The organism is Asanoa sp. NPDC049475, from assembly GCF_040676915.1.
Taxonomy (GTDB): Bacteria; Actinomycetota; Actinomycetes; order Mycobacteriales; family Micromonosporaceae; genus Asanoa.
The window spans coordinates 322901-378225 of the sequence record NZ_JBFAPY010000006.1 but is presented as its reverse complement, the minus strand read 5'-3'; the positions used below and the strand labels follow the sequence as shown (position 1 = coordinate 378225).

Here is a 55325-nt window from a genome sequence, read left to right as displayed (position 1 = left end):
GCGTTGAACACCGAGAACAGGAAGGTCGACAGCGCGAACGCGGCGAGCCCCATGGGTGCGGCGTCCGCGACCCCGCCGAACGCCCGATTTTCGGCTTCTCCGGCGGAAAGTCGGGCAGAAGGCGTGCGCGGGTCGGCGTCGGTCATTGCGATCCCCTTGTCAGACGTGCGCAATTCCGACTATTCCACCGGCCTGAGGCCGCAGGCCAGGGTCCGCCGCTTTACGGGACGGGATGGGTGGATGTGGCGCCGGCGGCCCGTTCGGCGATCAGCGCGGCCACGCCGTCGAGGATGCGGGCGAGACCGAAGGCGAGCGCCTGGTTCTGCGGGCCGCCCGTACGTGCGGCCGCGATCGCCGCGCTGAGAGCCGGGAACCGGTCCTCCCGCCCCGAGACCAGGGCGGCGATGGCGTCGTCGAGAGCGCCCTCCGCGTCGGCGGGCATGCTCGCCGCCTGCTGGGCCAGGCTGCGCACGTGGCCGGCCAGGGTCGCCGCCACGTCCAGCATCTCGGCCCCGTGCAGCCCGGTGTCGGCGAGCGCGGCTACCGCCGCCTCCAGCCAGCCGAGCTCGTTGGGCCCGATGACGCGAGCACCGACGGCCGCCTCGGTCGCCCACGGGTGAGCGGCGAAGGCCGCGAAAAGCGCGTGGGACCAGGCATCCAGCGCCGTGCGCCAGTCGTGACCGGCAGGGGGAGGCGGGCCGCCCAGCCCGATGTCGAGCATCAGCGCGACCAGCTCGGCCTTGCCCGGCACGTAGCGGTAGAGCGCCATCTTGGTCACGCCGAGCTGGTCGGCGACCCGCTGCATGGTGACGGCCGCGAGGCCGTCCGAGTCGGCGATCGCGATGCCCGCGCGGGCGATGTCGTCCAGCGTGAACGCCGGCCGCGGCCCCCGTCGAGGGCCGGCAGGAGGCCCCCACAACAGCTTGTCCATCAGTCGCCACCTTAGGGGTTGCTGCCGGCAAGAAACTGTGTCTATCGTAAACAGCATCCGAGAGACACAGTAAGGGATGGATGAGAATGAAGATCCTGATCTCCGGCGCGGGCATAGCCGGGCCGGCGCTGGCCTGCCGCCTCGCCGACGCCGGAGCCGAGACCACCGTGGTCGAGGTGGCGCCCAGGCTGCGCACCAGCGGCTTCGCCGTCGACTTCCGCGGTCCCACGCACCTGCGGGTGCTGGAACGGCTTGGCGTGCTCGACGAGATCAAGGCCGTGCAGACCCATGCCGGCGCGATGCGGACGGTCGACGCGGACGGGAAGACGATCTTCGAGTTGCCGGTCGAGTTCGCCGGCGGCGACGTCGAGATCCGTCGTCGGGACCTGACCGCGGTGCTGCACCGGCGCAGCGCCGACCGCGTCCGCTACGTCTTCGGCGACTCGATTACCGCGATGCGCGACGGCCGCGACGGCGTCGACGTCGAGTTCAGAAGCGGCAACACCGGCCGGTACGACGCCGTCGTGGGCGCCGACGGCATCCACTCGACGGTGCGCCGGCTGGCCATGGGGCCGGAGGAGCGGTTCGTGAAGCACCTCGGCTACCACATCGCCGGCTGGGACGTCCCCAACGACCTGGGCGCGTTGACCGTCTCGCAGCAGTACAACGTGCCCGGGCGCATGGCCAGCGTCGCCGCGGACGACCGCGACCCGAGCCGGGCCGGCGCTCTCGCGGTCTGGGCGTCCAAGCCGCTCGGCGTCGGCTGGCACGACCTCGACGCGCAGAAGGCCGTGGTCCGCGAGACGTTCAAGGGGCTCGGCTGGCACGTGCCCCGGTTGCTGGCCGGGCTGGCCGACGCGCCGGAACTCTACTTCGACGCGATCAGCCGGGTCTCCGTGCCGACGTTGAGCAAAGGACGGATCGCGCTGCTCGGCGACGCGGCCTGGGGCGTGACGCTCGGCGGGATGGGCGTCGGCACCGGTGTGGTCGGCGCCTACGTGCTGGCCGGCGAGTTGGCCCGCACCGCTGGCGACGTCACGGCCGCGTTCACGGCCTACGAAGGCAGGATGCGGTCGTACGCGGGGCGCTGGCAGAAGGGCGCGAGCCCGGGTCATTTCCTCGCGCCGTCCAGCCGCGCCGGACTGTGGCTGCGCAACACGATGTTCCGCCGGGCGGCGGTCCGGCGCCTACTCGTCAGCAGTTCGACGGCCCTGGCCAGCGCCGCCGATCTGCCGGACTACCCCTGAAGGGGGATCACGGCGCTGACCGGAACGCACCGCGCCAGGTTTCGCCCGATCGGGGCGCGTCTGCCGGCCCGCCAGCGTCGTTAGGCCCAAGGCTGGTTGGCAGACGACCCCGGGGGCTGTTTTGACGTCCGTAGTTCCAAAGCCGATCGTGACGCGTCCATGGCCGGTGCGGGAACAGGTGCGCGGGAACGCTCTGTCGCGTCTGATCCGCACGACCGACGCGAAGCAGATCGGCATCCTGTATCTGACGACGAGTTTCGGGTTCTTCATCGCCGGCGGCATCATGGCGATGCTGATGCGCGCCGAGCTCGCCCGGCCCGGTATGCAGTTCCTGTCGCCGGAGCAGTACAACCAACTGTTCACGATGCACGGCACGATCATGCTGCTCCTGTTCGCGACGCCGATCCTGTTCGCGTTCGCGAACTTCGTCGTGCCGTTGCAGATCGGTGCGCCGGACGTCGCCTTCCCGCGGCTCAACGCGTTCGCGTACTGGCTCTACCTGTTCGGTGGCTCGCTGGTGCTGATCAGTTTCCTCACCCCAAGCGGGGCCGCGGACTTCGGCTGGTTCGCCTACACGCCGCTGAGCGACGTGGAGAACACGCCGGGCGTCGGCCCGAACATGTGGGTGTTCGGTCTCATCATCTCCGGTCTGGGCACGATCCTCGGCGCCGTCAACATGATCACCACGATCGTGACGCTGCGCGCGCCAGGCATGACGATGTTCCGGATGCCGATCTTCACCTGGAACATCCTGATCACCAGCGTGCTGGTCATCATGGTCTTCCCGCTGCTCGCGGCGACGTTGTTCGCACTCGGCGCGGACCGGATCCTGGACGCCAAGGTCTACGAGCCATCACATGGCGGGCCACTGCTGTGGCAGCACCTGTTCTGGTTCTTCGGGCATCCCGAGGTCTACATCGTCGCGCTGCCGTTCTTCGGCATCATCACCGAGGTCATCCCGGTCTTCTCCCGCAAGCCGCTGTTCGGCTACAAGGGCCTCGTCGGCGCGACGATCGCGATCGCGGCGCTGTCGATGAGCGTGTGGGCACACCACATGTTCGCCACCGGCCAGGTGCTGCTGCCGTTCTTCAGCTTCCTCAGTTATCTGATCGCGGTGCCGACCGGTGTGAAGTTCTTCAACTGGATCGGCAGCATGTGGCGCGGCCAGATCACGTTCGAGACACCCATGCTGTTCGCGATCGGCTTCCTGGTCACCTTCCTCCTCGGTGGGCTGACCGGCGTGCTGCTGGCCAGCCCGCCCGTGGACTGGCACGTCTCCGACTCGTATTTCGTGGTGGCGCACTTCCACTACGTGCTCTTCGGCACGATCGTGTTCGCCGTCTACTCGGGTGTGTACTTCTGGTTCCCCAAGATGTTCGGTCGGATGCTCGACGAACGACTCGGCAAGATTCACTTCTGGCTGACGTTCCTCGGGTTCCAGACGACGTTCCTGGTGCAGCACTGGCTGGGCAACGAGGGCATGCCCCGGCGGTACGCGGACTACCGGCCGAGCGACGGCTTCACCACGCTGAACGAGGTGTCGACGATCGGCGCCTTCATCCTCGGTGCCTCGACGTTGCCGTTCATCTACAACTGCTGGAAGGCGTACAAGGCCGGTCCGGTGGTGTTGGCCGACGACCCGTGGGGGCACGGCAACTCGCTGGAGTGGGCGACCTCCTCGCCGCCGCCGCTGCGCAACTTCGACCGGATGCCGCGGATCCGTTCCGAGCGACCGGCCTTCGACGAGAAGTTCCCGGAGCTCGCCGCCGGTGCACAGTCGATCGCCGGGCCGCCGGAGGGTGGCGCCAAGCCGTTCAGTCGCGAGTCGGACGGCGGAGCCTCGTACCCCGAGGACAAGCCCCGCCGCTAGCCGGCCGCAAACCAGGCATCGAGAAATTTCGTTAGGTCTATTTACTGTTAGGTTTGTTTACCTTACTCTTTGGGGCCAGAAGGGATCGGTATCGCTCTATGAAGTGAGGAGGACTTCATGCGTAGACGCATCATGCTTCCGGTGCTGACGGTCGCCGCCCTGCTGGTCTCGATGTTCCTGGCCGCGCCGGCTCAGGCGCACGGCTACATCTCCTCACCGCCCAGCCGGCAGGCGATGTGCGCGCAGGGCCGGGTTGCCAACTGCGGTGACATCGTGTACGAGCCGCAGAGCGTCGAAGCCCCCAAGGGCTCCATGCAGTGCAACGGTGGCGGCAGCCGCTTCTCCGTCCTCAACGACAACAGCCGCGCCTGGCCCGCGACCTCGGTCGGCCAGAGCGTGACGTTCAACTGGGTCATCACGGCCCGCCACGCCACGAGCACCTGGGAGTACTTCGTCGGCGGCAGCCGGATCGCCAGCTTCAACGACGGCGGCGCCCAGCCCGGCGCGACCAAGTCGCACAACGTCAGCCTCGGCGGCCGCACCGGCCGGCTCACCGTGCTGGCCCGCTGGAACGTCGCCGACACCAACAACGCCTTCTACGCCTGCGTCGACCTCCAGGTCGGCAGCGGCGGTGGTGGGACCAACCCGCCGCCGCCTCCGCCGCCGACGAGCTGCGGCACCGCGTGGAGCGCGAGCGCGGTCTACAACGGTGGCGCGATCGTCTCCTACAACGGCCGCCGCTGGCAGGCCCAGTGGTGGACGCAGGGCGAGACGCCCGGCACCACCGGCGAGTGGGGCGTCTGGCGCGACCAGGGCGCCTGCTCCTGAGGAATCGAGTTGCCCGCGCCGTCCGGCGGCGCGGGCCACTTGCCCTGCCCGCACCGGCAAGGAGGCCTCGGTGACCGGACGACGCGCGTTTCTCGCGGCGGTGCTGTTGCTCGTGGCGGGTTGTGCGGGACCCGCACCCGCCGCGCCACCGTCCTACAACGACACCGACGTGATGTTCCTGCAGATGATGCTCGCCCACCACGAGCCGGCCGCGAAGCTGCTGACGCTGGGGGAGAAGCAGGCCAGCCGGCCGGAGGTCAAGGCCGTGGCCACCGAGATCGCGACCGCGCAGGCGGCCGAGACGGCCACGATCAGATCCCGGTTGAGCGGTTGGGACGAGCCGCTGGTCTCCGCCGCGCACGCCGGCCTGCACGAGGCCCACGGCGGCCTGCCGTTGCTGGACGACGCCGAGCTGCTGCGGCTGGCCGGGCTGACGGGCGGCGAGTTCGACAGCACCTTCCTCACGATGTTGATCGGCCACCAGCACGGCGCGGTGGAGCTGGCCCGCATGGAGACCGCGACCGGCGTCGACCCTCCGACGCGCGAGCTCGCGGCCCGCACCGACGAGACCGTCCGTACCCAGATCCAGCGGCTGCTCCGGATGGTCGGCTAGAACACGACGCGGGCGGCTTCGAGGGGGCTGTCCTTCGGCAACTCGACTCCGTCGCGGCCCGACAGGTGCAGCATCATCGCCAGCGTGTCGGCGGTGACCGACTCGACCGGTGCGCCGCGGCCGATCTCCCAGACGCCACCGGCCGGGCCGGTCAGCTCGAGCCGCAGCGGCGGGCGCTGCCAGCCGAGGTCCAGCTCGCGGACCACCTGGCCGACGATCTCGTGGTCGTGGTCGTCCACGTCGAACACCCCGCCGGTCGCCCGGGCCAGCTCCATGCGGTGCATCCAGGTGTCGCGCGGCAGGATCACGTCGGCCAGATAGCCGAGGTTCGACTCCTGCAACGGCGACTCGGGGAAGAACCGCAGGGTCGAGATCCGCCGGAACAGCCCCGGCATCAGGCGGACCCGCTTGAGGGCGACCGGGCCGTGCCGCTTCAGGTGCGCGAACAGCTCGATCGGCGACAGCCCGCCCAGCTCGTCGATCTGCACCTGGTTGTGCCCGTCGAGGGCGATCTTGTCCGGGTAGCGGCTGCGCGCGACCCGCAGCCGGTGCAGCAGCACCGTCGGCTTGCTGAGCTCCTCGTACTGCCCGCAGACGTGCGCGACGACGTCCTTGACCGTCCAGCCCCGGCAGTCGGTCGGCCTGGCCCAGTCCGTGTCGTCGAGGGACGCCAGCGCGGCGCCGAAGGCGCGTAGCTCCGCCGCGGCCACCTCTGCCGCCCGGCGCCGGCTCAGCGCTTGCGGCTGGGTGTCGATAGCCATCGCGATCACCTCTCTCTTAGAAAGCTAAGCGCGACACGCCAGGCATTCGCGCCCAATCCTGCCAACTTCCGTGATTCGCCTCTTATGCGAAGTTTCTCTGCATATATTCGGCCCTGGGAGTGTTGTGAAGGGAGAAACCAATGGGGAAACTGCGCACGAGGGTGGGCTTGGGCGCGGCGGTGGTCGGGTTCGCGCTGGCGCTGAGCTCGCCGGCGTTCGCGGACGGTGCTCGCTTTCAGATCACCAGTCCGCAGACCGGCTCGACCATCTCGAACACACCGACCGTGCGGGGCGTCGGGCAGCCTGGCGCCCGGGTCGCGGTCGAGGCACTGAGCCAGCGCAACAACGACAACAACCACTGGAACAACGGCAACCAGCCAGGCAACAACGGCAACCAGCCGGGCAACAACGGCAACGGCAACGGCCGGCCTGACAACAACGGCAGCGGCCGACCCGACAACAACGGCAACGGCCGACCCGACAACAACGGCAACGGCCGGCCCGACAACAACGGCCAGCCTGGCGACAACGGTCCCGGCAACGGTCCGGGCACCGGCCCGGCCAACAACGGTCCTGGCGGCCGGCCGAGCACCGGACCCAACAACAACGGAGCCGCCAACAACGGTCCGGGCAGCAACGGCAACCAGTGGAACGAGGACCGGCAGGAGAGCGACGCTGCCGCGGCCGGGACCTGCAACACCACGGTCGGCCAGAACGGCTACTGGTCCTGCACGATCTCGCCGCGCCTGCGGCCCGGGACCTACCGGATCGTCGCCCGGCAGAGCATCCCGGGTGGCGGCAACGAGGTCTCCTCCGTCGACAACCTGACCGTGCCCGGCGGCGCGCTGCCGGTCACCCCGGGTCCCGACCCGGTGCCGGTCGTCGCGGGCGGCCTGGTGCTGCTCGCCGGTGGCGCGATCGTCGTCGCCGCGACCCGCACCCGCCGCCGCGGGAAGCACGCGGCCTAGGTGCCCACACCAGAGGTGGAGTCGCCCCCGTTCGTGGGCGGCTCCACCTTCGGCATTGTCCAGGTTGCGGTGGGGTAAGGACGAGATCGTGACCGACAAGCACGAACGCCCGCCGGGGCTCGACGACGACACGGTGGCCGCCCTCGGCAAGCTCAGCGAGGCCTTGGAGACCGTCGAGCGGGTACGCGGCCACCTGTACTCGATGCACCAGCTCACCGGGCACGCCGACCTGATGCTCGACGAGGCGGTCGACCTGCTGCGCCGCGCCGGCCACGACGAGTTCGCCGACGCGGTGCGCGACGACCTGATCGGCCGCAACGTCATCGAGGGCCGCTGGACGTACCAGATCGTCGAGGACTACGACGAGGGCTACTACGCGGCCTTCCGCGACCTGGAGGCCCGCGCCCGCGAGCGGCTGGCCGGCGGGCGCCGCCACCTCTTCGAGGCGGAGATGAAAGAGCGGCGCCGCACCAAGGGCCGCCCCGGCCACGAGGCCGGACCCTAGGGGTTCCTGGTGCCGCTCAGCACCGCGGCCGGGCGCAGGACCGAGTCCAGCCAGCCGAACGCCCGCGCGTGGAACAGCGTCCGGGCGCCCGCCTCGCAGTGGTCGCCCGCGCCCTCCGCCACGGTGAAGGTGATCAGCTCCTTGCGGGTGGTCAGCGCGTCGTAGAGCTCGGGCGCCTGGGCGCCGAGCGGGTCGGACTCCGCGTGGCAGACCAGGGTCGGGCAGGTGATCCGCCCGGCGCGGCCCTTGAGCGTGTAGTCCCGGAGCATGTCCAGGTAGGTCATCGAGTCGGCCGCGCCGTGCACGAGCTGACCCCGGCGCAACGACCAGCCGGCGGTCGGCCGGCGGTCCATGCCGCGGAGCACCCGGCGCAGCAGCGCCGCCGACGACGAGCGCCCCTCGGCGAAGCCACGCGCCACGGGCGCGGGCATCCGCTGGAGCACCGCGTCGAACAGGTCGTACTGGCCGCCGTCGGCGATGCACGCCGCCAGCCGGTGCTCACCGGAGGCCGCCCTCGGCGCGAGGTAACCGCCGAGGCTGAGCCCGATCAGGGCGATCCGGTTGACGTCGACGTCCGGCAGGCCGAGCACGAAGTCGACCACTGGAGTCAGCACGTTCTCGTAGTCCGGCCGCATGACCATCCCACGCTGGAGCAGGGCGGTGCCCTGCCCCGGGCCGTCGAAGGTCAACACGTCGTAGCCCCGGGCCAGCGCGGCCGCGCCGTTGAAGAAGTAGCCCTCCTCGGCCGTGCTGTCGTAGCCGCCCAGGCAGATCAACATCGGCCGGTCCCGCGAGTCTCCGGCGCGGAAGAGATAGCCGGGCAGCGAGCCGTCCGGGAACGGGATCTCCACCTGCTTGGGCGGGAGCGGCAACAGGGCGGCGCCGCGCCGGAACGCGTCGGTCTGCCGCAGGTTGGCCTCGACCACCCGCCGGTCCAGGGGCGCGCCGAGCAGCATCGTGCCGGCGTTGCGGAAGTAGCTCGACGCCCGCCAGTACGCCAGCCGGGCGCTCTCCACGTGCCCCGCGGCCTCCTCGGCCTCGGCCAGCGCCTGGAGCCGGTTGGCGGTCAGCGTCCACTCGCCGTACCAGCTGTCCAGGTCCGTGCCCTGGACTCGGGCCAGCGTCGCCAGGCACTCGCCGATGTCGGCGCCCCCGTACGGGGTGTGTCCCATGGTCCGCAGCGTCTGTGCACCGAACAGCTCGTCCTTGGCGCCGATCCTGGTCATCGGAACCTCCACCTGGGCTGGCCTCTGGCCAGCGTCGCACGGCCCGGACTGGCAGGCTGGACAAAGCCGAAAGCAGGGAGAATCGGATCATGACCACGCGGGGGTACGAAGACTCGGAGCTGCCGCCGATCGTCCGGGAGCTGGTGGTGCCGGTCGGGCCGACCGAGGCGTTCGACCTGTTCACCGGCCGGATCGGCGACTGGTGGCCGAGGGCGTTCACGGCCGGCGGCGACGCGCTCGCAGCCGTGGTCCTGGAGCCCCGCGTCGGTGGCCGGGTCTACGAGCGGGCCGCCGACGGCACCGAGTACGAGTGGGGCGAGGTCGCCATCTGGGAGCTGTCGGCCCGGGTCGCGCTGAGCTGGACCCACGGCCTGCGCACGCCGGGCGCCACGCTCGTCGACGTGAGCTTCACCCCGGACGGCTCGGCCACCGACGTGCGCCTGGAGCACAGCGGCTGGCACGCCGACCAGGCCGCCGACCAGGCCCGCTTCGCCGAGGACGGTGGCTGGACCCGGGTCCTCGAGTCCTACCGCGCGAAGGCGGCCTAGACCCGCCGGGCGACGGTGACGGCGGCCGCACCGAGCAGGGTCGAGAGCGTCAGGGTGCCGGCGAAGGACCACCAGGCGCCGATGCCGGCCAGCGACTGGAACAGCAGGCCGGCCAGCGCCAGGGCGAGGCTGCCGCCGACCACGTCGGCGATGCTCTTGGCGGCCGTGTTGAAGCCCTGGGTGCCGGGCGCCGAGGCGGCCAGCACCAGCGTGCTGACGCGGGGATACATGAGGCCCATCCCGGCGCCGGCCAGCAGCCAGCCGGCACCAACGAACAGCCAGTGCGGGCTGACCAGGGCGGTCACCAGCTCCGCGGCGGCGCCGGTGGCCAGGAAGAGCGCGCCGAGCCGGAGCACCGCCGAGTCGGTCCAGCGGGCACCGATGCGGCCCTGCACGTGTGAGCCGGCGGCCCAGGCGATCGCGCCGACGGTCAGCGTGAAGCCGGACAGCCAGCCGGGCAGCCCGTAGCGGTCGTGCAGGAGCAGCGGCAGGTAGACCTCGGTGCTGAAGAAGGTGCCACCGGCGGCGGCGCTGAGCAGCACCGCGCCGGGCAGGCCCGGTCGGCCGCGCAGCGTGCCGGTCGGCAGGAGCGTGCGGACGGTGGCCAGCACGAGCGCGCCGGCGACCGCCACTACCAGCCACCCGCGGGCGTCGGCCAGCTCGCTGGACAGCCCGGCCGCCACCGCCGCGGCGGCCACCACCGCGGCCGCGCCGATCCGCCGGCCGGCACCGGCCGAGGCCGTGCCGGGCGGGACCACGGTGGACCGCAACACCGGCAGGATCACCAAGGTCGCGGCGGCGACCAGCACCAGCACGCCGAGGAACACCCAGTGCCAGCTCCACGCGTCGGCCACCAGACCGGCGACGAACGGGCCGACCATCGACGGCACCACCCAGGCGGCGGCGAACAGCCCGAAGATGCGCGGGTGCAGCGCGGCCGGGTAGACGGCGGCGACCAGCACGTACAGCGCGACCGTGATGCCGCCCGCGCCCAGGCCTTGGAGGAACCGGCCGGCCACGAAGACGCCCATGGTGCCGGCCGTGCCGGCCACCGCCAGGCCGAGCGCGAACACGACGATCGACACGAGCAAGGCCCGCCTGGGGCCGCGTCGGTCGGCCCAGGCACCGGCGGCCACGCTGCCGACCACGCTGGCCGCCGTGGTCGCCACGAACGCCAGCGAGTAGAGCGCGCGGCCGTCGAGCTCGGCCGTGATGGTGGGCATCACGGTGGTGACCGCGAGGGCCTCGAACGCGGCCAGGAACACGAGGCTGGTCGAGCCGGCGGTGGCCAGCGCGTACCGGCGGCCGAACAGCTGGGTGTCGGGTTCGACAGCGGTGAGGGTCACCGCACGATGATGGGACCTCAAGTGGGCTTGAGGTCAACCAGGTTTCAGCCCTCCGGCGTGTGCTCCGGCGGCACGACCTCGTCGTCGCGCACCGGGCCGGGCGGGGTGCCGTCGCCGAACGGGCGCCCACCGAGTGCCTCGCGGCCGTGCGGCGTGAGCCAGCCCGACAGGTCCGGGCCGGACGGCACGATGCCGGTCGGGTTGATGTCGCGGTGCACCTCGTAGTAGTGGCGCTTGATGTGGTCGAAGTCGACGGTGTCGCCGAACCCCGGCGTCTGGAACAGGTCCCGCGCGTACGCCCAGAGCACCGGCATCTCGGTCAGCTTCTGCCGGTTGCACTTGAAATGTCCGTGGTAGACGGCGTCGAAGCGGACCAGCGTGGTGAACAGCCGCACGTCGGCCTCGGTGATCGTGTCACCGACCAGGTAGCGCTGGCCTTCGAGCCGGTCCGAGAGCCGGTCGAGCCGATCGAAGAGCCGGGTGTACGCCTTCTCGTAGGCCTCCTGCGACCCCGCGAAGCCGGCCCGGTAGACGCCGTTGTTGACGTCCTTGAAGACCACCTCGTTGACCGCGTCGATCTCCGGGCGCAGCGCCTCCGGGTAGAGCTCCGGCGCACCCGGGCGCTGGTGGTCGCGCCACTCCAGCGACATGTCGATCGTGATCTGCGGGTAGTCGTTCGTGACCACCTCGCCCGTTGTGACGTCGACGATGGCCGGCACCGTGATGCCCCGCTCGTAGCCGGGGAACCGCTTGAAGAACGCCTGCTGGAGCCGCTCGTAGCCGAGCACCGGATCGACGCCGCCCGGATCGAGGTCGAAGGTCCAGCTCCGCTTGTCGTGCGTCGGCCCCGCGATGGCCATGGAGATCGCGTTCTCCAGCCCGAGCAGCCGCCGGACGATCACCGCCCGGCTGGCCCACGGGCATGCCCGACTGACCACCAACCGGTAACGGCCGGGCTCCACCGGGTAACCGTCGCGGCCGTCCCGGGTGATCCGGGAGGCGATATAGCGCTGGTCACGGGTGAACTCGCCGGCGGGGTTGAGGTAGACGCCCTGCTCGGTCGTGGTGTCGGACATGTGTCCCATAGTGCCTCGCGATCCGGCCGGGCGCCCGTCCAGATCTTCCCGCCGGGTTGCGCCGCGGGGTAGCTTGACCAAGCATCGATGCTGGTCGAGTTTCCCGTCCCGAACGCCAGGAGGCATTCATCCATGTGCGTCAACGACAACGAAGCACACCAGAGCGCTCCTCCGCTGACGGAGGAGCAGCGGACCACCCTGACCCGGCGCGGCGCGCTGCGAGCCGCGACCGTCGCGGCGGCAGCGGGGGCCGTCGGGGCCGTCGGTCTCGGCGCCACGCCGGCCAGCGCGAGCGGTCGCGGTGGCAACCACGGCCGCGTGCCGCGCGACAACATCAGCGTGCAGCTCTACACCCTGCGTGACCAGCTCGCCGCGGACCTGCCGGGCACGCTGCGCGCACTCGCCGACATCGGCTACACCCGGGTCGAGCACGCCGGTTTCGTCGGCCGCACCGCCGCCCAGTTCAAGGCCGCTCTGGACGCGGTCGGGCTGCGGGCGACGTCCGGGCACGTCGGCATACCGCAGCCGTTCGACGCCGCGGCGTGGCAGGCCGCTCTGGCCGACGCCCGGCTGCTCCGCCAGCGCTACATCGTCCACCCGTTCTTCGGGGTGGGCGCGAACGGCATCATCCGCGACTCGGCGACCTACCGGGCGTTCGCCCGCGACCTCAACAAGGCCGGCGCGCTGGCCAAGAAGGCCGGTCTGCGGTTCGGCTACCACAACCACCACTTCGAGTTCTTCCGTCTCGACGGTGGCACCACCACCGGCTGGGACATCCTCACCAATGAGACCGATCCCGACCTGGTGCACCTCGAGGTCGACCTGTTCTGGGTCACCCGGGGAGCGCACGACCCGGTCGACGTGATCCGCGAGAACCGCGGGCGCATCAAGCAGTTCCACGTCAAGGACATGAACGACGCCGGCTCGTTCGCGGACGTCGGCGCCGGTCTGATCGACTTCGCGCGCATCTTCCAGCACGGTCGCGAGGCCGGCATCGACGAGTTCATCGTCGAGCGCGACGACGCCGGCACGGCACCGCGCACACCGGCGCAGTCGATCGACACGGCCCGCGTCGGTTACAACTACCTGGCCAACCTGAGGTTCTAAAGAGGACGGCCGCGGTTCGGCTCAGCCGACCGGCGTGGGCGAACCGCGGCCGAACTCCTCGCGCAGTGCCCGCATGGCGTGCTCGACGACCTCGATGAGCGTCTGCTTGACCGCCTCGCGACGACGGGCGTCGGTCATCAGCAACGGCACGCTCGGCGGGATGGCGAGCGCCTCGCGCACCTCGTCGGCCTCGTAGGTCGGCGCGCCGTCGAAGCAGTTGAGCGCCACGAGGTACGGCAGGTTGTGCTTCTCGAAGTAGTCGAGCGGTGCGAACGCGTCGGTGATCCGCCGGGTGTCGACCAGCACCACCGCACCGACCGCGCCGCGGACGAGCTCGTCCCACATGAACCAGAACCGGGTCTGACCGGGCGTGCCGAACAGGTACAGGATCAGGTCCTCGGCCATCGTGATGCGGCCGAAGTCCATCGCCACTGTGGTGGTCTCCTTCTCCGGCACCTTGGACCGGTCGTCGATCCCCGAGCCGGCCGTGGTGAGCAGCGCTTCAGTGGTCAGCGGGGTGATCTCGGAGACCGCGCCGACCATCGTGGTCTTGCCGACGCCGAAGCCACCGGCGATCACGATCTTCGCCGGGATGATGCCCCGCTCGCGGTCAGAGCCTGCGTAGTCCACTTAGCACCCTCTCCAACAGTTCCATCCGTTCCTCAAAGCGCTGGGCGGGTGCGGCGCTGTGCAGCGTCAGCAGCCTCTCGCCGACCATGTCCGCCACGATCACCCGAGCGACGCCGAGCGGCAGGCGGGTGTACGCGGCGATCTCGGCCAGGGACTGGGGCGTGGCTTGGCAGATCTGCGCGATGCGGTACTTGTCGTGACCGGCGAACCTGGCCTCGGTGACCGCGTGCGCGCTGGCCGTCAGGACGGCCTCGAGGGCGATGTGACGCGACGGCTCGGTGCGGCCGCGGGTAACCGCGTACGGGCGCACCAGCGCGCCCCTGGGATCGCCGTGCGGCGGTTCCATGCGCGGTTACCTCCTCGCGGTTGTGCGGGGGCGGCACGTTCTCGTCCACTGTGCTACGACCGGCGGCCGATCGCGGCTTCGCGGCGCTCGGGGGAGAGGGCCTTGCCGACCCGTTCGACCAGCAGGGCCATCTCGTAGCCGACCTGGCCGACGTCGCTGTTGCGCCCGGCCAGCACGGCCATCGACGACCCGTCGCTGATCGACATCAGGAACAGGTAGCCGCTGTGCATCTCGATCACGGTCTGGAGCACGTTGCCGCCGTCGAACATCCGCGCGGCCCCGGTGGTCAGGCTGACCACGCCGGCGGTGATCGCCGAGAGCTGGTCGGCCCGGTCCGGGGGTAGGTCCCGCGACGAGGCGAGCAGGAGGCCGTCGGCGGAGACGGCGACCACGTGGGCGATGCCGGCGACGCTGTCGGCGAAGTTGCTCAGCAACCAGGCCATGTCCTGCATGGTCGGTGCCCTGTTCATCGGGTCTCCTTGCTCGCGTCGGGTTGGCCCGGCTCGGCGCCGGCCGTGCGTCCCCGCTGGACGCCGCGGTGGTAGGCGGACAGCAGGCCGCGGACCTCTTCCGGCGCGCGCTTGACGCCCTCCCGCGGACGGGTCTCCACTCCGCCGGGCACGAGCTGGGCCTGCGGCACCCGCTTGGGCAGGCCGGACCGGGTGGTGCCGTCGGTCGCCGGCTTCGACGCCCGGTTGGCCCGTGCCCAGCCTTCGTCGGCGGCGGTCCGCCAGAGCTCGTCGTCCGCCGCCGACGGTGCGCTCGGCCGGGCGGGGCTCCCCGTCGGCTGGGTCGGGACGGCGGACGGAGCGGGCGCGGGCGGCGGCACGGGTGCGGCCGGCGGAGGCGGGCCAGGTGCGGCCGCCGGGCCGCTGGTCGGCGGGAGATAGTTGTCGGGCAGGTGCAGGATCTGGGTGGAGCCGTGGCCGTGCGACTGGAACCAGACGGCTTCCATCTCCCGGAAGATCGGCATTTCGGTGGTCGCCTCCCGGCTGGGCTCGGCGAGCAGTGCGGTCTCGCCGCCCACGACGGGTGGCACGGTCGCGCTCGGTGCGGGTGGAATCGGTGACGGCGGCGCCGGTGGTGCGAACCCGGGCCGCTGCGGCAGGGGGATGTCCCACTGGGCCGGCGCGGCCGGCGGTTCGGCGAGCGTGGTCGCCGAGGCGCGGTTGGCCCACGCACTGCCGCCGGCCGTGTTGCCGTTCAGTGAGGCGGACGCCGGCACCCGTTTGCGCGGCAGCAGGGTCGGCGGGTGGCCCGCGTGCTGCGGCACGACCACGATCTCGGCCGGCAGCGTGACGAGGGCGACGGTGCCCTGGTCGAGAGTGCGGCGCAGCTCGACCTGGATCCGGTAGCGTGCCGCCAGGCGCGCCACGACCGCGAGGCCCATCAGCCGGAACGCCGAGACGTCGACCGGCGACGGCGCCGACAGCCGCTGGTTGAGCACCTCGATCTGGTCGTCGTCGAGGCCGAGGCCGCGGTCTTCGACCTGGACCACCACGTAGTCACGGATCCGCCGGGCGTCGGCCACCACCACGGTGTTCGGCGGGGAGAAGCGGGTCGCGTTGTCGAGCAGCTCCGACAGGATCCGGACGACGTCGTTGACCGCCTTGGCCGACACGGAGATGTCCGGGTCGACCGTGCCGAACTCGATCCGGTTGTAGGCCTCCACCTCGGACTGTGCGGCGCGCAGCGCGTCGATGAGCAACGCGTCCTCACGTCGTGGTGGCGCGGTGTCGGCACCGGCCAGCACCAACAGGTTCTCGTCGTTGCGGCGCATCCGGGTGGCGAGGTGGTCGAGCACGAACAGCTTGGCCAGCCGCTTCGGGTCCTCCTCGCCGCGCTCGATCGAGTCGAGCTCGCCGATGATCCGGTCGACCAGGGTCTGGCTGCGCCGGGCCAGGGTCAGGAACATCGCGGAGACGCTGGTGCGCAGCGCGGCCTGCTCCGCCGCGATCCGGACCGCCTCGCGGTGCACCACGTTGAAGGCCGCGGCGACCTCGCCCACCTCGTCGCGGTTGGTCAGGCGGATGGGGTCGCGTACCCCGTTGACGATCTCCTCGACGCCGCCCTCGCCCAGCTTCTCGAGCTCACGCAGCCGGCCGACCGCCTCGGGCAGGCTGTCGTTGGCCACGGTGAGCGCGCCGTCGCGCAGGCGGAACAGCGAGCGGTTGAGCGACCGGGCGATGACGATCGCGAGGAGCAGCGCGACCAGCAGCACGGTGAGCACCAGCGTGCCCTCGATCGTCGCCTGTCGCACCGCCGCGGCGCGGGCGTCGTCCGCCTGGCCGAGCAGGTCCCGCTCGAGGTTGGTCTCGGCGTAGCGCATCAGGTCGTTGACCGCGCCGATGGCCGGGCTGCCGACCGCGGCCGGGAACGGTGCCGCCTCGCCGACCGAGCGGGTCAGCTGGGCGGAGACCTGGTCTGCGAGCAGCGACGCGTCGCCCGTGACGGTCCGGTCGACCGCGCCCTGCTGGGCCGCCGAGGCCGAACCGGCGAAGGCTGCGAACGCCTCCTGCTGACTGGTCAGCGTCGCGACGAAGGCGGAGAACTGCTCCTGGCTCAGGCCACCCGCGGACAGCGCGGCGAAGACCACCGCCTCCTCCTCGGCCGTGGCGGCCTTGGCGCGGGCGAAGGCGGCCATCGCACGCAGGCTGTCCGCGAGGTCGCCCTCGCCGGACACCTGCCCGACCGCTTCGCCGTAGGCAACCAGGTCGCCCAGCACGACGCCGTAGCGCAACGTCGCCTCGGCGACCGACATCTGGCCGCGGGCCAGCGTCTCCTCCCGGATCCCGGCCAGCCCGGCCAGGTGGTCGTCGATCGCGGCGAGCCGGTTGCGCACCGACCCCGGCAGGTCGGGCAGGTTGGCCCGGCGGGCCTGGTAGGTGGTCACGAGCGCGTCGGTGCTGCGCACCCGCAGGTTGTACGCGTCCGCCTTGGCCTCCGGCGTGGCCAGGAACGCGGCGGCGGCCATGCGCTCCTTGTGCAGGTTCTGCGTCAACGCCGAGACGTCGATCGACAGCTCAGACAGGGAGCGGATGAGCGTCGCATCGGAGGCCTGGCGGGACACGTCGACCAGCCGCACCGCGGCGAGCGCGATAACGGCGACCAACGGCACCAGCAACAGCAGACCGAGCTTCGAGCGGATGCGCGCGTCCGCGAGGCGCGGCAGCCCGCGCCGTTCCAGCCCAGTGGTCCTGGGGCCGCGCGTAGGCAGCGTCATCCGTCCGGTGGTCACGCCATCGCCTCCGTGGTGGGTTACGTGGCGGGTCCGCCACCGGTCGTCACGGCGCCCCCGCGGCTCACGCGGCACGGCGGCGATTTCATCAGTTTCTGGGGGTGTACGGAAGGGGGATGGCGGTAGCAAACGGTCGTCGGGTGCACAACAGACAGTCGTTGCCTCAAGCTGTCCATTCGGACAACGCGCTGAGCTGCTTGGTCGCCGTCTCCGTGTCGACGCGATCACGGAAAGTAATGTCCACTGTGCGGACGGAGTTCTCACGCATTGAGACAATCAGATATGGGAATTCTTCAGCTTGACCAGAGCGAACGAGCTTGGCAAGGTTTCTCAACGCTTGCCGACCGCAGCCGGTCGTTGTCTCTCCACTGAGGAGCACCGTCCAGGAGGCATCCCTTGACGTCCGTCAATCCCTTGACCCGCTCGCTCGCCGTCGTCACCGCGACCGCTCTCGCCGTGACCGCGGCCGGCTGCGGCGGAGCGGACGACTCCGGCGCGGTCGCGCGCGGTGGCCCGATCGTGGTCGCCGCAGACCTCGAGCTCTCCGGTGCCGACGCGGCCGCCGGGCAGGCCTTCCAGCGCGCGCTGGAGCTGCGGGTCGACCAGCTCAACAGCTCCGGGCTGACCGGTGGCCGCACGGTGCGGCTGGTGGTCAAGGACAACCGGTCGGACCCCGGCGAGAGCCTGCGCAACATCCAGGACTTCAGCGCCGACCGCTCGGTCAACGCGATCATCATGGGTGCGTGCGCGCCGTGCGCGGTCAACGCCGCCAGGACGCTCAACGACAAGGCCATCCCGGCCGTCTCGCTGGCCGCCGCGGGTGCGGTGGCCAGCCCGATCGCCGAGCGGCGCTTCATGTTCAAGGTCGGCCCCAACGCCAACGACAACGCCGCCGCGCTCGCCGCCGAGCTGCGTCGTACTCCCGCGCTGCGCAAGATCGGGCTGCTCTACACGGCCGATGGCTACGGCGCCGAAGGGGTCGCGGCGCTCGATCGCGAACTGGGCAAGGTCGGGCTGAAGCTGGCGGCCAAGACCGAGGTGAAACCGACCGAGGACAACCTCGACGACCCCGTCGAGGAGCTAGCCGCCGAGGCACCGGACGCGATCCTGGTGTGGACCGGCGCCGAGCAGGCCGCGAAGGCCGGCGCGGCGGCCGCCGAGGCGGAATATCGCGGCCGGCTGTTCCTCGACGCGGCCGCGGCCGGCGACCTGTTCCTCGGCGGCGGCGACGGTGCGACGCCGGACGGCACGACGATGGTGTTCACCCAGACGATGGTGATCGACGACGTCATCGCCACGACACCGGCGAAGGCCGCCCGCAAGCAGTGGTTCCGCGATTACACCGCCCGCTGGGGCAGCTACCACGGGATCGCGTCGTTCGCCGCCGACGCGCTGCAGCTGATCACCGACGCCGCCGTGCGCGCCGACGCGGACCCGGCCACGCCGGACCGGTCGGCGATCCGCGACCAGCTCGAGATGTCGCAGATGGACGGTCTCTCCGGGCCGATCCGGCTCACCCCGGACAACCACTCGGGCCTGATGCGCCAGTCCCTGACAATGCTGGTCGCCCGCGGCGGCCGCTGGCGCCTGGCCGGCTAGCCCGTCGTCGCGCGGACCCACGGAAGGGTGAGGCGCTCGATCGCCACCAGTGCGTAGAACAGCACGATGCTCATCACCGAGAGCAGGGCCACGCAGGCGAAGGCCAGCGCGGTGTTGCCGCTGCCGCCGGACGAGCTGATCAGGTAGCCCAGGCCCGCGTCGGACGCGAACAGCTCGCCGACGACCGCGCCGACCAGGGCCAGTGGCAGGGCCACCTTGAGCCCGACGAAGATCTGGGGCAGCGCGGCCGGGAAGCGGATCTTCACGAAGGTCTGCAGCCGGGACGCGTCGAGCGAGCGGGTCAGCTCGACCAGGTCGGCCGGCGTGCTGCTCAGTCCGGCCGCCGTGGCCAGGGTGATCGGGAAGAAGCAGAACAGCACCGCCATCACGATCTTCGGCGCGCTGTCGAAGCCGAACCAGACGATCAGGAGCGGCACGATCGCCACCTTGGGCGCGGCGTTGAGCGCGACCAGCATCGGGTAGACCGCCCGCTCGACCGTGCGCGAGCCGGCGATCAACGCACCGATCAGCACGCCGCCGACCACCGAGATGCCATAGCCCGCAACGGTTTCCCAGAGCGTCACCCTGGCCTCCGCGATCAGGTCGCCGGGCATCTCGGCGAACACCCGGAGCACCTCGGGCGGCGTCGGCACGAGGTAGGGCTGGATCTCGAAGGCCACCACGGCCAACCACCACAGCGCGACGGCGCCCAGCGTGCCGGCCAGGGGAAGGGCGACCGCGAGCACCCGCCCGCCGCTCGCGGGACGGGCGAGGTCGGGCGGGGTGCTCGGCGTCATGTCGACTCCACAGTGGTCAGGCGGACGGCTTCGGGATCAGGTCGAACGAGATCACGTCTTCCGGCTTGAGGCCGTCGGGGATCGCACCGGCGCCCTGGAGGATCGCGATGCTGCGGGCGGCCCGGGCCTGGTCGATCTGGCCGAGACCCGTGCCGAGGTCGACGTAGGGCCGCATCAGCGTCATCTCGGCGGCGGCGACAGGCGCCGGCTGGGTCTTCTCGAACTTGGCGTAGATCTGGCCCGCTTCCTGCGGGTTGCTGATCGTGTCGGAAAGGCCCTTGAGCAACGCGGACATGAATCGCTTGACCTGGTCGGGCTTCTCCTGGGCCGTCTTCTTCGAGACACCGATGGCGCCGCCGAACAGGTCGGTGATCACGTCGGTGTACGGCAGCACGACCGCCTTCTTGCCGCCGGCGGCGCGCTCGACACCGGGCTTGCCGACCGGGAACTGGGTGATCACGTCGACCTGCTTGGAGGCCAGCAGCTGCGGCTGCTGTTGTGGCGCCACGTTCTGGAACTTCACCTTCCCCGCGTCGATGCCGGCGAGCCGGGCGTAGGTCGGGAACAGCACCTGGTTGACCGAGCCGGGCTGGGCGCCGATCGTCTTGTTCTCCAGATCGCGCGGGGTGCTGATCCCGCTCTCCTCCAGCGCCATCAGCGCGGTGAGGGAGCGCTGCTGCACGGCGCCGACGATCGTGAAGTCGTTGATGCCGCCCGGCCGGCCGTACTCGAGGAACGCACCGGTCAGGTCGATCGAGGCGTACTGGACCGATCCGGAGCTCAGCGCCTTGAGGTTGCCGTTGGTGCCCAGGCCGGGCTTGACCTCGACCTCCAGGCCGGCCTCGCGGAAGTAGCCCTTGTCGATCGCGGCGTAGACATAGGACTCTCGGCCGAAGAGGCCGAAGCCGCTCATGTAGACCACCTTGTCCAGTGGCTTCTCGGCGGCGTTCTGGCTGTCGCTGGCGGGCGCTTTGTCGTCGGAGCCGGAGCAGGCGGCCATGGTCAGCAGCAACGCCGCTGCACCCACGGCGGCAACCGCGCGGAGGGTTCGCATAACGGGAGGTCCCTTTCGTGGCATCGAAGTATTGACACACATTGGGCGGGGGACGACGCATCACCCTAGGGGAAACCCGGCGTTTGGCAACAGCCCGTACACCTATCCATCCGAGGCACGAAAGGGATAACCTGGCGTCGATGTTTCTCCGGATCTTCGCCTCCACCAAGGGAGGCACGAGCTACGCGGACATCCTCGGCCTGGCCCGACACGCCGAGGCCTGTGGCTTCGACGGGTTCTTCCGGCCCGACCACTATCTGCCGCTGGGCGGGCCGACCGACCACACGCCGACCGACGTATGGACCACAATGGCCGGTCTGGCCCGCGACACCACGCGGATCCGGCTCGGCTCGCTGATGAGCGCGGCCACGTTCCGGTCACCGGGTGCGCTCGCCGTTGCGGTGAGCCAGGTCGACGAGATGAGCGCGGGGCGGGTGGAGCTCGGGCTCGGCACCGGGTGGTACGAAGCGGAGCACGCCGCGTTCGGGATTCCGCTGCCGCCTGTCGGCGAGCGCTTCGAACGGTTGGCCGAGCAACTCGCGATCGTCACCGGGCTGTGGACCGCGTCCGACAGGTTCGATCACGCGGGTACGCACTACACGCTGGCCGGTGCTCCGGGTCTGCGCACGACCCAGCGGCCGCACCCGCCGGTGATCGTGGGCGGCAAAGGGCCGCGCCGTACCCCGCGGCTGGCCGCACGGTACGCGGACGAGTACAACGTGCAGTTCGCCAGCCCGGCCGACACCAAGGAGCTGTTCAACCGCCTCGACGCCGAGTCGGCGAAGCGGGGCCGAGTCGTGCGGCGCTCGGTGTGCGTCTCCGTGGCGTGCGGTCGTGACGCCGCGCAGGTCGAGCGGCGGGCGGCCATCCTGCGACCGCCGGTGCGCGCGGCGACCTTCGGTGCATACGGCTCGGTCGACGAGGTGGTCGACTACCTCGGCCAGTTCGCGGCCCTCGGCGTCGAGCGGGCCTACCTGCGGATCGCCGACCTGGCCGATCTCGACCACCTCGACCTGATCGCGGGTTCGATCATGCCGCAGGTGGCGGGATGATCCAGCTCTTCGGGGTCTCGCAGGTCTTCACCGGCCGGTCCGGCACGGTCGAGGCGCTGCGCGACATCGACCTGAAGATCGAGGAGGGCGAGTTCGTCGCGGTGGTCGGGCGTTCGGGCTGTGGCAAGTCCACGCTGCTGCGGCTGGTGGCCGGGCTGTTACCGCCGACCCACGGCGAGATCCACGTCGGCGACGAGCGGGTGACCAAGCCCCGGCGGGACATCGCGATGCTCTTCCAGCGCCCGGCGCTGCTGCCGTGGCGCACGGTGCTCGACAACGTGCTGCTGCCGGCGGAGATCTTCAAGCTGGGCCGGGCGGCGTTGCGCGAGCGCGCGCTCGGCCTGCTGGAGATGGTCGGGCTGGCGGGCTTCGAGAAGCGGCTGCCGCACGAGCTGTCGGGCGGCATGCAGCAGCGCGTGGCGCTCTGCCGTTCGCTGCTGTCCGGCCCGCGGGTCCTGCTGATGGACGAGCCGTTCTCCGCCCTGGACGCGCTCACACGCGAGGATCTCTCAACAGAGCTCCAGCGCATCCACATGGAGAACCGAGCGACCATCATGTTCGTCACCCACTCGATCGACGAGGCGGTCCTGCTGGCCGACCGCATAGTCGTCCTAAGCCCGCGCCCGGGCCAGATAGTAGAAATCCTCGACCTAGACATCCCGCGCCCCCGCTCCCTGGGCCGCACGGAACAGCTGGAGCAGGTGGTAGCCGCCCGCGCAGAGCTACACGACCTACTGATGCGCCGGGAGTCCGTCAGCTCTTGACCCGCGGACGTGGCAGGGCCGGGCCCCCTGGGGCCCGGCCCGGTGTCCGGCGGGAGCAACGGTCGCGCCCCCGACGGACCCGGGACAAGAAGCCCTTGATCTTGAAACTAGGGTTGCCAGACAAATTCCTTGGCGGGGACGGTCATGCGGCTGGCGAAGCGGTTGTTGACTGTGGCGGCTTCGGTGCTGTTCGGGTACGCGTTGGTGCACGAGACCGGCGCGCTGCTGCCCGACATGAGGTCGGCGCACAAACCAGTCCTGCGGTCCGGCAGGCCGAGGATGTGGCCGAACTCGTGTGTGGAGATTCGCGGCTGGTAGTAGCCCTGGTTGACGGCCTGGCGGCCCATGTACCAGTAGCCGTTGCCGAGCGACGTCGTATAGGTGCGCGGCCAGCCGTTGTCGGCGTAGACCCGGATGTTGGGCGTTCGGCCGGAGGGGACCGGCTCGAGGCGCACGTTGGTCACCCGGCTGTTCCAGTTGGCGGCGCCCTGGCGCACCACGGACACGAACTCCTGCGACTGGCTGGCGTCGTAGTACAACACGCGGACCGCGGCCTGGGCCACGCCGACCGATGCGAGCTGCACACCGACCAGCGCGGCGGCGACCAGAACGAGGGTGGAGAGTCTGCGGCGTAGGGCCATCGGGGGCCTCCTCGTGGGAGCGGATGAGGATCGGGTGGGACTCATCCTATCGAGAACCATCGATCGATCGGCCATCCCGGCGGGCACCTACCGCCGGGCGATGGTAGGGCGGGCACTACCTCCGGTTGGGGTACCTGTGGCAATGACTGAGCGTTGCCGGCCCGGAAGAGTGGTGGTCGATGGTTCCGCGCGTTCGACCGGGGGAGCGGTGATGGGTGCACGATCCACAGTGGGCATGAGGGCTGCGGGCCTGCTGCTGCTCGCGCTGTTGGGGATGACCGCGGGTGGGGTGCTGGGGCGGCTGCCGGTGGTGGCGGAGTACTCGCCGGTGCCGGTGATGCCGGTCGTGGAGTGGGCGGTCGGCGGGGGTCGCTAGGGCGCGCGGGCCTCCGTGACATTTAGGGCATAAGCCGCGTTATTGAATGCGGGCCGATGCCCGTGCCCTGAACCCACGGAGGCTTTGTTGAAGAGATTCCTGGTCGCCCCGCGGCGACGGTTCCCCCTGTTGTTCGCGGTCGTGGCGGTCGCGCTGCTCGCGTGGCCGGCGGCGGTCGTGGCCCAGCCCGCGGCGGAGGACGCCTACCCGCTCAAGCCGACGATCGTGCTCGTGCACGGCGCCTGGGCCGACGGCTCGTCGTGGGACGGCGTGACGGCCCGGCTCCAAGCGGCCGGCTACCCGGTGCGGGTGCCGCCGAACCCGTTGCGCAGCCTGTCCGGCGACAGCGAGACGATCGCCGACTTCCTGTCGACCATCCCCGGCCCGGTCGTCCTGGTCGGACACTCGTACGGCGGTGCCGTCATCACCAACGCCGCCACCGGGAACGCGAACGTCCGTGCGTTGGTCTTCGTCGACGCGTTCGCACCGGACGAGGGCGAGAAGGTCGTAGACCTGGTCGGCCCGGACTCCGTGCTAGCCGGCGACCCGGCCCTGGTCTTCGACTTCGTGCCGTTCCCGAACGCTCCGGAGGGCGATGCCGACCTCTACCTCAAGGAGGAGGTCTTCCTGACCGGCTTCGCCAACGGCGTGCCGTTCGAGCAGGCGAGGGTGCTGTGGGCCAGCCAGCGACCGTTGGTCGCCAGCGCCAGCAACGAGCCCTCGGGGCCGCCCGCCTGGAAGGAGATCCCCTCCTGGTACGTGGTCGGCACGCAGGACCAGGTGATCCCGAAGGCTCAGCAGCTCTTCATGGCCAAGCGGGCGGGTTCGGCGGTCACCAAGGTCGACGCCGGTCACCTGTCGCTGATCACCAAACCCGACGAGGTGACCGCGGTCGTCCTCGACGCGGTCAAGCACGTCTCGGCGACGTGAACCCCGCCGCCGGCCGGCCTTACGGGGCCGGCCGGCTGGCGACGCCGTCGCGGGCCTCGCGCAGGCCGCGGTTGGCCAGGCCGTCGGCGCGCTCGTTCTCGGGGTGGCCCGAGTGGCCCTTGACCCAGAACCAGCTCACCTCGTGAGGCTCCAGCGCGGCCTCCAGGCGCTGCCACAGGTCGACGTTCTTGACCGGCGTCCGCGCCGAGGTCTGCCAGCCGTTGGCCTTCCACTTCGGCAGCCACTTCGTGATGCCGTCGCGCACGTAGACGCTGTCGGTGTGCAGCCGGACCACCGCCGGCCGGGTCAGGCCCTCCAGCGCGCTGATCGGCGCCATGAGCTCCATCCGGTTGTTGGTGGTCGCCGTCGCCTCGCCACCGCACATCTCCTTCTCGACCGTGCCGTAGCGCAGCAACGCACCCCAGCCGCCCGGCCCAGGGTTGCCGCTGCACGCGCCGTCAGTCCAGATGTCCACGGTCATGCGGGCACCCTACGCGATGCCGAGACGCATGTACCATCTGGTACATGATGCTGACGACGAGCACGTCGGCCCGCGCCTCGAGGGCCGCCACCTGGGCAGTGCTGCGCGACGTGACCGACTGGCCACGCTGGACGCGGTCGATGACGTCGGTCGAGCGCCTCGACGACGGTCCGCTGCGGCTCGGCAGCCGGGCGCGGATCAAACAGCCGGGCATGCAGCCGCTGGTGTGGGAGGTCACGACGTTCGCCGACGAGACGGAGTTCTCCTGGACGAACCACTCCCCGGGGGTACGCACGGTCGGCCGCCACCTGATCGACACCAACCCGGACGGCTCGACCCGCATCACGCTGGAGCTGCACCAGACCGGTCCGTTGGCCGGGCTGCTCAACCTGTTCCTCGGCCGGCGCAACCGGCGCTATCTCGAGCTGGAGGCGGCCGGCCTGAAGGCGGCGAGCGAAGCCGCGTGAGCGCCGCCCGCGACGCGCTGCTCGATCGCTGCTTCGAGGTCGTCCGCCGGCACGGGTTCAGCCACCTGAGCCTGCGCGAGATCGCCGCGGAGGCCGGCACGAGCCACCGGATGCTGATCTACCACTTCGGCTCCCGCGACGGATTGCTGGCCGAGGTGGTCGCCCGGATGGAGGCGGCGCAGCGGGCCCTGCTGGCCGACCTGGTCACCGAGGACGCCGACATCTTCAGCGTGTCCGCGGCCTTCTGGACCCACCTGACCGGCCCGGACGTGCTGCCGGCGCAACGGCTGTTCTTCGAGGTCTACGTGCAGGCGCTGTACGGCCGGGAGTGGACGGCCGCCTTCCGCGAATCGGTGATCCGGGCGTGGGAGGAACCGCTGGTCTCGCTGTTCCTGCGGGCGGGGGTCGAGGGCGACCGGGCGCGGGCGCATGCCCGGCTGGGGCTCGCGGTGACCCGCGGCCTCGGTCTCGACCTGCTGATGAGCGGCGACCGCGCCGAGGTGGACGCGGCGATGGCGCTGTTCGGCGAGCTGGCCCGCGCCGACCTGCGCGGTGGCTCTTAGGTGCGAGTCTGGGGAGCCAGCGCCGCGGCGGCGACCGCGGTGGCCGCGGTGAGCAGGTCCTCGGCCACGGCGGCCACGAAGGCGGTGACCTGCTCGGTGCCGGCCCAGCGCCGCCAGTAGGCGCCCGCGTAGCTGCCGGCTACCGCGCCCACACCGCCGCACAGTGCGCCGAGCGCCGGGTTGCCGCGGGTCCGCCACGCCAACGCCGCACCTCCGAGCGCTCCGGTGGCGATCCGGATGCCCAGACCCTGCGCCATCAGCCGGCTCGGGGTGTTGGGCAGCTTGTCGCCGACGAGCTCGGCGGCCGCACCGGCGGTCAGCAGGACGCGGCCAGGGTTGCTGGCCGCTCGGTCCAGCCACATCGACGCAGTGTTTGGGCGGGTCGTCAGCGCGATCGTCGCGATGGGGGTCATGCTGCGCCCACCGGCGGCGACACCGGCCAGGAACGCGCTGGTCAGGACGGCCGTCTCCATGCGGTTCAGGCTAGCTGGCCGCGCGGCGCGGCGGGGCTAGTCGAGCAGTCGCGCCCGGGCCGCCGCGAGCACGGCGCCGTCGACGCCACAGTCGGCGAGGTATTTCGTCACGTCGCCGTACGCCTGCCGCAGGTGCTCGAGGGTGTTGACCATGAGTTTGCGCTCGACGCCATCGGTCAGCGCGTACTCGTCGGCGATCTGCTCCTCGTCGACCCCGGCGACCAGCAGCAGGAGCGCGACCAGCACGCCCGTGCGGTCCTTGCCCTCGTGGCAGTGCACCACGACCCCGCCCGGCGGCGCCTCGGCCACCGCCCGGAACGCGGCGCCGACCTGGGGCCGGTTGTGGTCGAGCAGAGCCGCGTACGTGTCCGGGATGATTTCGTAGTCCGCGTCGCCGAGCAGCGGGGCGTTGACGTAGAGCGGGTCTCCGGCGAACGGGGTCGGCCACCTGTCGTTCTCGTGCGCCCAGCGCAGGTCGACGATCCGGCGCACGCCACCGGCCCGGATGGCGGCGACGGCATCGGCCGTCAGTTTGTGGTGGCCGTCGGAACGCAGCAGCGCCTCGGACCGGACGCGCCGACCGTCGGCGGTGGTGAGGCCACCAAGATCGCGGACGTTGGTGCAGTCGGGCCAGTCGAGGATCACGGTCGCGGCTCCTTCGCGTGGGGGATCACGATCATGATCCCCCACGCGGGTGAGAGCGGTCGATCCCGTTTACGCGGTGCCGCGCCGGGTGACGCGGATCCGCCACCGCCCGAACAGGACGGTGCCCGCGACGAACAGCACGGCGACGGCGGCGAGCCCAATCAGCCAGGGCTGCGGCCCGGACGGCGCGGTGCTGGCGACCGGTTCCGCCTCGATCGCGGCCGGTGGTTCGACCTCTCTGACGGCCGCCGGCCCGGCCGCGGTGAACGGGTCGCGGGTCTGGTCGACTGGCAGGACCGGCGGCTTGACGGCGCCGGGCCAGTACTGCGCCAGCTGCTCCTTGGTCGGCGCACTGGGCGTCGGCTGTTGCACGAGACCGTCCTTCGCGCTGATCGTGCCGACCTGGTACTCGGGGAACCAGCCCTGGATCCCGGTGACCGTGAACGGACCGTCGTGCGGCAGCACGACGGAAACCGCGTAGTGGGCGGGCTCCTTCAACTTCACAGCCGGAAACTTCGTCGCGGCGCCCTTGCTGTCGACGAGGAGCAGAGCGACCTCCGAGAGCTCACCCTCGTAGGGATGGAAGCCGTGCTGGAGAATCCAGACCCCCACGGTGTACGTCTGGTGCGCCTTCAGCTGGCCCGGCATCGGCTCCAGCACGGTCGCCGCCCAGCCACCGGCACGGGCCGGGCCTGGCGCGGCGATCGCGCCGACCGCCACCGCGACCAGAGTCGCCGCCATAGCCGCGAGTGCACGGCGCAAAATGTTCGACATGTTCGCCACCTCCGGTGGTGACGAGCCGCACTCGGCCCGCCCGGTTCCATTCCGATCCGGGGGCGACCCCCGGACCCCACGGTCTGGTGGGCGCGGTCCGCGGGATGCGAGGTCGGACCCAACGTCGCCGTTGGGTCCGAGCCCACCGGCGTCGTGGTTGTCGTTTCAAGAGCTGTTCGCAGCGCGGCGGATCTAGCGGAGCAGTCGCCACGACGCCACCACCGCGATCTCGAACGTGCGCGCCGCGCTTCCATCGTCCGAACTGAACTCGCGTCGACGACGACGGTGTATATCGTCCGACATTCCTGCCCGTCCGCGGTCGGGCGGGCGACGCGCGGCCCGTTCAGAACGTGACCGTGATGCTGGTGTCAGGTCGGCTGATGGTGTGTCGTCGGGTGCCGGCAACGGCGCTTCGACCCGATGCCGTTCCGTGCGCTGCGCAGTGATGGCGGGCTGGTCGGGTCGTCCTGGGGCGTCCACTGTCCGAGCAGGTCGGCCAGGTGGGCGGCGCCGTCCGGCGGCGGCAGCCGACTTGGCTGTCTTCGCCGCCGGGCATCGGCTGGCCGGGTTCGGTTCGGTGCGCGCGATCTCGATCCAAATGATGGCCTGTCTGGACCGGCTGAAGCGCTCCGCTGGACCGACAGATCGTTGCTGTCCCCGCCGCGGCGGCTGGACGCAGGAAGACGTCGGCCGACTCCTCGCGACCCCGTGGCACAGCTTGACCCACGCCGGGCGTTGAACGTCAACAAGGGTCCTGGCCACTACCGTGCATCCGGGTCAGAACGGACGGAGGCGACGTGGTCACTGCGGCTTGGTTGAGGCGCCTCGGTGAGGATGGATTGACGGACCTGCTGCGGCGACGGCCGGAGGGGTTGGCGGTGCCGCCGCCGGTGTCGTTGGGTGAGCTGGCTGAGCGGTTGGCGACGCCGGCGGCGACGATCGCTGCTTTGCGCCGGTTGGACCGTCCGGTGTTGCAGGTCGCGGAGGCGTTGGCGGCACTCGGCGGCCGGGCTGAGCGGGCGATCTTGGATCGGCTGCTCGGCGCCACGACGGACGGCGGGCGGGCGGACGTGACGCGTACGCTGGAAACGCTTCGGGCCAACGCGCTCGTGCTCGATGACGCCACGCCGCAGCTCGTTGCCGCTGCCGCGGCGGCTTGGCCGCGTCCGCTCGGGCTCGGCGACCCGGTCGCGACCGGCCTGGCATACCGGACCGCCGATCAGCTGCGCAGCATGGCCCGCCATCTGGGTGTCAGCCCGGCTGGTCGCAAGGCCGACATTCTCGGCCAGGTGCTCGCCTACCTCGGTGACGGCGAACGGATACGCTCCCTCGTCGCTGGGGCTCCGGCCGATGTTCGCGACCTGTTGGACAAAGCCGCAGCCGGCGGTGAGATCGAGCCGGATCCGTTCTACTACAGCTCGTACGGCGGTCGGCCGCGAACACCGCAAGCCTGGGCGATCGAGCGCGGCCTGCTGGCCCGGACCGCTGAGTGGGGCGGCGAGCTGAGCATGCCGGCCGAGGTCGCGCTGGCGCTACGCGGCTCGGGTTACGCGGCACCGTTCGACGCCGTGGCGCCATCCGTCGCACGGTCGGCGGCTGATCCCGCGACGACGGCACGCGCCGCGGCGGCCGCTGGCGCCGCGATGGTCCGGCTAGTCGCTGATCTTCTGGAGGCGGCGGGCAAGAAGCCGGTGCCCACGCTTCGCACCGGCGGGGTCGGCGTGCGCGAGCTGAAGCGGTTGGCGAAAGCGCTCGGCTGCGGCGAGCCTGACCTGCGGTTGGGGTTGTCGGTCGCCGCGCACGCCGGATTGCTGTCGCTGCGGGACGGGCAGGCGGCACCGACCGCCGACTACGACGGATGGCGAGGGCGCGAGCCGGCCAGCCAGCTCTCCACGCTGCTGAGTGTGTGGTGGCGATCGCCGTGCGCGCCGCTGGCTGCCTCTGGCGCGGTCACGCCTGACGAGGTTCGTGCCGGCATCGTCGACTACGTGCCGCCGTCATCGCCGCCGCCGCGGAGCCGGAAGGCGCTGCCATTGACGACCCTCAAGCCCTGGCCGACCTGGTCATCTGGCGGCAACCGCTCGCGTTCGGCGATCCCGATACCGCAGCAGACCAGGCCGTCGCCTGCTGGCACGAAGCCGCTCTGCTAGGTGTGACCGGCGCGGGAGCGGTCACCGCGGCCGGCCACGCGCTGCTCGGCGGTGCAGACGACCTGACCGCTGTACTCGCCGACATCGGCACCACCCAGCACCACGCCCGGCTACAGGCCGACCTCACCGCCGTCGTCTCCGGCAGCCCGGACGCCACTTTGAGCGCGCTGCTCGACGTGGCCGCCGATCCCGAAACCCGCGGGGTCGCGCGCACGTGGCGGTTCAGCCCGGCCACCGTACGGCGGGCACTCGACGCCGGACACACCGCCAGCAGCCTGCTCGACGCACTCGCCGACATCTCGGCGGGCGAGCTGCCGCAACCGCTGCGCTACCTGGTCGCCGATGTCGCCCGCCAACACGGCTCCGTGCGGGCCAGCGCCGTAGCCTGCTGCCTGCGCAGTGAAGACACCGCTCTCCTGAACGAGATCGTCGCGGACCGCCGGCTGCGTGCCCTCGGGCTGCGGCAGCTCGCCCCGACAGTGCTCGCCGCCGACGCCCCGCTACAGGATGTCCTCACCGCGCTCCGCAACGCCGGCTACGCGCCCGTTGCCGAAGCCGCCGACGGCACCCCGATCGTGGAACGGGTGATCGACCACCGGGCATCCACTGACCCGCCCCGCCAGGCACGCGCCAACGGCTCCGCCAAAAGCCGGACAGCCAGACCGCGCCAGGCAGTCACCCGCCCCCAACCTGCCGACCTGGCCCGGAAGCTGCTCGCCGCGCCCGACGAGACATTGATACCGCTCACACCGTCGCTGGAAGCGGTACGCCTGTCCGCGACCAATCTGACGACGACCGAAGCGCGAATCCTCGCCCACGCGATCGACCACCGCCAACCAGTGACGATCAGCTACGTCAACCGGGACGGCAACCCCAGCAACCGCACCATAGACAACATCGAACTCACCGACGGCTCCCTATTGGCATGGTGCCGCCTCCGCGACGGCGAACGCTGGTTCACCTCAAACGAATCACCGCCGTCGAACCCGCCAACCTCCCATGATCGACCACCACGTCCAACCGGCGTCGGCCAGGTGACGGCGGCGACCGCTGTCTACGCGGGACGTGTGAGCCCGCGACTCGGGCTATGTCCCCAGCCCTGGCCACGTCCACCGTGGGCCCACCCGGCGCCACGACTGGGCCTGGATCGCTCACCGCTCACCGCGACGGGGCTGACACCCTCATCGGCAGCCCGTCCGTCGCGGTCTACACGATCGGCGGCGGCGGGTCGTAGACCACGGGAGCGTAGTGCTGCGGCAGGCCGCAATAGCTGGGCCCGGTGCCGGACAGCGGCGATCGGCACACCTGCACGCTGGCCCGGCTGATACCGGCGGTCGTCGTGTCCGATCCGACGGTGAAGTCAAAGCTGACGACCGCGTTGTCGGCTCGGGCTTCGGCTCGTTGGGTCGAGCCGTTGTTCAGGTATGCGACGAACGCCGCCACCGAGTAGTAGCCGTCGTCGCGGCACAGGAAGCCCCAGGCGTCGGGCAGTGGATGGTCGACCAGCGTGCCGCGGGCATCCAGCGCGATCGGCCGGATCGGGGTGGTTGTGCTGTACCGCCAGATCAGGCTGCCCTGTGTGCGGCCGTAACGGCAGCTGTCGCCCGAGTCAGCTCTGAACGGGAACGCCGCGCTCGCGTGCGCCGTGGCCGACGTCGTCAGAAGGCAGGTGACGACGGCGAGGGCGATCACAGCAACCAGCCGCAGTCTGTTCATCGCGAACTCCCTTGAGTGGGTCAGCTACAGGTACGGCGGGAACCGCCCATGCGCGGAGTAGAAGGACGGCGACAGCATTGTCGCCCGCTATATAGACATCTGTCAATAACTTGACTCTTGAGATCGACCACGATGGAACCGCCTGCCACTGAGCGAGTCGTCGGGAAGGTCACCGGGCGGCGGGCGGCCGCGCCGGGCCGGTCCACGCAGACGACCTGGGCGCCGAGGTCGGCCAGCAGCACGGCGGCGAACAGGGGTCGGCCCGAGCCCGGCCAGCTCCACGAGGCGCAGCCTCGCAGCGGGCCGATCCTCTCTGGCATGATCCCCAATCGACCCGCCAGCCGGGCCGTCCGGATCAGTTCACGTCTACGGTCACCCGCCAGGGCAGGACCGGCGCGCCGCACGGGATCTCGGGCGGGCAGACGTCCCGGTACGAGGCTAGGCCGCCACGGCCGGGCTGGACCGCCCGGTACGCGGCCGCCGTCGTGCCGGGCGGCGGGGGCGCCGGCAGCGGCAGGGCGACCAAGACGCCGCCGCTGGCTTGGACCGGGGTCCACCAGTTGTACGGGTTGGGATATCGCACCGGGTCGACGGCGAGCGTGACGTACAGCCGTTGCCACCGTCGCAGGCAGATGGTGCGCCCGTTGTCGGCCTGCCCGAGCTGGATCGGCCGGCCGGTCGCATCGGTAGGCACGCAGCCGGTCGGTGCCGTCGGGTCGGCGGGAGCCGCCGAGCCGACCGATGCCGGGGCGGCGGCCAGCGCCGCGGCGACGACCACGGCGGTGAAAACGGTTCTCGCGCGCACGAAAACCTCCTCCAGCACAGCAACCAACATATCCGTCGGAGCCTATCTTTTGACGCACTTCCCTTGAAGGGCCAAAGGGCTGCGACACCGCCGCCGCGCGTGATGCCGCGCGGTCACACGCCAGGGTGGCTGCAGTCGCGCAGGCCGCAGCTTTGACGCAGGAACGAGTCCACCGGTTCTTCGCCAACCCCGTGACAGCGCTGACCGACGCCGGGCTTTGCGCGTCAACGAAGGTGCTGGCCACTACAGGGCATCCGGGTCTGCTGCGGGGCGGCGAGCATGGTGAGCAACATGAGGGTGGGCTCGACGGCGTGGACGCTGTGCGGCAGCCGGGCTGGACAGCGTGCCGTCCTGGGGGATGTCCAGCTCGGCGCGTAGGTCTTCGATGACGAATGCGGTTATGGTGTTTCTCCTGTCGGCTGGTGAGTTCGGGCACGTCGGCGATCACGGCAACGGCGCCCAGGTGTGCGCCATGAGGAATCGGAACACCGGCGCTGCGCACCGCCGTCGGCCGCGTCGCTGACCGCCTCCCTCAGCACCGGAGCGCGCGGGCCGCGAGCGGATGCTCCGGCGACAGCCACGCGTTGTTCACCGCCGTCGCCAGATCGCGCCGCAACGCGCGTCTCACATCTGAAAGACCACCCGGGCGGTGACCCTGCCGGCCAGGACGTCGTCGATGGCCTGGTTGATGTCGTCGAGCTTGCGGGTCTCGAACTCCACCCGGGTGCGGCCGGCCGCGTGCAGTGCGAATACCTCGGCCAGGTCGGCGCGGGTGCCGACGATCGACCCGATGACGCTGATGCCCATCAGCACGGTCTGGAAGATCGGCAACCGCATGGTGTTCTCTTTGGGCAGCGACACCAGCACCAGCCGCCCGCCGCGGCGCAGCGCCGCGTGCGCCTGCTCCAGCACGATCGGCGCGGCGGCCAGCACGACGGCGACGTCGGCGCCACCCAGCGCCTGAATGGCCGCCACCGGGTCGGTGCTCGCCGCGTTGACCGTGTGCGCGGCGCCGAGTTCGCGGGCCAGTGCCAGCTTCTCGTCGGTGACGTCCACCGCGATCGTGTCGCCGCCGAAGATCTGCGCGTACTGCTGGGCCAGGTGTCCGAGCCCGCCGATGCCGAAGATCGCCACCCGCTCGGTCGGCCGCACCCCGGCCACCTTGATCGCCTTGTACGTGGTGACGCCAGCGCAGGTCAGCGGGGCGGCCTCCAGCGGGCTCACGCCGTCGGGCACCCGCACCACGCTGCGCGCGTACGCGACCGCGTAGTCGGCGTGGCCGCCGTCGATCGAGTAGCCGGTGTTCTTCTGCGCCTCGCACAATGTCTCGCGGCCGTCGATGCAGTACCCGCAGACGCCGCAGGCGTACCCGAGCCAGGGAACCGCTACCCGGTCCCCGACTGCGAGCGCGGTCACCGCGGACCCGATCCGCTCGACGACGCCGACGCCCTCGTGCCCGGGCACGAACGGCGGGGTTGGCTTGACCGGCCAGTCACCGCGCGCGGCGTGGATGTCGGTGTGGCATAGTCCGCTGGCCTCGATGCGGACCAACACCTGATCCGCACCCGGCTCCGGCAACGGCCTGTCGATGATCTGAAGTGGACTGTCGAAGCTGGTCACGACGGCCGCGCGCATGGGTACTCCTTCAACGGGTGGAAACACCGCACTCAGCATCTCGACACGGCCCGGCGCCGGTAAGGGTCCGTCGACCGGCTTCCGCGGGCCCAAGGTCCTACCCGTCACCGGTTCCGCGTCCCGGGCGGGGACAGCCGGCCCGATCGGCCGGGACCATCGGGCCTACCCAACCGCGGGCACCTGCCCGCATCGTGGCACGGACCAGCTTCGTCGTCTGGCCACGGAGGCCCTGTATGACCGCCAGCCGCGAACCGCCGCGCGGTTCGGATGCGGAGGACGCGAACACCGTCGCCGTATTCGACCTTCTCCGGGCGCAGCCGTTGCTCATCGGCCTCAACGACTGGCAGCTGGGGCGCCTGGCGCCGCTCGCACACCGGTCGATGTTCCACGCCGGCCGCCGGGTCTTCCACCCGGGCGACCCGGCCGATCGGCTCTGGTTGATCGTCGCCGGTCGGGTCGACGTCGACCTGCCGGGACCCGGACGGGTCGTGGTCGACACGCTCGGTGCGGGCAACGCGCTGGGCTGGTCCTGGCTGCTGCCGCCGTACCGGTGGCAGTTCGGGGCGGTCGCCGTGGAGACGACGCAGACCGTCGCCCTGGACGGGCCGGCGTTGCGCCAGCTCTGCGACAGCGATCCGACGCTCGGCTACCCCCTTACGCTCGCACTTCTGCACGTCGTCGCCGACCGCCTACGCGCGACCCGGCACGCGCGGGTCGAGGGCCGGCCGGACTCGAGTGCCGGATGAAGCCCTCGGCACGCCGCCGATCCAGGTCGGAAGACCCGGCCTGTCGTGCCGGTCGCCCGTGGTACGGGAGACCGAACCGGGTGAGGCTGGCGGCATGTCCGAGTCCGCATGGCGGCTGGTCGACGGAAAGCCGGGCCGCGCGCTGTACGAGTGCCTGGCCGCAGCCGCTGCGGCACCCGCGCGACCGGCACGCGGCGCTGCCCATGCGCGACTTCGGGCTGGCCACCGGCGCCCCCACCGCGACCGTCGCGTTCGAACCTGAGCCGAACCTGCTGCTGCTCTACACCACCGGAGACACCGAGGCCGACTGGCTGCGGGCCGGCGTCGCCCTCGAACGGCTGCTGCTCACGGCCACGGTCCACGGGTTGGCGGCCACGGCGCTAAGCCAGCTGATGGAGATCCCGAGGCTGCGGGACCTGCTCGCCGACACAGCCCGTGGCATGGTCGTACAGACCGTCCTGCGCATCGGATACCCGGTCACACCGGCCCGCCCGACCCCACGCCGGCCCGTCGAGGAGACCATCGCCGAGGAATAGGCCCGTCTCGACCGAACGGCCCACCGTCCAGCCGTGGCGGGGGTCTGGTCAGCTCTGGGTCAGCAGCGTCTCCGCATGGTCGGGCACGTACGTCGTCGTCTCCACCGGTGGTCGCTCGTAACCGCCGGTGGCCGGGCGTTCGGGCAGCCGCAAGGTCGGGCGTTCGACCTCGTAGTACGGCACCGTGGAGAGGAGGTGGGCGATCATGTTGACCCTGGCCCGCCGCTTGTCGTCGCTATGCACGCCGTACCACGGCGTCTCGGGTCTGTCAGTGTGGGCAAACATCTCGTCCTTGGCGCGGGAGTAGTCCTCCCACTTGGTGATCGACTCCAGGTCCATCGGCGAGAGCTTCCAGCGACGCATCGGGTCTTCCATCCGCGAGTGGAAGCGGCGCTCCTGCTCGGCGTCGCTGACCGAGAACCAGTATTTGCGCAGCAAGATCCCATCCTCGACGAGCAGTCGCTCGAAGACCGGGACCTGGTGGAGGAATCGTTGATATTCGGCCTCGGTGCAGAATCCCATCACGCGCTCGACACCGGCCCGGTTGTACCAGCTGCGGTCGAACAATACGATCTCCCCGGCCGCTGGCAGGTGTTCGACGTAGCGCTGGAAATACCACTGGGTGCGCTGCCGCTCGGTCGGTGCGGGCAGCGCCGCGATCCTGGCGATCCGGGGATTGAGGTATGCGGCCACCCGCTTGATGGCACTGCCTTTACCCGCCGCGTCACGTCCCTCGAAGATCACCACCAGGCGGGCGCCCTCGACGCGGACCCACTCCTGGAGCTTGACCAACTCGGCCTGGAGCCGGAACAACTCGGTCTCGTAGACAGCGCGCGGCAGCCGCTTGATCCGTCCATCGGGTTCGCCACCGGACGCGTGACGCTTGATGCCCTTGCCCGCCCGATCCTTGCCGGCCATCGCACTAACCCTCCGTTATCTCCAGGCCACCGTAGCGCCCTGCGGTTGCCCGAACGTTGTGCCGCCGCAATCGGATGTTCATTCGTGAGGCAGTCGGCCCGCGAACCAGCCCCGGTTGCCCCGGTCGCCGAGCGACCGATCACGGACCTCGGGCACGGCGAGCGGTCCCCTAGTCGAGAGGGCGGCCTTCGTGAGCCGCGGTCATTCGTTGCTTGACGTCGTGTTCTGGCTCGAGGCTGATCGCCTGCTGTAGTCGCGACTCCGCGTCGTTGGGCCACGTGCTTCGGGGCCAGGCGGCCAAGGCCCGCACGGCCATGTTCCGGTTGCGGATGACAGGGCTGCTCAACGACGCGGAGATCAGCGGCCAGCCGACGCCGGGCCACTTGTCGAGGTCTTGAACGAGGAAATCAAGACATTGGTGGGCAGCCCACCGCGGCCCAAGCCCAAGTTCCTCGCCGGGGCCGGTGGCGACGTCGTCCAGGGGAAGGACTTCGACGGCCAGATCGATCACGTCATCGATGCTTTGGCGGTCAGCCTGCCGGATGGCGCTGAACCACTTTCCCGATTCCAGCGGCTCTGCCCGCAGTTGCCGGAGCAGCGTGTGCAGGGTGGAGATCTCCAGAATGGCGCAGGCCCGTTCGGCCCGCCAGGATGTCACCGGGTCGGGAGACTCCAAGGCGTCAACGGCCATGGGCGGCCACTCGGGGCGGGCGATGAGCTGCTGGCATACGCTGGTGAACTGCGAGCGCGCTGCTTGGTCCCAGCCGCCGTCGGGCCACCCCTGGCTCGGTTCGGAGCCGGTGACGAAGTCGCGGATCGCACCGATTGCCAGCAGGTGCTGCAGATTCGAGGCGCGGTTTTGCATCAACGTCAGGTAGATGTGGGTGACCGCGGCGCCGTCGGCGTAGTCGTGGATGTCCCGTGTTGGCCCGCCTCTGAACAGAGCCATCAGCAGATCACCTGCCGCACGCAGCAGCTCGTCGTCGACGTCGTCGGCGCTCAACGCGGCCAGGAGGTCGCACCGGGATGCGGCCAGGTGCGCCAGGTACTCGTCCATGACCGTGTTGCGGAATCCGTCACGCAGAATCCAGTCGAGAATGTCACGTCGTCCGGTGTCGGCGAGACGTTCGACTAGATGAATCCGCCCCCAGCCGCGTACCTGCCTCGCAAGCTGCCACAGATCGTCATCGGAGTCGTCCTGGCCGTTGCCGAGTGCAACCGCGGCGTAGAGAGTGAACTCCTCATGGCGGCCCAGCGTCAGAAGTATCTCGCGGTGTGAGTCGGCTGGAAACAACCCGAGCAGAGCGATCCCGAGCTTCACGGGTCCCCGATGTGCGGATTCCGTGGCCAGGCGTACGGCCACCGCATGGAGACGAACGCCGTCGATCCCGCTTTCGCGGATCCGGCCCAGCAGCGGGTCGATCGCGCTCAAAAGCGCAGGGCTCTTCGCGCGTTCGTAGAGGTGCGCATACCGCCGACGCGCGACAAACCCGCTGGCGGCCGCGGCCGTGATCGCGGCGAACAAGCCGTCGACAAGTTCAGACTCGGTGTTGGCGACATGATGGCCGACTACACCGTCCCAGGCGCCGGCGGCGAACTTGACCCGGCCGGGGACGTCCTCCTGGTCGGGGAGCACCGCGTCGTCGAGGTCATGGCCGTCCGCCAGCTGCGTGTGCAGAAACCTGTATATCGAATGCGGAGCAGGACTGTCAGTCACAGCCGCGCACGCTACCAACTTGATCAACAAGCGGTTGGCCCGTTTCCGGTGTCATCAGCAGTGGACTGTCTGACCTACAGGACCAAACCCAAGACAGCCTTCCATGATCCACATCTCACGCCGCCCCCTGCGCAGGTTCAACGCCAGCTGCCCGCCCCGGCAAACCCAGTGCGGCCTGGTCAATCGCCCACGTAGGCGTCCGTGACCAGGGACAACCGCCCGGACGGTGCGCAGTTGTGGGTTGTATCCGGCCATCGAGATAGCCCTGCGCTTCGATCGCATTTCCGCAGCTCAAGGGGAGCGTCTTGACACCAGGCTGATCCGGACATTCACCGGCGGACACTCAACGCTTTGCCGAGTTGTGGGCCCGCGGCGCGGTGGGTGCGCACCGCGAAGACCGCCAGCTCGTCGAGCATCCGGCGGTCGGGCCGATCGAGGTGGACTGTGACGTCATGACCGACGGCGACAGCGAACTCAAGATCGTGATCCTCACCGCGGCCGCCTACACCGAGGACGAGACCAAACTGCGCCTGGCCTTCCTGTCCGGTGTCCCCGACCCAACGCGCAGGTGACGCGAAGACGCCAACCGTTCCGCTTAAAGCGGAGTCGAGCCGACCCGCGATCGGCCCGATCAATCGCCCACGTGTACGTCCGCCGCCGGTGCCAACCGCACAGCAGTTGCGGCGGGTATCCCGCCGCAGGTGCTATGCCTTGAGCAGTTCCTCACTCAGCTCCCACAGCCGGCGGGCCGAATCCGGGTCGATGGCGTGCGGGACCACGTCGGTGATCAGGCCCGCCCGGATCGGTTCCACCTCGTCGACGGGTGAGACCTCGTTGTCCCTGAGGTACACGCCGCCGATATCCGCGAGCAGCGGGTTGGTGGCCGCGAACACCATCGTGCTGGCTCCCTGCCGCGGCGTCTTCAAGCCGCGCTCCGGATCGATGACCGGCCGGCCGGACTCGTCGATCAACCCGAAGGCTCGCTGCTGGTCGGCGGTCATCGACGGGGTCGGGTCGTCGCCTGCCGCGCGCAACGGTCCCAAGTTGGTGCCGACGACGACGCCAGGGTGCGCCGCGTAGCCGCGGATCCCGTCCCCGGCCCATCGCCGGTCTAGTTCGACGGCGAACAGTACGTTGGCGGTTTTGGACTGGCCGTAGGCAAGGTGGCCGTCGTAGCCGCCGGTCGTGAACTGCGGATCGTCCCAGCGGATGCCGGAGAGCCGGAACGCACCGGAGGTCGTGTTGACGACGCGGGCGCCGCGCCCGGCGCGCAGGGCGGGTCGCAGCCCAAGGGTGAGCTGGAAGTGCCCGAGGTGATTGGTCGCGAAATGCGACTCGTAGCCGCGCGCGTCCCGGACGAGCGGGCCGGCCATGATGCCAGCGTTGTTGAACAGCATGTGCAGCGGGCGCCCAGAGTCGAGATACCTGCCGGCGAACGCGTCGATCGACGCGGGGTCGAGCAGGTCGAGCCGGCTTACCTCGACGCGCTCGATGCCCGCCAGCGCCGCGGTGGCGCGGCGGGGGTCGCGTGCTCCCACCGTCACGAAGGCCCCGGCCTTGGTCAGCGCCCGCGTCATCTCCAGACCGAGCCCGACGTGGCCGCCGGTGACGATCGCGTTCCGGCCCGACAGGTCGATGCCCGCGAGCACGTCGTCGGCGGTCGAGGCCGCGTTGAATCCGGATCCGATGGGGTGTTGCCGATGGGTCGTGTGCTGTGTCATGCCAACAACTCTGCGCCGCGGCACGCGTACGCTGAATAGTTGTCGGTCCGGATTTCTTGCGCGATAGTACGAGCCATGGGTGCCGATCAACTGTCCGAGGCGTTGGACCTCGTCGAGGTACGTGGGCTGCTGACCGGCGGGGTGGCAGCCACCGGCCGGTGGGTGTCGCGTGCGCCGGTGCAGGATCGGTTGAAGCTGTTCGCGATGGTGAGCGGCAGCGCCCGGCTCACCGCCGACGGCGTCGACGGTCCGATCGCGCTCGGGCCGGGTGACGTGGCGATCGTGAACGGTCGGTCCTGGCTGGCGCTCGAAGGGGGCGCGGGCGACGGGCTCGCGCGCGAGGTCAGCCCCGTGGAGCACGACCCTCTCACCGGTCTCGCCGGTTTCGACCGCGGCGTCGACGACGTCGTCATCGGGGTACGCGTCGACCTGAACCAGGCTGGTCGGATCCTGCTGCTCCAGGCACTGCCGCCGGTCGCGCACGTGCGCGCGTCGGCCACCGCCGCGGCCGACGTGAGGGAAACCCTCGACCGCCTGTTCGACGAGGTGACGCGTGGTCGCAGCGGCTCGGCGTTCGCGATCCGGCAGTACGGCCAGCTCCTGCTGCTCGAGGTGCTGCGCGCCTACGTCGACCAGGTCGAGCTGCCGCCGGGCTGGCTACGCGTGCTGACCGACGAACGGCTGCGGCCGGCCGTCACGCTCATGCACACCTACCCCGGAAGGGCCTGGGGCCTGGAGGAACTGGCGCGTGCCGCGGCGATGTCCCGCACGTCCTTCGCCGAACGCTTCCGGACGGTCGCGGGGATGCCGCCGCTGACGTACCTCAGCCGTTGGCGGATGCTGCTGGCGCAGCGCGCCCTCCGCAACGGCGAGGTGCGCGTGGGCTCGCTCGCCTCCGATTTGGGGTACGCGTCCGAAAGCGCCTTCAGCAACGCCTTCAAGCGCGAGGTGGGCATGTCGCCGTTGCGCTACCGGTACCGCGCGGGAGAGGAGTAGCTCGGCGTAGTCGACGGCGGTTGCTGCGACCCACGATTCGCGCACTCCACCCCGGACACGGCATAGTGTCCCGCGGCTTCGTCGGCAGACGTCGCCTGATCGGGGGTGCTTGGAAGTGACGACGCGTTTACGTGCCAGCTGGGCCCGGGCGGCCGCATTGATCGCGCTGATCGGGGGGACGCTCGCGGTGTCCGCGGGACCCGTGGCGGGCGCCCCGGCGCCCATCAGCATCCTGAGCGTGTCGGCGGAGAACGTGAAGCCCGGTGACATGGTCCGCGTGCAGTTCCGCGTCACGAACACCGGGAGCAGGGCCGAAACGGCCATCGTGGTGGTCGGTGGCGGGTTGCCGTGCACGACCGGCTGCCGGGTGGAGCCGAGCCTCAAGCCCGGGCAGAGCAAGGACTTCCAGGCCACCGTCGTCGCGCCCCAGGTGAACGCGGGCGAGATCCTCGGCCTCAACATCTCGGTCGGCGTGCGGCTCGGCGGGCAGAACAGCTACGACTTCAAGATGGTCTCCATCCACGGCTCGGGCGTGTCACAGCCCGGCGCGGGTGCGCAACCCAGCGGGGACAAGCCTTCGTCCGGCGTGGACGGGGTGTCCGGCGTGGTCCGCGACGCCGGCGGAAAGGCGATCGGTGGCGTGGCCCTGACCGTGCGGGACAGCGCGGGACATGAATACCGTACGACGAGCGACCGGAGCGGCCGATTCTCCATCAAGTCGGGCGCAGGCAAGGCGATCGCGGCGGGCCGGATCACTGTCGTCGCGGCCCTGGACGGCTATCGCACCACCCGAAAGACCGTACAGGGCTCGGCCGGTGACACGGCCAGCGTGCGGCTGACCCTGGCCGCCGTCGCCGCGCCGCCGTCGCCCATCGCAACGGTGGCAGCGGACGAGGCTGTCGAGCCGGAGAGCAGCGTAGCCGCAGCGACACTGCCCGCCGCCGTCGAAGCTGTCAGCAACGACGGCAGCGGTTCGCTGCCGTACGTCTTGGGTGGCCTGCTGGTCGCCGCCGGCTTGGGCGCGCTGGGGATGATGGTGACCCGACGCCGGAACACGCCGGACGAGCCGGCCGGGCACGCGGCGACTCAGCTACCGGCGACGGGCATGAGCGATGCACCGACGGCGGTGCTGCACACGGGGCCGGCGATCGACGGGCCTGCTCGCTAATACCGCGACGGTTGTCGGGTGGCCAGTTGGTGCGGGGACCCGCGCATGTGGGTCACGCGACGACGATAAGACAACGCAGACGAGCTGACACGCCGCTCCACCAGGCGTCAGTGCGCGAGAGCGCGCCCAAGCGCCGGGTCCGGACGGGTGCAACACAGTCATGATCCACACCCCACGCCCGCACGTGCGCAGGTACCCGGACCAGCGACCCCACCTGGCACCACCGCGGCGCGGTCAATCGCCGACATACACGTCCGTGACCAGGGACAACCGCGCGGACGGTGCGCCGTTGTGGGCTGTATCCGGCCGTCGAGATCAACCTGCGCCCGACGGGTATCCGCCCCAGCTCAGGGCCTGTGCGTCTGCGCGTCAGGGGGCGCGTTTCGGGTCATGAAAGTCGTGTCGAGGTAGGGCTCGAACCTGCGCACGAGGGACTTGACCGCGCGATAGCTCTTCCTCGCATGCCGCCGCCCATCGTAGAAACAGCCGGCCCGGGGAAGGCTCGTCGTCTGTGCCAGCTCGTCGCCCAGAACAAGAGCCTGCTGCTGGCCGATGGCGACCAGGCCTATATACCCGTCGACCGCGCATGCGACCTAGCCGAGCTATTCCTGACCTCGTACGGCGCGGACCGCTCCCATCGAGGCCTAAGGGATCGCCCCGGAACTGGATCGACCCAATGGGGCCAAACGCGAATGCGTTCCCGCAGCTCAAAGTTGGTTTCGGCCATCAACGCCTGCGGGAATCCGGCGGTTGTAGCGTTTCGTGACGCAGACCTCATTCCTCGGCAGGGCAGGTTCTTGCTCTCAGTGAGGTGACGATAGGCACGAGCAGGCATCGCCCAGCGTTGATCATGCTGTGTTTGCTTTGTGTACCTCCTCAGTCTGCGTCACAGTGGGTTCTGGAGGCGATGTTCATGGCAACTATTGAGGTTGACGACTACACCAAACGCACAGTGTCGTTCGCCGCCCGGATGGCGAACCTCTCCGAGGGCGTGATCGTGCGTCGGCTACTTGAGAGCAGCACTCAGACGGAAGCCGAGCGCCCGCAGGCCGCCGACCAGACTGTCGCGATCTATGCCGACTACGAGGGACACCGGGTGCGTGCCCGATACATCGCGCCGGCTCGAGTCGAGATCATCGACGGTCCGCTCGCCGGCCGGTCATTCAAGACGCCGACCGGCGCCGCACGGGCGGTGGTCAGGCTCTACAACCCAGACATCAACGACAACCGCAACGGGTGGACCTTCTGGCAGATCGAGAACAAGTCCGGCCCACGCACGGCACTGCAGTCGATCCGGCCCAGCGCGGTCAGGTCAGGCAGGGGCTCGCTGCACGGCAGAATCGTCGCGTCTGACGACTGGGACTCTGCCGAGGTCAACGAAGCCATCGCCGACGACTTCGGCTCGACCAGATGAGCCTTCTCCTCGACACACACATCGTGCTGTGGTGGTTGGCCGACGATCCCACCCTCGCCGACGAGATCAAGGACCGCCTCGACCAAGAACTCGACGTCTACGTCAGTGCAGCGACCATCTGGGAAGTCTCCATCAAACAAGCACTCGGCAAGCTCGGCCCGTCCGACCTTCCGGAGCAGGTACGCGACAGCGGCTTCCGACTTCTGAGCATCACCGCCGAACACGGACTAGCGGCAGGACGGCTACCGCCACACCACCGCGACCCCTTCGACCGGATGCTGATAGCTCAAGCTCAAATCGAGGCCTGACGCTGGTCACCCGCGATCCCCACATCCAGAAGTACGACGTCGATGTCCTTCCTGCATAGGGCAAGGCGGCCGGGCAGATCACGACGTCGGTGACGCGGAATGCTGTGAGGCCGCCGGCAGAGCGGCCGGCCGCCCGTGTGGTGATGGCGTCGGGGTATTCGCGGTGGCTGCTGAACACCCGGTACAACTCGATCGGGATCGCCAACGGCGGCGCTCACATGACATCGCCTTCGACAGGCCGGTCGGCGCCGGCGTCTAACGACGGGTCAGCTCACGTGACTGCACCCCGCGCAGCCCGGCGAGGACCTCGCTGGGCGCGAATCGCGCGACGGCATCGCGCTCGGCGCGGGCGACCTCGTTGAAGATGAGGGGCACTGCCCCACCGCCGTCGAAGCCGCGTCAGCCGCGCTGAGCCGGTCATCGACCCGGGCAGCGCATACCCGTTGAAGCCCACCCGCTAAATCCATCCGAACGATCACCGACCGGCGCTGGGCGCCGAGCATGCTCCGGTACTGCGCCACCTCGAATGACACCGAGGCCTCGGCTGAAACACACCATCACGGTATGCCGGTGCGGTACTTCATCGCTCCGACCTTGCTGCCGAACATGAAGAACAAGGCCGTGAAGATCTGAACCTGCTGATCGGCAGCCAGCGGTTGCATGACTGGCCCGATGTCCTCCTCATCCAGGTCACCGGTGCTGGTAGTGCGCTGGTTGAAGATGGTCTTCGCTGTCTCGTGCTCTTGGTCGCTGTAGGTCAGAGGGTGCAGCTTGCGCAGGTCGAACTCCGGTGGAAGTGGCCGGCGGACCAGCTCCATTGGATAGCGGGTAGACATGATCCGCATCGCGGTATTGACCACGTGGACGGCGATCAGCGGTCCCAGACGCAGGCTCCGGACCATCGACAGCAACTCATTGTGGGCGAGGATGACGTGCCGGAACTCTTGGGCGAGGAACTGCTCGGTCCAGGGCAGGTTCAGCCCCCGGCACACCCGCCGCCAGACCTGCCGCTCGTCCATGTCGCCGATGGGGGTCGGCACTCGCCCGGTGAGGTCCCGCACGGTCCGGTGCACGAAGGCGTTAACCGTGGTCACCTCTGCCCGCGCCAACAGCTCCTCGTCGTCGAGGAGCAGCGCCGGAGCGACGCTGAGGTCGCCTCGCCGGCCCACTTCGACCGGACCAGCGAGGCCAGGTCCAGGTCGTCGGTCACCTCGATCGCGTCGTGGGTCGCAAGTCCGCCGTCACGAGACATTCATGTAGAGGGCGTTCAGTATCCGCCAGCCGTCCGTAGTCTTCACCAGATGTAGATATTCTCGGTAAATCGAGCTGCGCACGGTCACTGTGGCGATCTGGTCGTGCACATCGTCGACTGTGACGTCGTAGTTCGTATCGACGGGCCGGGTCGCGATGCCCTCGCCCTCGCGGGTCCAACCGGTCATGTCGTCGGCCGTCATCACCCCGGTGAGCTTGCCGAGCGTGCCATCGATCGCGGCGCCCCGCTTCACTAGATCCGGGTGCAGTGCACGCGCCATCCGCTCCGCGTCGCCATCAAACCATCCCTCCCAGTAGTCGCGGACGGTCGCGAGGATGGGCCCGTGGTCGTCCATCCCCGTCACGATCCCCTGACGGGTCGCCGCCCGCAAGCCGCGTCGGCACTCTCAAATCTCCACCCGCGGCTTGGGCATCCAGATCTCCGCCCGGCCTCCGGGAGGGCCCTCCGTAACGGGAGCTCCGCCCACAGAATCTCGGACGCCCCGTGCAGCCGACCTGCACGGGACGCCATTGTCGCCCTTCAACCGGCTCCCAAGCGGGGGCACGGGCGCTCTGCTGAGTCCAACCGCCACTGGTCGAAGCGATTCACCGGACTCGTTGGGCGATCCTCAGCTCAGTCAGGTAGCGCTTGACAATGTGACCCCCGTAGTCCGTGTCGATCAGCCGCGCGATGGAGTTCAGCAGTGCGCTCCGTTGCACGTCCGGCAAGGCACGGTGCCCGGAGTAGGTCAACAGCAGATCCAGGTAGTCAGCTGTCGAGTACGGCAGCTCCCACTCGTATCGGTAGAACCTCGCAGGCCCGAATCGACCCGACGAGGTGAGCTCCCGATCGTCGTCGACGATGTCACGAGCAGTCTCAAGACGCAGGCCCGGTGGGGTCGACGGATCGAAGCGCTCGTAGCACTTCTGGATCTCGACGAAGAATGCCTCGGTCCAGGTGCCGCCAGCGATGTGGTGTGTTCCCACGGTGGCCAGCAGGCCACCGAGACGCAAAGCGTCAGCAGACTTCGACACCCGCACCGCGGGGTCGATCCAGTGAAACGCGGTAGCGGAGAACACCACGTCGAACGGTTCACGGGGCAAGGGCCACTCCTCGAACGCCGCTGTAACGACCTCCACCGCGTCGAACGCGGCAAGATTTCGCCGAGCCACAGCCGCCATGTCCGTGCCCAACTCGACAGCCACGATGCGGTAGCCCCGCTGAGCCAACGGCACCGTCGCCTGGCCAGTGCCACAGCCGATCTCCAGCACCCTTGCCCCAGGCGCTACCCCGGCCGCAGCGAGATCATCAAACATCCGCACTGGGTATCGAGGGCGTGCACGGTCATACCGTGCAGCGTCTTCGTTGAAGATCTCTCGCAACCTCACGTAGTCATTGCTATCGCTCACCAACGGAGAGTACGAGCGCAGCTCCTGCGGCAGGCACCTAATTCTCGATGCCCGGCACGGCAGGGTGCAGCCGCTCGCCCACCAGCCGATCGTTTCTGGAAATTCGCAATAACGTGCCAATGCGTACCAACCGCGAGCCGGCGCCAAGCAGCAGGAGCCACCGCCGCCGTGGCGGCGGCGGATAACTCCGCCTAGCGCCCGGATAGCGGCAGGTTAGTGCGCGTGGGTTCGCGGGCCGGCGCCGAGGTTGAGGGTCACGTCCACCATCAGTCGATGGATGCCAGGCATCGGGCGTCGGGCTCGGGATCGGCGGGGCGGTTCGGGTGTGCGGGCTCTGAACTGGGCGATCGGCGGGCGACGCATCCGCCTCACAGCGCCATGGGGCCGTCGTGCCAGCCGTAGAGCCAGGCCGTAGTTCCGGGAGGTAGCGGCGGGAGTTTTCCGCGGACCAGAGCAACTACAGCGTCGGCGAGGACGGCGACGGGCCCGGGCTCGACGAAAGTCGCGCCCCGGAGAAGATCCGGTCCCACGTCGGGGACGTATCGCGCTGCCGACGCGACCGCTTCCGCGGCCGCGATCGAGGGTCGCGCCCTTAACAACTGTCCCGCCTCCGTCGACAGGGCAACAAGCCGTTCTCGTTGCGGGTCAGCCAGGTCGACAAGGTCGAGACCGAGGGTTCCCGGCACGAGAACAGGACTCAACAGACGGGACCGGAGATCGTCGAGGCCGAGTCCGGCCGGCGACGTGCCGAGATCGAGCAGTCGCATGAGCTCGACCGACAGCACCGCCAGGCTGACGTCATAAGCCCAGAACCAATGCTCGTCATCCAGGATCACCGCAACGGTCTTGCTCAACAGCTCGCTCCTTCCAAGCAGCAACCAAGGCGCGACTCGAACCCGGCCCTAAAGTAATCCAATGTGGAACCGTGCCAGGTCAAAGCAACCTAAAGATGATGGAGGAGCCTGCCACGATCACCAATCCAGGCCTCGTTGCCGGACTTGACGATCGCTCGGCGGACATGTGCGGGTCCGGCCCGCGGGTGGTAGGCCAGATAGCGAGCGCCGGCACCGGAGACGTCGGGCGTCGAGAAGGACGTGCCGTCGCCGAAGGACGCAGGTGCAGTCCTGCCACCTTGGAAGAGACGGTAGTAGCGACGTCGGCGTGCCACCGGTCAGCCCGGAACGCCAGGTCAACATGCCGGTTGCGGCGGAAGTGCTATCTGCGCCCGGTAACGTGCTGCACCCGGTGCGCCATCACTCGTGTCGCCCAGAGCACCGGCTGGTGTCGGACATGGCGATCGCCCGTTTCCTCGCAGAGTTGGGTTTCATCGCCGAACAACGCGGCCGCCCGTGCCCTGCATCTGGAAGGGCTGACGGCGGCGCGCAAGGCGGGCGACCCGCGCGCGGTGGCGCTGGAAGGGCTCGCCGGCGCCGAAGCGCCTCGGGGCAACCACAGGCCCGGCTGCTCGGACCCGCCGCTGCGCCGCGGGCACAAGTCGGTGCACCGTTGCCTACCGGTGAACGAGCGGCGGACGTGGACCGCACAACCGCCAAGTGCCGCGCGGCGACGGGTCAGGACGCGTTCGCTTCGGCGTTCGAACACGGCCGTACGCGCGCGAAGCTGGGGTGGAGCCCACGCGGCCCGGATCACCCCTGACCGAGGCGGCGTTGGGCGTTGACGCCGATGAGCGCCGCTGCCGCACATGCCGCCTCGGTCGGTGGCCGCTATGGGCAAACGCTGTCACAGGAAGACGTTGAGCGGCGTCCTGCGGTCATCGGCACTACCGCCCCGACATCGCTGCGCCCCCACACCGCTATTCAACGCGGGATGCGCGGGCGGGAAGCCGTCGCCGTCGCGTGGCGTCCTCGATCCACGGCTCAACAAATGCGCCGTTTGGTTTGTATACGTCTGTGCCGGGCGGAACGATTACGTCGAGGCGGTCCAGCACGTCGTCATCGAGCTCGAGATCCACGTGCTCCAGTGTGGACTGTAGCTGTTCCATAGTGCGGGGTCCGATGATGACTGAGGTGACGGCTCGATGTGCGAGAGGAAACGCCATGGCCATCGCCGGCAGTGGACGGCCGAGATCCGCGGCGACGGCCACGAGTTGCTCGACGACATCAAGCTTGCGCGCAACGCCAGCGTCGTTCGGGTCGAACCATGCCGGTCGCAGGGCGGCCCGGCCCTCAGGGCGATATTCGACGCCCCTTCGGTAGCGGCCGGTGAGGAAGCCGAAGCCTAACGGGCTCCAGGTCAGCACACCCATGCCCCACCGCTCGGCCAACGGAAGCACATCGCGTTCGATGCCGCGGGCAAGCAAGCTGTAGGGCGGCTGTTCGGTGCGAAACCGCATGAGCGCGCGGGCTTCGGCCACGCGATGGGACTCGACGATCTCGTGCGCCGGAAAGGTAGAGGTTCCGAACGCCCTAATCTTGCCGGCCCGGACCAAGTCGGTGAGGACGCCGAGCGTCTCCTCGATGTCCGTGTCCCAGTCGGGGCGGTGGACCTGGTACAGGTCGAGATAGTCGGTGCCGAGCCGCATCAGGCTGGCCTCAACGGCGTTGAGCAGGTGACGCCGTGAGTTTCCCCCCTTGTTGAGCCCTTGCTCCAGTGGGAAATGGCCCTTCGAGGCCAGGATCACCTGGTCCCGGCGTCCGCGTATGGCTTCCCCCACGATCGACTCCGACTCGCCTGCCGAGTACATGTCAGCGGTGTCGATGAAGTTGATTCCTTGGTCCAACGCGGTTTGAATGATCTTGATGCAGTCATTGCGATCGCGGTTGCCGGCTGAGCCGAACATCATCGCTCCGAGCGCAAAACGGGACACCGTCATCCCCGTACGCCCTAGCTTCGTGTAGCTCATGGTCATGACGCAGTGATCCTTTCAACTGGCGACGAAGAAGGTAGGCGTGACGCGGGGAGATCCCGTCGTCCCCTGAGCGGCCCGAATGGCATCGTGAGCGCGCCGACAACGTAGGAACCAAGCATGAGCGCGAGCGCGGTGCGCACGCCGAGTTGCTGGCCCAGCCAGCCAGCGACGAGCCCGGATAGGGGCATCGCCGCGAACGCCAGCATCTGCATCGTGGTGCTTACGCGGGCCTGGAAGTATTCGGCGACATAAGAGAGGCGCCACGTGGTGCGGACGACATTGTCAGCGACGATCGCGAACTCGCATACAAGCAGGCCGACCGCCATCCATGCGACACCCACGCCGGGCGATGCCAGCAGCACCAGCAAGCAGCCGCAGCTGATCAGCTGCAACGCGACCGGGGCCCGCGCCGTGCCGAGCCGTCGGGCGAAGTATGGGCCCAGCAGGCCACCTATCACGCCGCCGGCCCCGCCACAGGCGAGCACAACGCCGGTCAGGCCTGGCGGCGCCGCCAGTTCGTCGATCAGGAACAGAATCTGAAGCGACAATAGGCCGGTGAGTCCGAAGTTCTGGAGTGCGGCCAGGCCGGCGAAATATCGCAAGAAACGATCACGGGCGACGAGCGCGACGCCGGCTCTGACCCGCTGGACAAGAGTGTCGTCGCTGCGCTTGGTAGTGGCATCGCCGGACGACCGGGGGGCAAGACGTATCCGCGCCAGGCAGACGGCGGACGCCAGAAAACTGACCGCGTCGAGTAGCACGCCGAGCGCGGCAGAAACCAGTTCCGCGATTAGTCCGGCCAAGCCAGGCCCCACAACGGTACTGGCTGACTCGGTCGCGTAAAGCCGCGAGTTAGCTGCCCCGAAGTGCTCGACGTCGACGACCTGGTACACGAGTCGCGGCAGGGCGGCTCGGAAGACGACGGCGCAGGAGCCGAGCACGAACGCGGCCACCAGAAGAGATGGCAGAGACAGTGTGTCAGTGATCCACATGACCGGAACCGCACCAGCGGCACAGGCTGCGACGAGATCACTTCCGATCATCACTCTGCGCGGCGACATCTGATCCACCAGGGCGCCGGCCGGCAATCCAAGAATCAGCCAAGGCGACCAGGTCGCGGCGGCCAGGAGGCCCATCCATCCTGGGCCGGCATCCAGTTCGACCGCCGCGACCAGCGACAAAAGCGTCGTCGAGGTCGCCGTGCCCACAAGGCTGACGGCTTCGCCGAGCCAGAGGACGCGGAATGAGTGCGGCAGACGCTTCACTCGCACGACACTAGGTCCGCAACTAAATTTGCGCAAATTTGGTTGTACGATCGCAGCGTGAAGCAGGAGGAACGACCGGACATCAGGCAGATCGACCATGTACGCGCCCTCAGCGCGCTGGCCCACCCGGACCGGGCGCGGATCATGGACGCCCTTGCCGTGCACGGTCCATCGACGACGACTGGGCTGGCGCGCGCGACTGACCTAGCGTCCGGCAGCGTGTCGCATCACCTCAAGGTGCTCGTCGAGGCCGGGTTGGTCTCTCCCGCGCCGGCGGGCAGCGATCGGCGAGAGCGCCGGTGGGAGCTGGTTACCCGCGGCATGCGCTGGACCATCGGCCAGTTCCGCGATCAGCCCACCGCCCAGGCCGCCGCCACGTCCGCCGAAGGTGCGATGCTCGAGCGGCAATACGAACGAGCTCGCGAGTTTCTGGAGTCCCGACGAGCGCCCTGGGACGACAGCGCCTACAGCGGCCACGTGTGGCTGCGGCTGACCCCGGACGAGCTCAGCGAGCTCGGGCGACAAATCGACGAGCTGCTGCTCGCTTGGCGACGGCGTCAGCCTCCCGACGACACCCCCGACAGGCGTCCGGTCCTTGCCTTCGTTCACGCATTTCCCGCGGAGCCCTGACGCGAGGGCCCAACGCAGCCGGCAGATCCTCCCGTCAGGCTGCGCCATCCGCGACTGTCAGAGCGTTGCGGGCCTAGACCCGATCGGGACTACGACTCTGACTCATCTCGTCGTACGGTGGACACAGTCTCGGGCACCGGAGGACAGCGATGCGGATCGGCGAACTAGCGACCCGGACCGGTGTGAGCACCCGGTCGATCCGTTACTACGAGCAGCAAGGGCTGCTCGTGTCGGCGCGGACCGCGAGCGACCAGCGTGTTTTCTCGGACGCGGCGGTCGACCGCGTCCTGCTTATCCAGCGGCTCTTCGACGCGGGCATCAGCAGCACTCGGATGTACGAGCTGTTGCCGTGCATGACCAACCCCGACGTCCGCACGTCGTGGCTGACCGACCGGCTCCGCGAGGAACGCGAGCGCATCGTCGCCGAGATGGCGCGGCTGGCCCACACGGTCGAGGTGCTCGACGACGTTCTTGCCGACATGGCCGTCGACGATCGGCCCACCGGGTCTGGCGGCCGCGCCGCTGCCTGAGGGCTTGCCCTTGACACCGGTGTCAAGTTCTACGGTGACGCCATGACATCGACCACCGTCGTACGCCCCGTTTCCGGCCAGCTGATGGCCCCGTTGTTGGAGCCGGTCACCTTCGCGGGCATGTCGTTGGCGTCGAGGTTCGTCATGGCGCCGATGACCCGGTTCCGATCGCCCGGCGGCGTGCCGACGCCGGAGGTCGCGGCCTACTACCGGCGCCGGGCCGAGCAGCGCGTCGGGCTGATCGTCACCGAGGGCGTATTGGTCGGGCACCCGAGTGCGGGGCACGAGCGTACGGTGCCGCGGATGACGGCCGGTCCGGCCGAGGCCGGTTGGCGGCGCGTCGTTGACGACGTGCACACCGCGGGCGGCCGGATCGCCGCGCAGCTATGGCATCTGGGTAGCCTGCGTGACCCGGTGGACGGGGTGCGGGCCTGGGCGCCGTCAGGGGTGCGGGAGCCGGGCCGTCCGGCCAGCCACGCGATGACTCTCACCGACATGGACGTCCTGCTCGAGTCGTACGCCGAGGCCGCTCGGGTGGCGGCCCGAGCCGGATTCGACGCCGTGGAGGTGCACGCCGCGCACGGCTACCTGCTGGACGAGTTCCTGTGGCCCTTCACCAATCGGCGCACCGACGCGTACGGCGGTCCGCCGGCCCGCCGGGCGGCGTTCCCGGCCGAGGTCGTGCGCGCGGTCCGCACCGCGTTCCCGGCGGACCGACCGGTCATCGTGCGATTCTCGCAGTTCAAGGAGCGGCGGTTCGACGCACGCATCGCCGAGACGCCCGAGCAACTGGGCGAGATCCTGACCGCGTTCGCCGACGCCGGCGCCGACGCGTTCCACGCGTCCCAACGGCGGTTCTGGCAACCGGTCTTCCCTGGCTCCGCCCTCAACCTCGCCGGCTGGGCGAAGCGACTCACGGCCCTGCCGGCGATCACGGTGGGCTCGGTGGCCCTGACGCGCGAGTTCCTGAAGCCAGGCGGCCCTGAGTCGATTTCCGGCCTCGTTGAACGGGTGACGGAGGGGGAGTTCGACCTCGTCGCGCTGGGCCGGATCCTGCTGGCCAACCCAGCCTGGGTCACCAACGCCGCAGACGGGAACCTCGACACGATCATCGACTACCGCAAAGAGCACGAGGACAGCTACCACTGATCCCCCCGCGGACCAACCTCAGCGATCCGAGTGGTCGAGGGAAACTGCACTCGACGGTATGACAGCCATGCGAACGGTAGTAGCTGGTTGGCGGAATGCCGATTGGGCCGCGAACGTGGGCAGCTGGCGGCGTCGGTCAGACAGCCCTGCTGGCGGCCCGCGCGCTGGTACGGCGAGGGCCAGTGCGTATTCGACGACGGCGCCGATCTCTTGATGTCAATGAGCATGACCCCGTTGTGTCTCGCCTGCCTCGGACGGGGGCTCGTCGCGCGCGACATCCCCCCAACGGCGCACGACCTCGGTCGCCTCTTCGACGATAATCTCGAAGGTCAGCGGTCCGACCCCGCGAGAATGCACGAGGTGCAGAGCCCACCGTGCGCCGGCATTCACCATCAGTCACCCTTCCCGAAACAGGACTGGGCTCTTCGACCGCCGCACAACTGCGGTTGGATGTCCTCATGACCGATCAGCCGGCACGCTCGGCGGACGAACTGCTGGACATCGTGGACGAACACGACCGGGTGGTGGGGCAGGCACCTCGCCAGGAGGCGTACACAAACAGGTTGCGGCACCGCTGCGTGTTCGTGCTCGTACGTGACGCGGAGGGACGGATCTTCGTCCACCGCCGCACCGCGCGGAAGCTCGTATTCCCATCGCTATACGACATGTTCGTCGGCGGGGTGGTCGGCGCAGGCGAGTCATACGACGAGGCAGCACTCCGCGAGGCCGAAGAGGAATTGGGAGTGTCAGGACTGCCCGCGCCCGTACTCCTGTTCAAGTTCCTCTACGAGACGTCCGAGCACGCCTGGTGGTCCGCTGTCTATGAGACACGGTGCACGTCGCCGGTCAACCCACAGGCCGACGAGGTCGCCTGGCACGCCTTTCTCACCGTCGGGGAGGTGGAACGACGGCTTGCCGAATGGACCTGGGTGCCGGATGGCATGGACGCGTATCGCCGGCTGCTGGCGTGGCAATCTGGCCAGGTCGATCAGCCTGTACGGCGTCGATGATCACCCAGGACCACCGTCCTCGTTGACCGCCCATACGCCACGACGCTGCCACGATCACTACGTCAGGGTTGACCGAATCCCGTTCCCATGTTTGGCGTGACCCGCCCTCGATTCGAGCCGGTGCCAGCTCGATCGCGTCAGAGCGCTGATCAGTACCTTCCCGCCGAGCCTCGCCTCGTCAGGGTCCTGTTCCCGTGGCCGGACAAGCCCATGTACTCGCTGGACGTCCTGCCGGCGGACGACAATCGCCGGCACGCACAGGACAGCTGGACGCAGAGCTCCACCGACCGTGCTCCCGCCGGCTAGTGTCCGGACCGCATCCTGGACGAGGTCCACGCCACCGGCGGTGACGTTCGCCGCTTGGCCGATCTGTTCGGACTTGGCATCCAAGCTCGCACCCGCTATACCAACGACCCTGACGCCGCACGTGCCCCAGGACCCCATCCCTGGCAGAGAAGTCGTCCGTTGGGCTAGCGATGGCCCCGCCAGGGTCCTGCCGTTGCGTCACTCTCCCGGACCCGTTAACTGCACGGCGGCACTCGACGGACTCCGGCGCGTCCGTGAGCGCCTCCGGACGCCGGAGATGCGTCCGCTCCTCCTTGGCCTGCCCCGTTAGCCGCCCGCGCGACCTGAAGGGATGACCAGCAACTATGACCGACACCAACCGCGAAACACTGCGCACCACGTTCGGCCAGGACGCCGAACTCTACGACCAATGCCGTCCGACCTATCCGCCCCAGCTGTTCACCGACCTCGCGGCACTGGCAGATCTCGGTCCGCACGCCCGGGTACTCGAGATCGGATGCGGCACCGGGCAAGCGACCCTGCCCCTGGCACAACTGGGATGCCATTGCGTCGCGATGGACCTCAGTCCCGACATGGCCGCCATCGCCCGACGCAACCTCGCACAGTTCCCGAATGTGACCGTCTTCGCGGCGGCCTTCGAAGACTGGCAGCCCGCGGACGGACCCTTCGACGCGATCCTCTCCGCGACCGCGTTCCACTGGCTCGACCCCGACCTGCGCATGATCAAAGCCGCTGACCTGCTGCGGCCCGGCGGATCTCTCGGCATCGTCTCGACCCACCACATCGCCGGCGGCACAAACGCCTTCTTCGCCGACGCACAACGATGCTACGAACGTTTCGACCCCACAACACCGCCCGGCATGCGCCTGACGACCGACGACGAAACCGCCGAGGAGGCCGCGGAGTTCGATCGGTCGGGACGATTCGGGCCAGTCAAATTCCGGCGGTACGAGTGGCAGCAGACCTACACAGGCCCCGAGTATCTGAACCTGCTCATGACCTACTCCGGCAATCGAGCCATGGCACCGCAGGCACGCAACGGCCTGTTCGCGTGCATCTCCCACCTGATCGACGACGTCTACGACGGAGCAATCACCAAGCAGTACCGGACCCGGCTCGCGATCGCGAGGCAGCCACCGTGACCCAACGCAGGCCGCCCGGGACGCCAGCTGCGGAGTAGTAGACGGCTAGCTGCTTTTAGCGGCCTTTCGAGGCGTGG

The 55325-nt window shown here is 69.7% G+C and carries 59 protein-coding genes and 1 pseudogene (1 of these 60 cut by a window edge); 29 read left to right on the top strand and 31 right to left on the bottom strand.

All coding sequences use genetic code 11. The features are described from left to right. Positions 1 to 146: the 5' end (the start) of an acetate uptake transporter gene (locus AB0J88_RS25990; protein WP_364351569.1), read on the bottom strand. It extends 535 nt beyond the left edge of the window; the window shows 146 of its 681 coding nt (coding positions 1-146); its start codon is at positions 144 to 146; its stop codon lies beyond the left edge, outside the window. A 74-nt stretch (positions 147 to 220) separates the two neighbouring features. Continuing rightward, positions 221 to 931, bottom strand: coding sequence for a helix-turn-helix domain-containing protein (locus AB0J88_RS25985; RefSeq protein ID WP_364351572.1), 711 nt, complete (start codon positions 929 to 931; stop codon positions 221 to 223). 86 nt (positions 932 to 1017) lie between these two features. Between AB0J88_RS25985 and AB0J88_RS25980 the strand changes: the two genes are divergently transcribed. From AB0J88_RS25980 to AB0J88_RS25965, 4 genes are all read left to right on the top strand, one after another. After that, entirely contained in the window at positions 1018 to 2178 is a 1161-nt protein-coding gene (locus AB0J88_RS25980) for an FAD-dependent monooxygenase (RefSeq protein ID WP_364351575.1), read from the top strand. Positions 2179 to 2299: 121 nt separating this feature from the next. Continuing rightward, entirely contained in the window at positions 2300 to 4048 is a 1749-nt protein-coding gene (gene ctaD, locus AB0J88_RS25975) for a cytochrome c oxidase subunit I (RefSeq protein WP_364351578.1), read from the top strand. Between the two features lie 117 nt (positions 4049 to 4165). After that, a complete protein-coding gene (locus AB0J88_RS25970; RefSeq protein ID WP_364351581.1) occupies positions 4166 to 4876 on the top strand; it encodes a lytic polysaccharide monooxygenase in 711 nt (236 codons plus the stop codon). 70 nt (positions 4877 to 4946) lie between these two features. After that, positions 4947 to 5489 (top strand): DUF305 domain-containing protein, encoded by a 543-nt coding sequence (locus AB0J88_RS25965; RefSeq protein WP_364351584.1) that lies wholly within the window; start codon positions 4947 to 4949, stop codon positions 5487 to 5489. On the opposite strand, the gene AB0J88_RS25960 is transcribed toward AB0J88_RS25965, so the two are convergent. Continuing rightward, positions 5486 to 6250 carry a maleylpyruvate isomerase family mycothiol-dependent enzyme gene (locus tag AB0J88_RS25960; protein WP_364351587.1) on the bottom strand — a complete coding sequence of 255 codons (765 nt, stop codon included), beginning with the start codon at positions 6248 to 6250 and terminating at the stop codon, positions 5486 to 5488. The genes AB0J88_RS25965 and AB0J88_RS25960 overlap by 4 nt on opposite strands. 140 nt (positions 6251 to 6390) lie before the next feature. On the opposite strand from AB0J88_RS25960, the gene AB0J88_RS25955 reads away from it, so the two are divergent. Together AB0J88_RS25955 and AB0J88_RS25950 are read left to right on the top strand one after the other, a co-directional pair. Further along, positions 6391 to 7218 (top strand): hypothetical protein, encoded by an 828-nt coding sequence (locus tag AB0J88_RS25955; protein ID WP_364351590.1) that lies wholly within the window; start codon positions 6391 to 6393, stop codon positions 7216 to 7218. 88 nt (positions 7219 to 7306) lie between these two features. Continuing rightward, on the top strand, positions 7307 to 7723 hold the full coding sequence (locus AB0J88_RS25950) for a hypothetical protein (RefSeq protein WP_364351593.1): 417 nt from the start codon (positions 7307 to 7309) through the stop codon (positions 7721 to 7723). Here the strand turns inward: AB0J88_RS25950 and AB0J88_RS25945 are convergent. After that, positions 7720 to 8949 carry an alpha/beta hydrolase gene (locus tag AB0J88_RS25945; RefSeq protein ID WP_364351596.1) on the bottom strand — a complete coding sequence of 410 codons (1230 nt, stop codon included), beginning with the start codon at positions 8947 to 8949 and terminating at the stop codon, positions 7720 to 7722. The two genes, AB0J88_RS25950 and AB0J88_RS25945, sit on opposite strands and share 4 nt — an antisense overlap. Positions 8950 to 9038: 89 nt before the next feature. Here AB0J88_RS25945 and AB0J88_RS25940 point away from each other — a divergent pair, with 89 nt between their 5' ends. Then, a complete protein-coding gene (locus tag AB0J88_RS25940) occupies positions 9039 to 9497 on the top strand; it encodes an SRPBCC domain-containing protein (protein WP_364351599.1) in 459 nt (152 codons plus the stop codon). Here AB0J88_RS25940 and AB0J88_RS25935 read toward each other — a convergent pair. Beyond that, positions 9494 to 10843, bottom strand: coding sequence for an MFS transporter (locus AB0J88_RS25935; RefSeq protein ID WP_364351602.1), 1350 nt, complete (start codon positions 10841 to 10843; stop codon positions 9494 to 9496). The genes AB0J88_RS25940 and AB0J88_RS25935 overlap by 4 nt on opposite strands. A 44-nt stretch (positions 10844 to 10887) precedes the next feature. Then, complete coding sequence (locus AB0J88_RS25930) at positions 10888 to 11928, bottom strand: glutathione S-transferase C-terminal domain-containing protein (protein WP_364351605.1); 1041 nt, start codon at positions 11926 to 11928, stop codon at positions 10888 to 10890. Between the two features lie 123 nt (positions 11929 to 12051). Between AB0J88_RS25930 and AB0J88_RS25925 the strand changes: the two genes are divergently transcribed. After that, positions 12052 to 13026 (top strand): sugar phosphate isomerase/epimerase, encoded by a 975-nt coding sequence (locus AB0J88_RS25925; RefSeq protein ID WP_364351608.1) that lies wholly within the window; start codon positions 12052 to 12054, stop codon positions 13024 to 13026. Positions 13027 to 13047: 21 nt separating this feature from the next. On the opposite strand, the gene AB0J88_RS25920 is transcribed toward AB0J88_RS25925, so the two are convergent. From AB0J88_RS25920 to AB0J88_RS25905, 4 genes are read right to left on the bottom strand one after another with little or no spacing between them, the layout of a single operon-like run. After that, complete coding sequence (locus AB0J88_RS25920; RefSeq protein WP_364351611.1) at positions 13048 to 13656, bottom strand: ATP/GTP-binding protein; 609 nt, start codon at positions 13654 to 13656, stop codon at positions 13048 to 13050. Beyond that, positions 13637 to 14002, bottom strand: coding sequence for a DUF742 domain-containing protein (locus tag AB0J88_RS25915; RefSeq protein ID WP_364351614.1), 366 nt, complete (start codon positions 14000 to 14002; stop codon positions 13637 to 13639). The genes AB0J88_RS25920 and AB0J88_RS25915 overlap by 20 nt, the downstream gene beginning before the upstream one ends. Before the next feature lie 53 nt (positions 14003 to 14055). After that, a complete protein-coding gene (locus tag AB0J88_RS25910; protein ID WP_364351617.1) occupies positions 14056 to 14472 on the bottom strand; it encodes a roadblock/LC7 domain-containing protein in 417 nt (138 codons plus the stop codon). Further along, positions 14469 to 17225 (bottom strand): nitrate- and nitrite sensing domain-containing protein, encoded by a 2757-nt coding sequence (locus AB0J88_RS25905; RefSeq protein WP_364352081.1) that lies wholly within the window; start codon positions 17223 to 17225, stop codon positions 14469 to 14471. The genes AB0J88_RS25910 and AB0J88_RS25905 overlap by 4 nt, the downstream gene beginning before the upstream one ends. A gap of 411 nt (positions 17226 to 17636) precedes the next feature. On the opposite strand from AB0J88_RS25905, the gene AB0J88_RS25900 reads away from it, so the two are divergent. Beyond that, positions 17637 to 18839 carry an ABC transporter substrate-binding protein gene (locus AB0J88_RS25900; RefSeq protein WP_364351620.1) on the top strand — a complete coding sequence of 401 codons (1203 nt, stop codon included), beginning with the start codon at positions 17637 to 17639 and terminating at the stop codon, positions 18837 to 18839. Here the strand turns inward: AB0J88_RS25900 and AB0J88_RS25895 are convergent. Then, on the bottom strand, positions 18836 to 19636 hold the full coding sequence (locus AB0J88_RS25895; protein ID WP_364351623.1) for an ABC transporter permease: 801 nt from the start codon (positions 19634 to 19636) through the stop codon (positions 18836 to 18838). The two genes, AB0J88_RS25900 and AB0J88_RS25895, sit on opposite strands and share 4 nt — an antisense overlap. Before the next feature lie 16 nt (positions 19637 to 19652). Beyond that, positions 19653 to 20690, bottom strand: a complete 1038-nt coding sequence (locus tag AB0J88_RS25890; RefSeq protein ID WP_364351626.1) for an ABC transporter substrate-binding protein — start codon at positions 20688 to 20690, stop codon at positions 19653 to 19655. 140 nt (positions 20691 to 20830) lie between these two features. Here AB0J88_RS25890 and AB0J88_RS25885 point away from each other — a divergent pair, with 140 nt between their 5' ends. Together AB0J88_RS25885 and AB0J88_RS25880 are read left to right on the top strand one after the other, a co-directional pair. Then, on the top strand, positions 20831 to 21742 hold the full coding sequence (locus AB0J88_RS25885; RefSeq protein ID WP_364351629.1) for a TIGR03560 family F420-dependent LLM class oxidoreductase: 912 nt from the start codon (positions 20831 to 20833) through the stop codon (positions 21740 to 21742). After that, positions 21739 to 22506, top strand: a complete 768-nt coding sequence (locus tag AB0J88_RS25880; RefSeq protein ID WP_364351632.1) for an ABC transporter ATP-binding protein — start codon at positions 21739 to 21741, stop codon at positions 22504 to 22506. The genes AB0J88_RS25885 and AB0J88_RS25880 overlap by 4 nt, the downstream gene beginning before the upstream one ends. 107 nt (positions 22507 to 22613) lie before the next feature. On the opposite strand, the gene AB0J88_RS25875 is transcribed toward AB0J88_RS25880, so the two are convergent. Further along, positions 22614 to 23147 carry a snapalysin family zinc-dependent metalloprotease gene (locus tag AB0J88_RS25875; RefSeq protein WP_364351635.1) on the bottom strand — a complete coding sequence of 178 codons (534 nt, stop codon included), beginning with the start codon at positions 23145 to 23147 and terminating at the stop codon, positions 22614 to 22616. A 211-nt stretch (positions 23148 to 23358) separates the two neighbouring features. On the opposite strand from AB0J88_RS25875, the gene AB0J88_RS25870 reads away from it, so the two are divergent. Together AB0J88_RS25870 and AB0J88_RS25865 are read left to right on the top strand one after the other, a co-directional pair. Next, on the top strand, positions 23359 to 23523 hold the full coding sequence (locus AB0J88_RS25870; RefSeq protein ID WP_364351638.1) for a hypothetical protein: 165 nt from the start codon (positions 23359 to 23361) through the stop codon (positions 23521 to 23523). A gap of 87 nt (positions 23524 to 23610) precedes the next feature. Then, on the top strand, positions 23611 to 24453 hold the full coding sequence (locus AB0J88_RS25865) for an alpha/beta hydrolase (protein WP_364351641.1): 843 nt from the start codon (positions 23611 to 23613) through the stop codon (positions 24451 to 24453). 19 nt (positions 24454 to 24472) lie between these two features. Here the strand turns inward: AB0J88_RS25865 and rnhA are convergent, their stop codons facing one another. Next, positions 24473 to 24934 carry a ribonuclease HI gene (rnhA, locus tag AB0J88_RS25860; RefSeq protein WP_364351644.1) on the bottom strand — a complete coding sequence of 154 codons (462 nt, stop codon included), beginning with the start codon at positions 24932 to 24934 and terminating at the stop codon, positions 24473 to 24475. Between the two features lie 44 nt (positions 24935 to 24978). On the opposite strand from rnhA, the gene AB0J88_RS25855 reads away from it, so the two are divergent. Then, positions 24979 to 25401, top strand: a complete 423-nt coding sequence (locus AB0J88_RS25855) for an SRPBCC family protein (protein ID WP_364351647.1) — start codon at positions 24979 to 24981, stop codon at positions 25399 to 25401. Continuing rightward, positions 25398 to 25964, top strand: coding sequence for a TetR/AcrR family transcriptional regulator (locus AB0J88_RS25850; RefSeq protein WP_364351650.1), 567 nt, complete (start codon positions 25398 to 25400; stop codon positions 25962 to 25964). The genes AB0J88_RS25855 and AB0J88_RS25850 overlap by 4 nt, the downstream gene beginning before the upstream one ends. Here the strand turns inward: AB0J88_RS25850 and AB0J88_RS25845 are convergent. The 3 genes from AB0J88_RS25845 to AB0J88_RS25835 all read right to left on the bottom strand — a co-directional run bounded on the left by AB0J88_RS25845 (position 25961) and on the right by AB0J88_RS25835 (position 27856). Beyond that, positions 25961 to 26437, bottom strand: coding sequence for a hypothetical protein (locus tag AB0J88_RS25845; RefSeq protein ID WP_364351653.1), 477 nt, complete (start codon positions 26435 to 26437; stop codon positions 25961 to 25963). The genes AB0J88_RS25850 and AB0J88_RS25845 overlap by 4 nt on opposite strands. A gap of 36 nt (positions 26438 to 26473) precedes the next feature. Beyond that, entirely contained in the window at positions 26474 to 27082 is a 609-nt protein-coding gene (locus AB0J88_RS25840; protein WP_364351655.1) for a tyrosine-protein phosphatase, read from the bottom strand. A 69-nt stretch (positions 27083 to 27151) separates the two neighbouring features. Continuing rightward, positions 27152 to 27856, bottom strand: a complete 705-nt coding sequence (locus tag AB0J88_RS25835) for a hypothetical protein (protein ID WP_364351658.1) — start codon at positions 27854 to 27856, stop codon at positions 27152 to 27154. Positions 27857 to 28695: 839 nt separating this feature from the next. Here AB0J88_RS25835 and AB0J88_RS25830 point away from each other — a divergent pair. Both AB0J88_RS25830 and AB0J88_RS25825 read left to right on the top strand, forming a co-directional pair. Further along, a complete protein-coding gene (locus AB0J88_RS25830) occupies positions 28696 to 30006 on the top strand; it encodes a hypothetical protein (protein WP_364351660.1) in 1311 nt (436 codons plus the stop codon). Positions 30007 to 30008: 2 nt separating this feature from the next. Next, on the top strand, positions 30009 to 31331 hold the full coding sequence (locus AB0J88_RS25825; protein WP_364351663.1) for a helicase-associated domain-containing protein: 1323 nt from the start codon (positions 30009 to 30011) through the stop codon (positions 31329 to 31331). Here the strand turns inward: AB0J88_RS25825 and AB0J88_RS25820 are convergent. From AB0J88_RS25820 to adhP, 3 genes are all read right to left on the bottom strand, one after another. Further along, a complete protein-coding gene (locus AB0J88_RS25820) occupies positions 31213 to 31722 on the bottom strand; it encodes a hypothetical protein (protein ID WP_364351666.1) in 510 nt (169 codons plus the stop codon). The two genes, AB0J88_RS25825 and AB0J88_RS25820, sit on opposite strands and share 119 nt — an antisense overlap. Before the next feature lie 355 nt (positions 31723 to 32077). After that, complete coding sequence (locus AB0J88_RS25815; protein ID WP_364351669.1) at positions 32078 to 32527, bottom strand: hypothetical protein; 450 nt, start codon at positions 32525 to 32527, stop codon at positions 32078 to 32080. Between the two features lie 624 nt (positions 32528 to 33151). Beyond that, on the bottom strand, positions 33152 to 34162 hold the full coding sequence (adhP, locus tag AB0J88_RS25810; protein ID WP_364351672.1) for an alcohol dehydrogenase AdhP: 1011 nt from the start codon (positions 34160 to 34162) through the stop codon (positions 33152 to 33154). Positions 34163 to 34395: 233 nt separating this feature from the next. Here adhP and AB0J88_RS25805 point away from each other — a divergent pair, with 233 nt between their 5' ends. Together AB0J88_RS25805 and AB0J88_RS25800 are read left to right on the top strand one after the other, a co-directional pair. Then, positions 34396 to 34908 carry a cyclic nucleotide-binding domain-containing protein gene (locus tag AB0J88_RS25805; RefSeq protein WP_364351675.1) on the top strand — a complete coding sequence of 171 codons (513 nt, stop codon included), beginning with the start codon at positions 34396 to 34398 and terminating at the stop codon, positions 34906 to 34908. Between the two features lie 203 nt (positions 34909 to 35111). After that, positions 35112 to 35444 (top strand): hypothetical protein, encoded by a 333-nt coding sequence (locus AB0J88_RS25800; RefSeq protein WP_364351678.1) that lies wholly within the window; start codon positions 35112 to 35114, stop codon positions 35442 to 35444. A gap of 48 nt (positions 35445 to 35492) precedes the next feature. Here AB0J88_RS25800 and ppk2 read toward each other — a convergent pair whose 3' ends face one another. Both ppk2 and AB0J88_RS25790 read right to left on the bottom strand, forming a co-directional pair. Then, entirely contained in the window at positions 35493 to 36362 is an 870-nt protein-coding gene (gene ppk2 / locus AB0J88_RS25795; RefSeq protein ID WP_364351680.1) for a polyphosphate kinase 2, read from the bottom strand. A 169-nt stretch (positions 36363 to 36531) separates the two neighbouring features. Next, positions 36532 to 38079 carry a hypothetical protein gene (locus AB0J88_RS25790; RefSeq protein WP_364351682.1) on the bottom strand — a complete coding sequence of 516 codons (1548 nt, stop codon included), beginning with the start codon at positions 38077 to 38079 and terminating at the stop codon, positions 36532 to 36534. 359 nt (positions 38080 to 38438) lie between these two features. Here AB0J88_RS25790 and AB0J88_RS25785 point away from each other — a divergent pair, with 359 nt between their 5' ends. Continuing rightward, positions 38439 to 38651, top strand: coding sequence for a hypothetical protein (locus AB0J88_RS25785; RefSeq protein ID WP_364351684.1), 213 nt, complete (start codon positions 38439 to 38441; stop codon positions 38649 to 38651). Positions 38652 to 38783: 132 nt separating this feature from the next. Here the strand turns inward: AB0J88_RS25785 and AB0J88_RS25780 are convergent, their stop codons facing one another. Then, positions 38784 to 39800 (bottom strand): SDR family NAD(P)-dependent oxidoreductase, encoded by a 1017-nt coding sequence (locus AB0J88_RS25780; RefSeq protein ID WP_364351686.1) that lies wholly within the window; start codon positions 39798 to 39800, stop codon positions 38784 to 38786. Positions 39801 to 39875: 75 nt separating this feature from the next. Here AB0J88_RS25780 and AB0J88_RS25775 point away from each other — a divergent pair, with 75 nt between their 5' ends. Together AB0J88_RS25775 and AB0J88_RS25770 are read left to right on the top strand one after the other, a co-directional pair. Next, positions 39876 to 40796 (top strand): AraC family transcriptional regulator, encoded by a 921-nt coding sequence (locus AB0J88_RS25775; protein WP_364351688.1) that lies wholly within the window; start codon positions 39876 to 39878, stop codon positions 40794 to 40796. 115 nt (positions 40797 to 40911) lie between these two features. Next, positions 40912 to 41964 carry a carboxypeptidase-like regulatory domain-containing protein gene (locus tag AB0J88_RS25770; RefSeq protein WP_364351691.1) on the top strand — a complete coding sequence of 351 codons (1053 nt, stop codon included), beginning with the start codon at positions 40912 to 40914 and terminating at the stop codon, positions 41962 to 41964. Between the two features lie 347 nt (positions 41965 to 42311). Here the strand turns inward: AB0J88_RS25770 and AB0J88_RS25765 are convergent, their stop codons facing one another. Next, positions 42312 to 42494, bottom strand: coding sequence for a hypothetical protein (locus tag AB0J88_RS25765; RefSeq protein ID WP_364738033.1), 183 nt, complete (start codon positions 42492 to 42494; stop codon positions 42312 to 42314). A 377-nt stretch (positions 42495 to 42871) separates the two neighbouring features. Here AB0J88_RS25765 and AB0J88_RS25760 point away from each other — a divergent pair, with 377 nt between their 5' ends. Together AB0J88_RS25760 and AB0J88_RS25755 are read left to right on the top strand one after the other, a co-directional pair. After that, on the top strand, positions 42872 to 43378 hold the full coding sequence (locus AB0J88_RS25760) for a hypothetical protein (RefSeq protein WP_364351694.1): 507 nt from the start codon (positions 42872 to 42874) through the stop codon (positions 43376 to 43378). Then, positions 43375 to 43745: pseudogene (locus AB0J88_RS25755) on the top strand (type II toxin-antitoxin system VapC family toxin). The gene AB0J88_RS25760 and the pseudogene AB0J88_RS25755 overlap by 4 nt, the downstream one beginning before the upstream one ends. A 498-nt stretch (positions 43746 to 44243) precedes the next feature. On the opposite strand, the gene AB0J88_RS25750 reads toward AB0J88_RS25755, so the two are convergent. From AB0J88_RS25750 to AB0J88_RS25720, 7 genes are all read right to left on the bottom strand, one after another. Beyond that, entirely contained in the window at positions 44244 to 44855 is a 612-nt protein-coding gene (locus AB0J88_RS25750) for a hypothetical protein (RefSeq protein WP_364351697.1), read from the bottom strand. Between the two features lie 72 nt (positions 44856 to 44927). Next, on the bottom strand, positions 44928 to 45293 hold the full coding sequence (locus tag AB0J88_RS25745; RefSeq protein ID WP_364351700.1) for a nuclear transport factor 2 family protein: 366 nt from the start codon (positions 45291 to 45293) through the stop codon (positions 44928 to 44930). Between the two features lie 250 nt (positions 45294 to 45543). Next, positions 45544 to 46326, bottom strand: coding sequence for a class I SAM-dependent methyltransferase (locus AB0J88_RS25740; RefSeq protein ID WP_364738031.1), 783 nt, complete (start codon positions 46324 to 46326; stop codon positions 45544 to 45546). Between the two features lie 389 nt (positions 46327 to 46715). Beyond that, positions 46716 to 47201, bottom strand: a complete 486-nt coding sequence (locus AB0J88_RS25735) for a hypothetical protein (protein ID WP_364351706.1) — start codon at positions 47199 to 47201, stop codon at positions 46716 to 46718. Positions 47202 to 47290: 89 nt separating this feature from the next. After that, positions 47291 to 47515, bottom strand: a complete 225-nt coding sequence (locus AB0J88_RS25730; RefSeq protein WP_364351709.1) for a S8 family serine peptidase — start codon at positions 47513 to 47515, stop codon at positions 47291 to 47293. 645 nt (positions 47516 to 48160) lie between these two features. After that, on the bottom strand, positions 48161 to 49216 hold the full coding sequence (locus AB0J88_RS25725; RefSeq protein WP_364351712.1) for an aldo/keto reductase: 1056 nt from the start codon (positions 49214 to 49216) through the stop codon (positions 48161 to 48163). Then, positions 49213 to 50481, bottom strand: a complete 1269-nt coding sequence (locus tag AB0J88_RS25720; RefSeq protein WP_364351715.1) for an MFS transporter — start codon at positions 50479 to 50481, stop codon at positions 49213 to 49215. Before AB0J88_RS25720 ends, AB0J88_RS25725 begins: the two co-directional genes overlap by 4 nt. A gap of 42 nt (positions 50482 to 50523) precedes the next feature. On the opposite strand from AB0J88_RS25720, the gene AB0J88_RS25715 reads away from it, so the two are divergent. From AB0J88_RS25715 to AB0J88_RS25695, 5 genes are all read left to right on the top strand, one after another. Next, complete coding sequence (locus AB0J88_RS25715) at positions 50524 to 51111, top strand: helix-turn-helix domain-containing protein (protein WP_364351718.1); 588 nt, start codon at positions 50524 to 50526, stop codon at positions 51109 to 51111. A gap of 149 nt (positions 51112 to 51260) precedes the next feature. Further along, positions 51261 to 51641, top strand: a complete 381-nt coding sequence (locus AB0J88_RS25710) for a MerR family transcriptional regulator (RefSeq protein WP_364351721.1) — start codon at positions 51261 to 51263, stop codon at positions 51639 to 51641. Positions 51642 to 51683: 42 nt separating this feature from the next. Next, positions 51684 to 52790, top strand: a complete 1107-nt coding sequence (locus AB0J88_RS25705; protein WP_364351724.1) for a 12-oxophytodienoate reductase — start codon at positions 51684 to 51686, stop codon at positions 52788 to 52790. A 458-nt stretch (positions 52791 to 53248) separates the two neighbouring features. Further along, positions 53249 to 53800, top strand: a complete 552-nt coding sequence (locus AB0J88_RS25700) for an NUDIX domain-containing protein (protein WP_364351727.1) — start codon at positions 53249 to 53251, stop codon at positions 53798 to 53800. A 650-nt stretch (positions 53801 to 54450) separates the two neighbouring features. After that, positions 54451 to 55248 (top strand): class I SAM-dependent methyltransferase, encoded by a 798-nt coding sequence (locus AB0J88_RS25695; RefSeq protein WP_364351730.1) that lies wholly within the window; start codon positions 54451 to 54453, stop codon positions 55246 to 55248. The last annotated feature ends 77 nt before the right edge of the window (positions 55249 to 55325 follow it).

Coding starts and splice junctions, on each gene's coding strand:
- AB0J88_RS25930 (WP_364351605.1), bottom strand. CDS start 11,928: ATGGGACACATGTCCGACACCACGACCGAGCAGGGCGTCTACCTCAAC.
- AB0J88_RS25905 (WP_364352081.1), bottom strand. CDS start 17,225: ATGACGCTGCCTACGCGCGGCCCCAGGACCACTGGGCTGGAACGGCGC.
- AB0J88_RS25695 (WP_364351730.1), top strand. CDS start 54,451: ATGACCGACACCAACCGCGAAACACTGCGCACCACGTTCGGCCAGGAC.
- AB0J88_RS25710 (WP_364351721.1), top strand. CDS start 51,261: ATGCGGATCGGCGAACTAGCGACCCGGACCGGTGTGAGCACCCGGTCG.
- AB0J88_RS25775 (WP_364351688.1), top strand. CDS start 39,876: ATGGGTGCCGATCAACTGTCCGAGGCGTTGGACCTCGTCGAGGTACGT.
- AB0J88_RS25955 (WP_364351590.1), top strand. CDS start 6,391: ATGGGGAAACTGCGCACGAGGGTGGGCTTGGGCGCGGCGGTGGTCGGG.
- ppk2 (WP_364351680.1), bottom strand. CDS start 36,362: ATGGCCGGCAAGGATCGGGCGGGCAAGGGCATCAAGCGTCACGCGTCC.
- AB0J88_RS25960 (WP_364351587.1), bottom strand. CDS start 6,250: ATGGCTATCGACACCCAGCCGCAAGCGCTGAGCCGGCGCCGGGCGGCA.
- AB0J88_RS25845 (WP_364351653.1), bottom strand. CDS start 26,437: ATGGAGACGGCCGTCCTGACCAGCGCGTTCCTGGCCGGTGTCGCCGCC.
- AB0J88_RS25910 (WP_364351617.1), bottom strand. CDS start 14,472: ATGAACAGGGCACCGACCATGCAGGACATGGCCTGGTTGCTGAGCAAC.
- AB0J88_RS25980 (WP_364351575.1), top strand. CDS start 1,018: ATGAAGATCCTGATCTCCGGCGCGGGCATAGCCGGGCCGGCGCTGGCC.
- AB0J88_RS25760 (WP_364351694.1), top strand. CDS start 42,872: ATGTTCATGGCAACTATTGAGGTTGACGACTACACCAAACGCACAGTG.
- AB0J88_RS25940 (WP_364351599.1), top strand. CDS start 9,039: ATGACCACGCGGGGGTACGAAGACTCGGAGCTGCCGCCGATCGTCCGG.
- AB0J88_RS25700 (WP_364351727.1), top strand. CDS start 53,249: ATGACCGATCAGCCGGCACGCTCGGCGGACGAACTGCTGGACATCGTG.
- AB0J88_RS25780 (WP_364351686.1), bottom strand. CDS start 39,800: ATGACACAGCACACGACCCATCGGCAACACCCCATCGGATCCGGATTC.
- AB0J88_RS25915 (WP_364351614.1), bottom strand. CDS start 14,002: ATGGAACCGCCGCACGGCGATCCCAGGGGCGCGCTGGTGCGCCCGTAC.
- AB0J88_RS25745 (WP_364351700.1), bottom strand. CDS start 45,293: ATGGACGACCACGGGCCCATCCTCGCGACCGTCCGCGACTACTGGGAG.
- AB0J88_RS25925 (WP_364351608.1), top strand. CDS start 12,052: ATGTGCGTCAACGACAACGAAGCACACCAGAGCGCTCCTCCGCTGACG.
- AB0J88_RS25895 (WP_364351623.1), bottom strand. CDS start 19,636: ATGACGCCGAGCACCCCGCCCGACCTCGCCCGTCCCGCGAGCGGCGGG.
- AB0J88_RS25870 (WP_364351638.1), top strand. CDS start 23,359: ATGGGTGCACGATCCACAGTGGGCATGAGGGCTGCGGGCCTGCTGCTG.
- AB0J88_RS25970 (WP_364351581.1), top strand. CDS start 4,166: ATGCGTAGACGCATCATGCTTCCGGTGCTGACGGTCGCCGCCCTGCTG.
- AB0J88_RS25875 (WP_364351635.1), bottom strand. CDS start 23,147: ATGGCCCTACGCCGCAGACTCTCCACCCTCGTTCTGGTCGCCGCCGCG.
- AB0J88_RS25805 (WP_364351675.1), top strand. CDS start 34,396: ATGACCGCCAGCCGCGAACCGCCGCGCGGTTCGGATGCGGAGGACGCG.
- AB0J88_RS25945 (WP_364351596.1), bottom strand. CDS start 8,949: ATGACCAGGATCGGCGCCAAGGACGAGCTGTTCGGTGCACAGACGCTG.
- AB0J88_RS25820 (WP_364351666.1), bottom strand. CDS start 31,722: ATGAACAGACTGCGGCTGGTTGCTGTGATCGCCCTCGCCGTCGTCACC.
- AB0J88_RS25890 (WP_364351626.1), bottom strand. CDS start 20,690: ATGCGAACCCTCCGCGCGGTTGCCGCCGTGGGTGCAGCGGCGTTGCTG.
- AB0J88_RS25725 (WP_364351712.1), bottom strand. CDS start 49,216: ATGACCATGAGCTACACGAAGCTAGGGCGTACGGGGATGACGGTGTCC.
- AB0J88_RS25705 (WP_364351724.1), top strand. CDS start 51,684: ATGACATCGACCACCGTCGTACGCCCCGTTTCCGGCCAGCTGATGGCC.
- adhP (WP_364351672.1), bottom strand. CDS start 34,162: ATGCGCGCGGCCGTCGTGACCAGCTTCGACAGTCCACTTCAGATCATC.
- AB0J88_RS25855 (WP_364351647.1), top strand. CDS start 24,979: ATGATGCTGACGACGAGCACGTCGGCCCGCGCCTCGAGGGCCGCCACC.
- AB0J88_RS25800 (WP_364351678.1), top strand. CDS start 35,112: ATGCGCGACTTCGGGCTGGCCACCGGCGCCCCCACCGCGACCGTCGCG.
- AB0J88_RS25880 (WP_364351632.1), top strand. CDS start 21,739: ATGATCCAGCTCTTCGGGGTCTCGCAGGTCTTCACCGGCCGGTCCGGC.
- rnhA (WP_364351644.1), bottom strand. CDS start 24,934: ATGACCGTGGACATCTGGACTGACGGCGCGTGCAGCGGCAACCCTGGG.
- AB0J88_RS25885 (WP_364351629.1), top strand. CDS start 20,831: ATGTTTCTCCGGATCTTCGCCTCCACCAAGGGAGGCACGAGCTACGCG.
- AB0J88_RS25985 (WP_364351572.1), bottom strand. CDS start 931: ATGGACAAGCTGTTGTGGGGGCCTCCTGCCGGCCCTCGACGGGGGCCG.
- AB0J88_RS25835 (WP_364351658.1), bottom strand. CDS start 27,856: ATGTCGAACATTTTGCGCCGTGCACTCGCGGCTATGGCGGCGACTCTG.